This window comes from Corynebacterium sp. HMSC078A10 (genome assembly GCF_001811565.1).
Lineage (GTDB): Bacteria > Actinomycetota > Actinomycetes > Mycobacteriales > Mycobacteriaceae > Corynebacterium > Corynebacterium hesseae.
On sequence record NZ_KV805230.1, the window covers coordinates 493 to 58,163 of the forward strand.

Genomic DNA, 57,671 nt, shown 5'->3' on the forward strand with positions numbered 1-57,671 from the left:
GCCTTACCCTGCATGCTGAATTCCACACGTGTTCAAGACCAGGCTGTAACAAGCCGGCAGATTACTGCCAAGTCCATCACCTCATCCCCTGGCAGGCAGGAGGCTACACCAACATCAAGAATCTGACGTTCTTGTGCGCCTACCACAACGGCATTAACGACGATGACCCACAAAGACCTACCGGGCGCGGCTACATGTACCGGCTCAACACCGGGGTCAGCTTCATCCCACCCTGGGGCACACCAATCACCGCAATGCCCGAATACCAAGAAGCACTAGCCAGACTCAACGCCGAACAAGCAGGACAACCACCAGAGGAACCACCCGACAGCAGCTAACCCCCACAGCCACCAAACACAGAAACGGCAGAAAGGACACCGCCAACCACCGACCCCGCCAACCCAAAGATGGTTGACGGGCACATCGGCGATCCCTAACCACGATTCACGCGCTTCCCGCCGGGAGTTAAGCCCTTAAAGGGCCAAACCCGCCAACCGGAAAATGATTGACGGGTTTGCTGTCGTGCACTGATGCAGCTCGAGCAGGCCGAGCCTTGCGGCGGCTGACCGCGTTGGGGCGAAGACCAGAGGTGGTTAGTCGAGGGTCGGCGTGGGGTCCTCGCCGATGACAACTTCCACCGTGACCGCATCGGGGCGCAGGGTCTCTTCCAACTGGGCAGCTACGACGCCGCCCTCCGCCTTGACGGTTCGCGTAATGCGCAAGACCGGTTGGTTCCGACCCACTCCAAGGGCTTTCTGTTCCTCCGTGCGCGCGGTGGCGGCCACGAGGGAGTCCCGCTTAAACACGGGCACCAGGTCAAGCTCCGTCAACAGCTCGGTCAGCGGCTTCTGGACATCCTCTTCCGTGAGGTCCGAGGCCAAGGCCTGCGGGATAAAAAGGGTGGAGGCCATGATGGGCGAGCCCTCGGTCAACTGCACCGCGCGGCATTCCCACACGGAATCACCTTCCTCAATCCCGAAGGTGGAAGCGAGATGCCCAGGCACCTCAATCAGCGTCAGCGACAACACCCGCACCTCAACATCGAGGCCATGCTCACGCAGCTGGTCAAGCGCGCTGCGTCCGCTCGTCAGGCTCAGCGTCGGCGGGGTGGCACGCACGAAGGTGCCACCGGTGCGCCCGCGCTTGCGGTCAATGAGACCTTCGATCTGGACGATGTCCAGCGCGTGACGCACCGTCATGCGCGCCACCTTGTATTCCTGGACTAACTCCCGCTCCGTGGGAAAGCGGTCACCCGGCTTCAGTTCGCCGGATTCAATCTTGCTCCGCAGCGAATCCGCGATCACCAAATAGGCGGGGCGGCGACGTTGAGAGGTGGACACGCCTCAACACTGTACCGTGCGCTGCGTTTTTCGCATCTTGAGAGAAAACGCGGCTCCTACTTGCGCTGATTCAACTCAATGCGCGGGCGCACGCGAATCTCAGTCAGCTGCGTCGTCGGGCCAGCATCAACGGTGGCGCGGATGGCCTTCGCCACCTCCACAGGAGCGATGACATGCTCTGGGTTGTAATCCTGCAGGCCCTGCAGCATCGGGGTATCCGTCGGGCCCGGCGCGACGGTGGACACGCGGATGCCGAGCTCGCCGAGGCGCAGGCCGTCGGCAAGCGCGTAGAGCGCGTGCTTCGTCGCCGCGTAAATCACGTTGTCCCCGTAGGAGTGGATGCCCGCACCGGAGTTGATGAAGACCACAAGCCCTTCCGCCGCACGCAGCGCGGGCAAAAGCAGGCGGGTCAGCTCGGCTGGTACGTGCACGTTGAGGTCCATCTGCGCGCGCCAATCCTCCGGCCGAGCGCTTTCCACCGAGCGCTTATCCGCCCGGGCCGCCGCATGCACAAGCACGTCCACGCGCTCAAGCGAAGCCAGTTCGGTGGGAAGCGGTGAGCCGTCGAGAAGCGACAGCAAATCGATTGCCACCGGCACGATGTTCTCCGCCTCCGGCAGCTCCCCGGCGCGCCGCCCCAGGGCATAGACGCGGTGGTCCCGGGCAAGGTCCTTGATGATCTCCGCGCCCATTCCACCCGTCGCACCAGTTACAACGGCAGTTTTCACCATGGTTGTTCCTCCTTCTCGTTAGCGGAAACGCTTCGGCACATCCGGCTCCCCCAGCGTCAGCATCAGGCGGTTAGCCCAGTTGAAGAACGCGGTGGAGTTGATGACATCGATGATGGCTAGGGTATCGAATCCCACGGACTCGAGGCGTTCAACGTGGGAGGCGTCGAAGGCAAAGGGTGACTCGGTCAGGGCCAGGGCGGCATCGCGAATGGCGGACCACTGCGCCGAGCCCAGGTCAGCGGAAACGCCTTCCTCGAGCAGGCGGTCAATCGCCGCGGCGTCACCGCCCTCTTCCTTGGCGCGCTGCTGGTGCACCGACGCGCAGTACTCGCAACCGTTGAGACGCGATACCACCGTGGCGGCCAGCTCACGCTCGGCGCGGCCGAGTCCGCCGTCGGTGTTGTAGAAGATGTCCAGGTCCGTGAGCGTGCGCGCCTTGAGCGCGGCCGGATCGCGGGCGAGCAGACGGAAGTACTCCATATCGATGCGCTCGGGCTTAATGAGCGCATCGCGCTGCGCGTCTGTGAACTCCTCCTTCGGCTGCGGCGGCACCCACGGCTTCCAGCCCAGCGAGTGCGCTACAAAGCCCTGCGGCTTGGCGACGTCCGGCACCAGCGTCCCCTCCCCCGGCACCCACTCCGGGGTCTGGGTGGGACGCGGCGCCTCAGTCACGGGCGCGGGCTGTGCAGTACCGGCAAGCACGGAGAGGCCGTGCGCCACGCGCAGCTGGAAAGACAGGAAGCTGACCAGCTGCGCCAGCGTCACGATGTCATCGTTGGACCAGCCGGCCGCCTGCAGGTGACCGATCGCGGCCGGAGAGGCGTCCTTCGGGTGAAAGACCAGCAGGTGGGCGAAGTCGAGGGCAGCGGCGAGGCGCGGGGAGCCGTCGAAAAGCGTGAAGTCGCCATCAATATAAGGGCCGGTGGTGACGCCGCGCTCCACCGCGCGGGATATTTCGGCGGCGAGTTCCTCTGATTCCTCCGCCAGCAGGTCAGAATAAAAGGCGACGGCAGGCGTCGCCTGATACACGCCCGCCACAAAGGCAGCGATGGCGTAGCGTTCCGCATAGTTGAACGTGCCGGGCGTTGAAGGTTCGAGGAGCGCGGCAAAGGAGGCCTGCGCGTTCTCCTTGGCTTCGGGCCGGCGCTCGCGCAGCTTGGCGACGTCCCCCTCAACACCCGCCAACAGGTTAATGATGTCTGCCATGAATTAATCCTTTCGTTTTCGCCCAGGCTACAGGCCCAGGTTGAGGTCGCCGGCGCGGTAGCGCGAGCCGGGGATGGCCTCGATGAGCTTCCGGGTAAACGGTGATTGTGGGTTACTAAAGACCTCGGCGGTGGGCCCGCATTCCACCTGCTGGCCCTTTGAGAGCACCGAAACGGTATCGGAAATCTGGTTGACCACTGCGAGGTCGTGCGAGATGAAAATGTAGGTCAGGCCGAGTTCCTCCTGCAGCCGGGCCAGTAGGCGCAGGATCTGGGCCTGCACGGTGACGTCGAGAGCGGAGACGGCCTCGTCGAGGATGACCAGCTCCGGTTCCACGATCATGGCGCGCGCGATGGCCACGCGCTGGCGCTGGCCGCCGGAGAGCTCGCGCGGACGGCGGTCGTAAAAGTCCGGGTTGAGAGCTACCAGGTCCAAGAACTCCTTGGCCTTTTCCTTGGCCGCGCTGGCACGCACCGCCTTCAAGTTCCGCAGCGGCTCCGCCACCGTCTGGCCGATGGACTGCTTGGGGTCCAGCGAGCCATAAGGGTTCTGGTAGACCAGCTGGATGTTGTTTCGCTCTTCGCGCAAGGCCTTACCACGCAGGCCCACGATGTCGCGGCCGCCCACGGTGATGCTACCGGAAGTCGGGGTGTTGAACATGGCGATGCTGCGCCCCGTCGTGGTCTTGCCGGAACCGGATTCGCCCACGATGGCATGGGTGGATCCCTTGGCCACGGTGAAGGATATGTCATCGACGGCGGTGAAATCACCGAAGCGTTGGGCCAGGCCTTCCACGCGCACCAAAGGTTCGCCCGCGGCGCCATCAGTGGTTGCGTCGGTCTTGGAGGCGGCGTCGCGAGAAGTAGCTGCTGGGCCGGCGTCGGCGACGGTGAGGGAAGGGGCGTCGGCAAGCAGGCGCTTGGTGTAGTCGTGGCGCGGGTTCGTCAGCACCGTGGCGGCGAGGCCTTCCTCGCGAAGCTGGCCGGATTCCATGACCACGACGCGGTCGGCGCGGTCACCGGCCACGGCGAGGTCGTGGGTAATGAAGAGGATGCCCATGCCGAGCTCCGCGCGCATGTCGTCGAGAAGATCGAGGATGATCTTCTGCACGGTGACATCCAGCGCGGAGGTGGGCTCATCGGCGATGATGAGGTCGGGCTCCAGCGCTACGGCGGCGGCGATGAGCACGCGCTGCTTCATGCCGCCGGACAGCTCGTGCGGGTACTGGTGATAGCGGCGCTGGGGATCATCGATGCCGACGCGCTCCAGCAGTTCCAGTGCTTTGGCCTTGCGCTCGGCCGCAGTACCAACCTTGTGGATGCGCAGCCCCTCCTCCACCGAGGCGCCGATGGTCTGCACTGGGTTGAGGGAGTTATTGGGGTCCTGCGGGATGAGGCCGATGCGCCGCCCACGCAGCTCACGCCACTCGCGGCGACGCAGCGAGGTGATATCGCGGCCATCGAAGGTGATGGTTCCGGCATCGATGGTGGCATTCGAGGGCAGCAAGCCGATGGCTGCCATGGCGGAGGTGGTCTTGCCGGAGCCGGACTCGCCCACGATGGCGGTCATCTGCCCCGGGTGAACCTCGAGGTTGACGCCTTGCACGGCGGAAACGTCACCACCTGCGGTGGAATAGGACACGTTGAGGTCCCGCACGCGCAGCAGGGGCTGCGCTGCATTTTTTATACCAGACATGTTAGGCCTCCACGGGGAAGTTTTGGGACAGGCGGTTGGCGGACATCACCACGGCGACCAGCGCGATGCCGGGCAGGATGATGAGCCACCAGGCGGTGGCCATGAAGTCACGGCCCTCGGCGATAATGAGGCCCCATTCCGGGGTCGGCGGCGGGGCGCCGTAGCCCAGGAAGCCGAGGATGGACAGCTGCAGGATCGCGGTGCCGAATTGCAGGGTGGCCAGGGCAATAACGGGGGTGAGTGAATTGGGAAGGATGTGGCGGAAGAGCACGGTGGCGTGGGTGGCGCCAGCGCCGTATGCGGCCTCGATGTAGTCCGAGCTGGCCACGGTGATCACCTGGGAGCGGGCCAAACGGGCGAAGGTCGCCACGGACGTCGCACCGACAGCCACCGCCGCCTGCACGGAGCCAAAGCCCAGAACGATGATGATGGACAGCGACAGCAGGATGCCGGGGATGGACAGCAGCACGTCGACGACGCGCATGAGGACGGTGTCCACCGCTCCTCGCAGGGAGCCGGCGAGCAAACCGATGAGCGTACCGACGACCAGGCCGACGGCCACGGCGATCAGCGCGCCGAGGAGCGACTGACGGGCACCGTAGACGATGCGTGCATAGAGGTCGCGCCCCACCGCATCCGTGCCCATGAGGTGGCCGGACTCCCCCGGCGCCAACAGAGCTACGTCGGTGCCCGCATAGGGGTCGGCCGAGGTAAACAGACTTGGGAAAAGCGCGGCCAGGAAAGCGATCACGAGGATCACGATGGCGATGATGGAACCCGGCGCGAGCCACGGGTTCGCGGTGTGGCGGCGCGGCGCCCGTGTAGAACGCAGCGGTTTGGTGTGCGTCATGCTCATGAGCGCACCTTCCTTTCTTCAGCGGCGGTAGCGCGGCGCTCCGGGGCGCTGGCACGCAGGCGCGGATCCAGCACCGGGTAGAGCAGGTCCACCACGAGGTTGATGATGATGTAGGAGGTCGCAGCGATGAGAACCACGGCCAGCAGCACCGGGGTATCGCGGTTCGCCACGGCCTGCGCCACCATGTAGCCCAAGCCGGTGCGGCCAAAGACGGTTTCGGTCACCACGGCACCGCCGACGAGCTCGCCGAAGAGCAGGCCCGCCATGGTCAAGGTGGGCAGCAGCGAATTGCGCAGAACGGTGCGCCAGAAGATCCACGACTCCGAGGCACCGCGTGCGCGCACCGCCTGAACAAAAGGCCGCGACTGCGTCTCATCGATGGAGCGGATCAATACCTGAATGAGCGGTGCGGCCATGGGCACGGACAGCGTCAAGGTAGGCAGGATGAGGCCCTCCACGCTGCCGGGTTCAATGACGCGCACCCAGCCCAGCTGGAAGGAAAAGAACTGGATGAGCAGGATGGCAATCCAGAAGCCGGGCAGCGAGACCATGAAGGAAGGCAGACCCCGGAAGAAGGAGCCGATGGCGCCGAGACCGGGCAGCGTCGCTAGGAAGGCCACGAGCACGGCCACAATAAGCGCCAAGCCGATGGCGCTGGCGGCCAGGATGAGGGTGTGGGGAAGGGCGTCGGCAAGCAGCGTGGCTACCGGAGCGCCCGACTGCGTGGAGTTGCCGAAGTGCCCGGTGAGGAAGCCACCCAGGGAGGTGAAGTACTGCACCACGAGCGGCTTGTCGACGCCCATCTCCTCCCGAATAGCCTCAATCTCCGCCTGGGACAGGCCCAGGGCAGGGTCGCCGAAGCGCGACTGGACGGCATCCGATGGCAGCGCCGACAGGAGCACAAAGGCCACGGTGTAGGTAATGAGCAGCACGAGGAGGGCCTGCCCAATGCGGCTGAAGAGTTGGCGGGTTGTCATTTATTTCTCCTCCTCATCCGATGCCGCGGCGTCGATGGACACCTCGTAGAACCACGGGCGCGCCACCGATTCCGGGCTAAAGCCCGAAATGCCTGGACGGACGGCGTAGACCACAGGTTCCTCAAAGAGCGGCAGCGCATAGGCCTGCTCGGTGATGTAGTCCTGGACTTCTTCCGTGGCCTTGATGCGGCCTTCCTTGTCGGGGGTGTCGAGGACGGCGTCGAGAAGCTCCTGCAGGTGCGCGTCGATTGGGGTGCCCTCCGCGTCTTGGTTGAGGAAGGCGTCGCGGTTGTTGATGCCGTAGAGCGAGGTGATGACGTCATAGTCGGCGCGGCCCACCATCGAGTGGTAGATCTGCACCTTGTCAACGTCCTTGGCATCGGCGTTCTGCGTGGCCTGGTCGCCGGCGTTGACTTGGATGCCGATGCCCAGCTCACCCAGCTGGTCCTGCACCATGGTCATAACTTCCTTGGAACGCGGCTGCGGCAACGCGGTATTGGTGCGCAGGACGAGGCGCTGGCCGTCCTTGACGCGGATGCCATCCGGGCCGGGTTCCCAGCCGGCCTCGTCGAGAAGCCGCTTGGACTCCTCCGGGTCGAAGGTATAGGCGGCGGACTGATCCTTGTAGGCCAGGCCGGTCTTGGCCACCGTGGAGGTGGCCAGCGGGTAGGACTCGGAGAAGAGCACGCGGAGGATCTCCTCGCGGTCCACGCCGTGGATGATGGCCTCGCGTACGCGCTTGTCCTGCAGCAGAGGGTGGTTAAAGCGGAAGGCGAACTGGTTATTCATGGAGTTCGTGCCGCGGGCAATAATGTTGATGCCCTGTTCCTGAAGCAGCGGCTCTTGCGGGGCGGAGATCTGGCGGGCGATATCGGCCTGGCCGGAGAGGATGGCGCCGGTGCGCACGGACTCTTCGGCGGCGAGGATGTAGTGGACGCCGTCGATCTCCGCGCGCCCCTGGTGCTTGACCGCTGGCGGGGCCCAGTCGTAGTCCTCGCGGGTCTTGAGCTTAAGGTCAGTGCCTATTTCTTCCGATTCCACCACGAAGGGGCCCGAGCCAATGACGTTAACCGCGTTGCCGGGGCCGAAGCCCTCGTTGTCCAAGGCCAGCGTTGAATCGGAGAGCAGGCCGGCGTTGTAGGCGGAGGTGGCCTGGAGGAAGCCCGGAGAAGACTGGGTGAAGTAGAACTTCACGGTGTCCTCGTCCACGACCTCGCCGTGGTCATAGTTGGCAATCTGCTCGGAGCTGGTCAGCGTGCGGGATTTATCGCCGCGGCCGAAGAGGTCGAAGTTGGCCACGACGTTCTCGGCGGTCAAAGGAGAGCCATCGGAGTAGGTGACGTCGGTGCGGATGTTGAACGTGTACTCCGTGGCATCGGCGTTGACCTTGGGCATCTCCGTGGCAATCCACGGCGAGAGCTCGAGGGTCTCGGGGTCTTGGTACAGGAGGCGATCGGTCAGCTGGTTGACCACGCCGCCGTTGGGATAAAAGCCGGCGGCCGGCGGGTAGAGCGTGCGGAAGAACTGCGGCTCTAGGTAGGTGAGGACGTTGTCCTCCCCGTCCGGCCGCTCCGCGGCGGAGCAGCCAGCTAAGGCGAGGACTGCTGCCAGGGTGGCGGCGAGTGCGCGTAGGGTTTTCACGGTATTGCTTTCAGAGAGTAGATAGTCGGTTTGAATTGTGTCTACGGATTTAACACAACGTATACTGACCGGTATTATTCCACTAGACAGCACAGTCTAAATGTTTGAGGTTGATCTTTATGCCCTCCATCGCCATCGTCGGGGCCGGCCCACGCGGCATCTCGCTGGTCGAGCGCCTCGCGGCCCACCTGCGCGCGACCCCCCTTGAGTCACCCCTGCACCTCCACATCATCGATGATGCCCCGCTGGGCGCTGGCCGCATTTGGGATACGGAGCAGACCCGCACGTTGTGCATGAACACGCTGGCCGGCGCGGTCACTCTGTTCACCGAGCCCAGCTCCACCACCACCGCGCCGGTCCTCGAGGGCCCCATCCTCTACGAGTGGATCCAGCTCCTGCGTGGCGAGCGCCCCGACATCGCGCCTGCCAAGCTGGAGCTTTATGATTCCCACCCGCCGCGCGAGGAGCTAGCCGCTTCCTTTGCCGAGGAACTCGCGCGAACCCGCCCGGAGTCCAACCCTTCCCGCGCGCTTTACGGCGCCTACCTGGAGTGGGTCTTCGAGGTTGCGCTGACTCAGCTGCCGGAGACCGTGGACGTCGTCCAGCACCGCGCCCGCGCGCTGTCCGTGGAGGAGCGCGGTGAGCAGGACGCCATTACACTTTCCGACGGCTCCACCGTCACCGCCGACGCCACCGTCCTGGCCTACGGCTGGCAGGTACCGGCGCTCAGCGAATCCGAACGCGCACTGGCGGAGGCTGCGCACTCGGATCTGCATTGGGTGCGGCCAGATAACCCCGTCGAGCAGCCAGTGTCTGAGGTCCCCGCGGGCGAGAAGGTCCTGATCCGCGGCCTGGGCATGGGCTTCTTCGACATCATGGCGCTGCTCACCATCGACCGCGGTGGTGAGTTTGTGGGGGATCCCTCCACGCGCTCCGGGCTGCGCTACGAGCCCAGCGGTGAGGAGCCGCACTTCATCGTCTCCTCCGGCCGCGGCTACCCTTATATCCCAAAGTCGGAATATCACGCGCTGCCGCCGAAGGCCGCGCTGACCCGTTTCCGCGCCGCGGTGGCCGCACTGGTTCCGGAGGTCGAGCTGGACTTCGGCACGCAGTTGCTGCCGCACATTCTGCGCGATGCCTACGCCGAGTACTACGAGAACCAGGCGCGGGTCGCGCCTGATGCCCTGCAGCGCCCCCTCGCGGATATCATCGCCACCATCGATGCCACTGTGGTGGATGCCAACGACCTAGCAGGCATGGCAGACCAGCTCACCGCAGCCCTCGAGGGCTCCTCCGCGCAGCCTTTGGATCTTGCGCATTGGGCGAACCCACTCGACGATTTCACCGACGGTGAGATCACCGAGTACATCGCCGAAGGCTTAGCGCGCGACATCATCGAGGCCGTCGCCGCCGCCGATTCCCCGCTGAAGTCCGCGCTCTGGGCCATCTCTGCCGCGCGCAAGCCCTCCTCGATTGCGGGTTCAGAAGGCCGGATGACATGGGAGTCCCGCACCAGCACGTACAAGGAGTTCATGGCCTTCGGACAGATGGTAGGCTCCGGCCCGCCGCTCTTCCGCACGCGCCAGCTGCTCGCGCTTGTCGACGCCGGCCTCGTCACCTTCCTGGGTCAGCGCCCCCAGCTAGAGATCGGCGAGAAGTTCACGCTGCGTACCGCGCACGGTGAGGCTTCCTCCACCTGGCTTATCGACGCCTGGATGCACTCCCCCGACGTCCGCCGCGCCGGCGACCCACTGGCGGTATCCCTCAACGGGCGTGTTCGCGCGTTCGTCGACCATGGTCAGGCCACCGGCTCGCCGGAGACGACGTGGAACCGCCGCGTGGTCAACCCCGGTGGCATCGAGGACCCGCGCTTGCACATCGTGGGCATCCCCACCTATTCGCAGTGGCCGGACACCACCATCTCCCCCATGCCCGGCACGGACCCACTCATGCTGCAGGAAACCGACCGCACGGCCGGCTCCCTGCTCAATTCCCTCTAATCACACACAGCGAAAGCGCCGAGGCTCAAAACCTTGGCGCTTCGGCGGTTTTAGTGAAGGGCGTCGAGGGCCTGCTCCAGGTCCGCGAGCAAGTCATCGATGGACTCGATGCCCACCGAGATGCGCACGAGGTCTGCCGGTGGCACGAGCTCGGAGCCCTCAGCGGAAATGTGCGTCATGTTCTGTGGGTGCTCAATGAGGGACTCGACACCGCCAAGGGACTCAGCCAGCGAGATGAGCTTGGTGTTGAGACAAATCTGGCGGGCGTGCTCCTCGCTGTGGAAGCGCACGGACAGCATCCCGCCGAAGCCACGCATCTGCTTCTTAGCCAGCTTATGGCCCGGGTGCGAGGGCAGGCCCGGGTAGAGAACCTGCTTGACCTCTGGGCGGGATTCCAGGAACTCGGCCACGGCCTGCGCATTGGAACAGTGGCGATCCATGCGGACTTCCAAGGTCTTGATGCCGCGGGCGGTGAGGTAGGCGTCGAAAGGCGAGGACACCGCGCCGACGTTGCCCTGGAAATAGAGCAGGCGCTCATCCATCTCCGCGGAGTTGGTCACGACCGCACCACCCAGCACATCCGAGTGGCCGCCCAGGTACTTCGTGGTGGAGTGCAGGACGTGATCCGCGCCCAGCTCCAAAGGATTCTGCAGGTAGGGCGTGGCAAAGGTGTTGTCGACGACAATCTGAGCGTCGGTAGCCGCCTTAACAACCTCAGAGACTGCGGCGATATCCGTGATCGTCGTCGCCGGATTGGTCGGGGTCTCCAACCAAATGAGCTTGGTGTTCTCTTTCAACGCCGCCTCTACCGCCGCGGCATCGGCGGTATTGACGATGGACAGCTCGATACCCCACTCACCATAATCATGGTGCAGGAGGCGATACATGCCGCCATAGGCATCGTTGCCGAGGATGACGTGGTCACCTGGACGAACAAGAATCCGAATGAGGGTATCGACGGCCGCCATGCCCGTGGCGAAACAGCGCGCATACTCGGCATTCTCGAGCGCCGCGAGGGTCTTCTCCAGAGAATGAACGGTGGGGTTAGCCACTCGCCCGTACTCATAGCCGCCGCGCAGCTGCGCGAGGCCATCCTGCTGGTACGTGGTGGAGGCGTAGATCGGTACGTTGATGGATCCCATGTAGGGATCCGGCTGGTAACCGGCATGGATGGAACGGGAGGAAAAGCCAAGAGTGCGGTTGTCAGTCATGAGGCACAATTCTAGACCAAGCTGTTCAGTCGCGGGAAAGACAAGCTTTTTATATTCAGCTCTCTTCCCTACCATCGGTAAGCGTCAGTCGTGAGCGATAGCAGAAAGGACACACGTGACCAGACCAACCGCATACCTAAGCGCTTCCTCCGAGCTAACCGACGGGGCTGTCGACGCGGTCACCCGCTGGTGGCAAACAGAAAACATGCAGTCCTGGCTCATCGACAAACCCATCGGCATCGCGCTCATCCTCATCGTCGCCATCATCGGCAGCTGGCTGCTGCGCCGGCTCATCACCAAGCTGGCTGATAACAGCATCAAGAAGGGCAAGCTCAGCTCGCCGCTCTCCCCGCGCAAAGCGCACAAAACAACCGACAAGGTCCTCGAGCAAACACAGGAGGCTCGGCGCACCTCCCGCATCCAGACCCTCGCCGGCGTCGGACGCTCCGCGGTTGCCATATTCGTCTGGGTCTGGGCAGCGCTCGCCATCTTGGACAAGCTCGGAGTCAACGTCGCCCCGCTCGTGGCCTCAGCCGGCGTGGTTGGTGTCGCCCTTGGTTTCGGCGCCCAGGCGCTGGTCAAGGACTTCCTGTCCGGCATCTTCATGCTCATGGAGGACCAGTACGGCATCGGTGACACCATCGACCTCGGAAACGGGGTCTTCGGCGACGTGGAGTCAATTTCCCTACGTATTACCACGGTCCGCGATATCGATGGCGCGCTATGGTACGTCCGTAACGGCGAAATCTTGCAGGTGGCCAACCATTCCGACCGCTACTCCGTCGCCCGCGTCCAGGTCCCCATCGCACTGAGCAACGACCCCACCCGCGCAGTCGATGTCATCACCTCCGCAGCAGAGGACGCCGCCCGCGACCCCGAAATCAAGGGCTTCATCCTGGCCAAACCTACGGTCAATGGAATGTCCGGTTTGGAAGTTGACCACATGTCCTACCGCGTTTCCGTCAAGACGCTACCGGGCAAACAATGGGATGTGCAGCGCGCGATGCAGGCGAAAATCCTCACCGCCATGCATACGGAAGGAATTACCACGCCCTACCCGCGAGGGATGGCTATCTTTGATTTGGAAGAACCCAGCCTGACGCGAAAGGAAGATTAGGCGTGCAACCAACGAGCGTGTACGAAGCCGTCGGCGGAATGGAGACCTTTGAGAAACTCGTCGGCGGTTTCTATGCACAGGTGCGCGAGGATGATCTCATCGGACCGATGTACCCACAGCAGGATTGGGAAGGCGCGGAAAAACGCCTGACCTGGTTCCTCGTGCAGTACTGGGGTGGACCCCAGCTCTTCTCAGAGAATCGCGGTCACCCGCGCCTGCGCATGCGCCACGCGCCCTACCCCATCGACATAGCTGCCCATGATCGCTGGCTCGAGCTCATGGGCAATTCCTTGGCACAGATCGACAAGGAGACCATCCCGCCGGCCTACCGTGCGATGATTTGGGACCACATGGAGCGAGTAGCGGCAATGCTCATCAACCGCGCACCCTAAGTAGGGCTATAGCAAAATGAATATAGCTCTGGGGCCTCCGAGCGAGCTCTGATACTGTTCGCCTAATAGAAATTAGCTCCGACACAAAGTTCTACGATGACCAATCTCTCACTCTCCCCAGGACTATCCGCCCCTTCGCTGCCACGAAGGACACGCAATATTCGCTACACCGGCGTCTTCCTAGGAATTGTGCTGGCAGCCTTGTCCTACTTCGCGATGCCGCAATCTGCCGGTTTCGATGCCCGCGTCACCGCTGCGATCGTCGTCCTCATGGGCACATGGTGGATAACCGAAGCCCTCCCCCTCGCCGTCACCGCGATGGTCCCACTGGTCGCCTTCCCCGCCCTAGGCACAGCCGACATGAAAGATGTTGCCGCATCTTATTCTGCGCAAATCATCTTCTTGTTCCTTGGCGGGTTCCTCCTCGCCCTCGGCATCCAACGCTGGAATCTACACCGGCGAATAGCGCTCTTCATTGTTCTCCTTGTGGGAACAAAACCAGATCGCCTCATCCTCGGTATGATGCTCGCCACCGCAGCTTTAGGTATGTGGGTGTCCAACACCGCAACGGCGCTCATGATGATTCCGCTGGGCGCGTCCCTCGTAACATTAATTAAAGAGCGAAGCGGCACGACGAACGTCTCGAATTTCAGCGCCGGTCTCCTTCTTGGCATCGCCTTTGCAGCAACCATCTCCGCTTTCGGAACGATAATTGCCTCTCCCGGAAATGCCTTTGTGGTCGGCTACCTCAACGACGCCATCGGAACAACCATCACGTTCCCGCAATGGATGGTTTTCGGAACACCCCTAGCGCTTGGTTTTACGCTTGTGGGCTGGTTCATCATCACGAAAGTGGTGTGGAAACCCGAAATCGAGAACATCCCGGGTGGCCGGGAGCTGTTCCAGAAAGAGCTCGCCGCCCTGGGGAAGATGAGCTTCGGAGAGTGCCTTGTCGCCATTGTCTTTGGCATTACCGCGCTCGCGTGGATGTTCGTATCGCTCATCTTCAAAGACACCTGGGCTACCGACGCCGTCATCGCAATGATTGCCGGAATGTCCCTCTTCATCCTGCCCGGCCGACCGCAAGACGGGGTCATGCTCATGGATTGGGAAACCGCGCGCGATGTCCCGTGGGGCACGCTTCTTCTCTTCGGCGGCGGCCTGGCGCTGTCCGGCCAGATCACCAGCAGCGGACTCGATAAATGGATTGGTGAGGCCTTCTCCGGTCTAACCGCCCTCCCTTTCTGGGTAGCGCTTGCGCTCATCGTCCTCATCGTTATTCTGACGACAGAGATCACGAGTTCTATGGCCACGATTGCAACGTTCGTGCCTATCGTCGTCGGGCTTTCCCAGGCCTTGGGCTATGACCCGCTGCTCATGGCCATCGTTGTCACTCAGGCCTGCCAGTGCGCATTTATGCTGCCTGTCGCCTCGGCCCCGAACGCCATTGCGTTCGGAACCGGGGCCGTCAATATCCGTCAGATGGTTATCACCGGAATTTGGTTCAATGCCATCGGCTTCGTGTTGGTCTACGCTGTGGCCTTCACGTTGCTGCCAATGGCACTCAACCTCTAAAGCCCGAAGGCGTCCTTCACGGGCTGGGACACCAGCTCTCCCCCGCAGGTCATTAGACCATTGGCCAAGCCCGGGAAGCGCTCGACCGCACCGTCGAAGCCGCCGGCAGCCAGGGCGCGCATGTACGGCAAGGTCGCCGAGCCGAGTGCGCGCGCGGAGGTGTTCGCCACCGCGCCCGGCATGTTGGCAACACAGTAGAAGAGGGTGTCGTGCACCTTGAAGGTTGGCTCATCGTGCGAGGTCTTGTGGGAGTTCTCGAAGCAGCCGCCTTGGTCAATGGCAACGTCGACAAGCACGGCGCCCTTCTTCATGCGCTTAACCACATCCTCCCGAACCAACTTCGGGGCGGCAGCACCGGGTACGAGGACGGCGCCGATGACGAGGTCGGCGGCGAGAAGCTCCGCTTCCAGCGTGGCAGGGTCCGACACCAGGGTGCGCACGCCGCCCTGGTACTGCTCATCGAAGCGCTGCAGGACGTGCGGGTCAAGGTCGAGCACCGTGACTTCCGCGCGCAGGCCATGCGCCATAGCCACCGCGGACGCGCCAACCTGGCCGCCGCCGATGACCACCACTCGTGCCGGTTGGGTGCCCGGCACGCCGGAGACCAGCAAGCCACGCCCACCCTGCGTGGACAACAGATGGTGCGTTCCCTCAATGACGGCGAGGCGCCCGGCCACCTGGGACATCGGTGTCAAAAGCGGCAGAGTGCCGCGGGCATCGGTAACCGTCTCATAGGCCACGGCGGTGGTTCCGGCCTCAACCAGGGCGTCCGTCAGCGGACGGTCCGCCGCCAGGTGGAGGTAAGTGAAGAGCAGCAGATCCTCGCGCAGGTAGCCATACTCGGCCTCGAGCGGTTCTTTGACTTTGACCACCATGTCCGCCGCCCAGGCCTCCTTAGCGGTGGCGACGATAGTCGCACCCACGGCTTGGTACTCGGAGTCCGGGAAAGAAGCGCCTTCTCCGGCCCCAGTTTCCACTAGAACCTCATGGCCGTCTTTGATGAGTGCGTGCGCAGCGCTCGGGGTAAGAGCGACGCGGTTCTCGTTGTTCATGATTTCTTTGGGTGCCGCAATACGCATCGTGCGAGCTATCTCCTTTTATTGAAGAAACTGAATTCGACCCCTTAATAGTAACGCAAATCACGCTGCGTTGCGGGCGTAGAAACCACACAGTTTTCCCGCGGTGCTGTGCCCCGCCGCGGACTCTGCGGCGGCGAGGCTGGAGACGTCTTAGAACAAAGACAGCCGCGTGGAGTGATAAACACTGCCATAGGGCGCGTCGAGGCGCACCCACCGCCCCTTGCCCGCCACGCGCAGGTGGCGGGGGATATCGAGCGACGCAGCAAAGCCCGGGATGAGACCCAAACTCGTGCAGGCGAAGATCATCCGCATAGGAATCTCTACTTGGGTCTCCGCGCTCTCCACGGTGAGCACGGTTTGATTCAACAGGCTTTTCGGCGGTCCCATCGGACCAGAGAATTGCCGAGCTAACTGCCGGCCTTTATCCGCTAATTCACGGACGACGTCGACAGGCAATGAATCAATCTCTCGAAACCCCGTCGCCGGCGGCAAGGCCCCCGGCCATGAGGGGTCGCGCGCGGGGCCTAGGTCAAGCACCTCCGCTCCGTCCTCCTCAAGGAGGTGTTCGGGGGTGGTGCGGAGGGCGTCGAGAAGCGCCTGCGCCGACACCACTGCCCCATCGCGGCCAACGACGCCCTCGCAGCGCCGCGCTACGACGACGTCGAAGGGGGTCGTGACAAAAACCTCAACGTGGGTGGCGTCGTATTGACGCAAGCGCACCGTCGCTGAGGCATCCAGCCCCGTCGCACGAGCGAGGAGGGCCTGTAGCCCCACCCCGCCGTTGTGCAATGTCAGGGATTCACTCTCCATAATTGCGCTGGCCGCCTACTGCTCGTCCAACTCGACGACAGCATTTTCCAGGATGATGGTGCGCTCCTGCTCAGAAACCTCCCGCGGCATCTGGGTATCTGGATCAATGGTGACCTGCACACAGTCGATGACGCAGGCCACCTGGCCTTGCGCGTCCTTGATCTTCTGACGAGTGGTAAACGACGTGGCTCCAAGGCGCACCACCGTGGTCTCCACCGTCACCGTGCCATGCCGTCCATCCCACTTGATGGGGCGGACATAGTCCGCGTCGATGTGGCGAACAAAAGCCACCATGTTTAGGCCACGTGAATAGAAGTGGTGCATGGCAAAGGCCAAGCGCGCTTCCTGCGCCAGCTCGATAAAGTTGGCGTTCATCATGTGGCCGTACATGTCGAAGTCCGACCAACGCACTCCCACGGTGAGCTCGTGGACGTTGTCCTTAGTCTCCTCCGACACAACATTCTGAGCGGGCATTCCAGAATCCTTCCGAAGATTTCCTTTGAGTGTTAGGGCTGAGCGGCCCTAGCGGCTGAGCTTGCGGTGGGTAACGCGAGACGGACGGGCGGCGTCCTCACCGAGGCGCTCGACCTTGTTCTTCTCGTAATCGCCGAAGTTACCCTCGAACCAGAACCACTGGCCTTCCGCGACATTGCCTTCCCAGGCCAGGATGTGGGTACAGGTGCGGTCGAGGAACCAGCGATCGTGGGAAATAACCACGGCGCAGCCGGGGAACTTTTCCAGCGCGTTTTCCAGGGAGCCCAAGGTTTCCACGTCCAAGTCGTTGGTCGGCTCATCGAGGAGGATCAGGTTGCCGCCCTCTTTGAGGGTCAGGGCCAGGTTCAGGCGGTTGCGCTCACCACCGGAAAGAACCTTAGACGGCTTCTGCTGGTCCGGGCCCTTAAAACCGAATGCGGAGAGGTAGGCGCGGGACGGCATCTCGTTCTGGCCAACGTGGATGTAGTCCAGCCCATCGGAGACGACCTCCCACACGGTGGCCTCTGGGTCGATGTTTTCGCGTCCCTGGTCAACGTAGGAAAGCTTGACGGTCTCGCCGACGGTGACAGAACCGGAATCCGGCTCTTCCAGGCCCACGATGGTCTTGAACAGGGTGGACTTACCCACACCGTTCGGGCCGATAACACCGACGATGCCGTTGCGCGGCAGGGTGAAGGACAGGTCCTTAATAAGGACGCGACCATCGAAGCCCTTGGTCAGGTCCTTGACCTCCACAACCTTGTTGCCCAGGCGCGGCGGGGTCGGAATCTGAATCTCCTCGAAGTCGAGCTTCTTGTACTGCTCGGCTTCTGCAGCCATCTCCTCGTAGCGCTGGAGACGGGCCTTGTTCTTGGCCTGGCGCGCCTTCGCACCGGAACGAACCCACGCGAGTTCTTCCTTGAGGCGCTTCTGCAGCTTCTTGTCCTTAGCACCAGCAACTTCGAGGCGCTCAGCCTTCTTCTCCAGGTAAGTGGAGTAGTTGCCCTCGTAGGGGTAGAGCTTGCCGCGATCAACCTCACAGATCCAGCCCGCAACGTGGTCGAGGAAGTAGCGGTCGTGGGTCACGGCCAGGACGGCGCCCGGGTAGGACTCGAGGTGCTTCTCCAACCACTGGACGGACTCGGCGTCGAGGTGGTTAGTGGGCTCGTCGAGCAGCAGGAGATCCGGTTCACTCAGCAGCAGCTTGGCCAGCGCGACGCGGCGGCGCTCACCACCGGACAGGTTAGTCACCGGGTCATCAGACGGCGGGCAGCGCAGTGCCTCCATGGCCTGCTCGATCTTGGAGTCAACCTCCCACGCATCCGCGTGGTCGAGCTCCTCCTGTAGCTTGCCCATTTCTTCCATGAGCTCGTCGGAGTAGTTGGTGGCCATCTCTTCCGCGATCTCCTCGAAGCGCTGCTTCTTCTGGAAAATCTCCCCGAGGCCTTCTTCGACGTTCTCGCGGACCGTCTTCTCCTCGTTGAGCGGCGGCTCCTGGAGGAGGATGCCGACCGTCTTGCCCGGGTCAATGAAAGCCTCGCCGTTGGAAGGCTGATCGAGGCCGGCCATAATTTTCAGGATCGAGGACTTACCTGCACCGTTGGGGCCCACGACGCCAATCTTGGCGCCCGGGTAGAAAGCCATAGTGACATTGTCCAAAATAACCTTGTCACCGATGGCCTTACGCACGTTTTTCATCGTGTAGATGAATTCGCCCATGTTTCACCCTTTACTTCTGTCAGGATTGGTCAATAACAGTACAAAGAGTACATCACATGGGCGGTGGTAGTCCCCCGTCCTTAGGCCATAGCTTCTTCTGGCGCCGGTTCGCGGTGAGCTTCGGCCGCGCTCTGCGCTTGCTGACGATCCGCCGCAGTATCCTGCGGGGTATCTCCCGACTGCAGAGCAGCCGGCAATGCCTCATCCTCCGCAGTACTCGGCGGTGCCGTGTAATCCACATCCAGTACTGGCGGATTCTCCCCCAGCCAGAGGGCTTCGCTGCCCTCCTCACCATAGGAAGTACCAATCTTGGTGGAGGTGATGCAGAAGCGGTTGAGGTCGAGGCCCACGTGGGCGATCTTGATATAGGTCCTAGAGCGCTTTGCCCCGTTCTTATCCTCCCACCGGTCCGTGACAATGGAGCCCATAACAAAGACCGGCATGCCCTTAAACAGGGACTTCTTAACATTGATGGCGCACTGGCCCCACACCTCACCGTCGATATAGTTAAGGTCCAGCTCCCGCCACACAGTCTTGCCCTCGTCATCCTTTTCCGGAACGCTGCGCGAGGAAGCAAAGCGGAGGCGGGCCTTGTACATGGTTTCGCTGATTTTGGTCAGGTGGGGGTCGTGAGTCAGGCGCCCCGTGAGTGAAATTGGGTATTGAGACATTGCGTGATTCCTTTGCTGTTTGTGGCTGGTGCTCTTTTCAATGCGAGGAAGCGATGCGCCTCCCGTACCTCGCATCATCGCCACCCATCAGCGCGCCCGCAATGACCTCACTGCCAACCTGTGGATAACTTGTTGAAAGCATCAACAACATATCCGTTTCGCCCGGTAAGCACTCTTTTTCACGCACCCAGGGTGGGCACTCCCGCTAGTGCTGGCGGAAGGTGGAATCATCCCCTTCGCTCATCTGCTTGAGCATGGCGTTATAGCTTTCCAAATCAGCATCGCCGTCAATATCCGCCTTAGCATCATGGCGCCGAGCGGTGGCACGATCCTCCCGCAGCCAGTCAAGGAATAGCGAACCAAACACAATCACCAGCGGGAATTGGCCGAAGCCCCAGGAAATACCGCCGCCGGTTCGTTGGTCCGTGACAAAGTCCGGGTGCCACGGCAAGCTCAAGGACTCATAGAAGTCCAAGCCCAGAATGACTTGCATCTGCATGAGGTAGACGCCGGCAAAAAGGTGCAGGGGCATCGACACGAAGAGGATGAGCAGGCGAATGCCCGTCGGCGCGCGCCACGGCAACGGGTCCGGGCCAATAACTTCCCAGTAGTAGATGTAGCCAGAGATCAAGAAGACCCAGTTCATAATCACGTGCCCAGCGTGTTCCGAAATGGCGAGCTCATAAAAGTTCGGGAAAAGGTAGAGCACGTAAAGGAAAGCCAGGAACTGCACAACGTTGACCGCTGGATGCGTAAGAATGCGCAAGGTACGAGCCTTGGTGAGGGCGACGGCGGCGTCGTGAAGCGTGGGCTTGCCCGGCTCCCCAGGCTCAAAAGCTTCCATCACTAAGGTCACCGGAGCGCCCAGCACAAGGCACAGCGGGACTGCCATGGACAGAATCATGTGCACCAACATGTGCATGGAGTACAGCGCCGGCATATACAAGCCGATGCCATTGCTCATAATCAGCGTCATGCCCAGCGCTCCCACAAGGAACCACGCAGTGCGTCCTGCCGACCACGTCAGCCCGCGGCGCTTGAGGCGCCACAGCGCGTACAGGTAGAAGCCGGCCAGCACGATCCCCAGCGAGCCAAACATGAGATCAAAGCGGAACATGGTCCACACGTTGGTGGCGGTGGGGGCGTCGAAAAGCTCATAGCCCAGCAGAATCTGCATGGCGTTGAGATTCGGGTCCCGCGGCGGCGGGGGCGGCGTACGGCCCATCGAGATGGCTACGCCAACGGTCGCCGCCATGATGAGAACCTCAACCACAGCCACCCTGATAAACAGGCGCGGCGAACTCTTCAAGTGAGGGATGGTAACCCGTCGGTGCACGAAGCCGATGGCTGCCAACACCACGGTGAGCACCGCTTTGCTCAGCACTAACAGGCCGTACCGAGTAGTGAACAGATCCCCGAACTCAACGCGAATCAGCGCATTAACTACGCCTGTAGCTGCCAGCCCCACGATGGAGAACAACGCGACCGAGGAATAGCGACGCACCGCCACACCCATATCTGGGCCAAGGCGGCGGCCATGGGCGATGAGCCCCATGAGTCCACCGACCCAGAGCATGATGAAGAACAGGTGCAGCAGCAGCGAGTTCGTACCGTAGTCATGATCGCCACCGGAAGCCGAGTGGCCCTCCATCCCGAGAGGCACCGTCAGCAACAAGGACAAGAAAAACGTTCCGACTTGGCCCGCCCACGTGCGTGCGACAAAACCAGATACGGCAACAACCACTGCGATAGCTGCGGTGAGCAGCCAGACTTGCGACGCCGCGATCTGCCCCACTGCCATGCCCATGAGCTCCGGGTTGAGAACCTTAGCCAACGGGGTACCGGTGAGATCCGACATGACGAGAGGGACCTCTAATAAAGACACCACCGCGGCGCCCACCGCCGCCCATGCGCCGGTCCGCGCTGCGATGTGCCCATCGACGGTGAGCGTGGCCTTGATGAGGCGCTCGTTGTCCTTGTCCGGTACCGCCGGGTAGATAAAGAAGGCGCTCGACATAAAGGAGCCGATAGAAAGCGCCATGAGCATCCACGCGATAGCGCGGAAGAAGGGCAGGCCGAATGTTGTCATACGCCCTGGGTCGGGGATGCCTAGGGCGGCGAGCGAGTCCGCAAGAAAGAACAGAGAAATGATTCCGCCGACGAGGCCCGCGAAGACGACGAAAGAAAGATTCAACAAGCGGGAAGGCTGCGCTCCCGACGTCGAGTGTGCCGGCCCCCGAAAACGCTGTGAGCTGGGAGTTTCTTTCTCAGTGTGCATGGTGGGCAGTCTACCGTCACGGAGGTTCTCTTACCTAAAAGGTAGTTTTTTCTCAGCTTTCAGGTAGCCTGCTCTTATGGACTCTCGCCAGCTTCACCATTTTCGGTCCGTTGTGGACCACGGTTCCTTCACGCAAGCTGCGGAAGCACTGCAACTCACGCAACCTTCTTTAAGCCTGACCGTCCGCAAGCTCGAAAAGGATCTCAACGTGAAGCTGCTCTCCCGCGGGCGCGGTGGAGTCCGAACCACAGAGGCCGGAGACTACCTCTATGGCGTCGCTACCTCGATAGATTCCCTTCTTACCACCGCCACCACGCGCCTTGCCGAAATTGCATCCGGCAGCGCGGGCTCGGTGACGTTATGCTCCGCCCCTGAGTTCAACTGGCTTTATATGCCTGAGATTTTGTGCCGCATGCGCCAGCGCGCACCGGAGGTAAGTGTTTCCTTAAAGGACTTAGAACCAACCGCCACGTTGAGAGAGGTCCTGGATGGCTCAGCGGAGTTAGGAATCCTCCTCACCACTAACCCACAGCGCTTCCACCAAGACTTCGGCGCGCAGCTCACCATTGACTGCGCCGCAGAAATGGAGGTGCGCGTCGCGCTCCCCGAGAGGCTTAAAGGCTTGCCCGACCCCGTGCGGTTGACCGACCTGAGCGCTGAGACCTGGCTCTTGCCGCCGCGCTGGCCCGAACTCAGTGGTTTGCCGGAAGCAATGGATCAGGTGTGGGCCAAGGCAGCGTTAAGCAAGCCCGTCACGGTCCAAGAAGTTCCCACGTTGCAGACGGGGTTGCCACTCGTGGCGGGCGACTACGGGATCAGCCTCCTGCCGCACACCGCGCACACTTTGGGCCAGCAGGGAGTCCACTTCCGGCGAATCGCGGAAGCCCTCCCGACCGTGCAGGCGCTCGTCATCCACCGCGCGGACCGTGCGCTGAGCCCAGCGGCGCGCACGCTTAACGACGTCCTCCTCAACGCCAACGCCGAGCCAACGCCAGCGGTAGCCCGATAATCGGACTACACGCCCCAGTGCGTTATGATGGCGCGGTACGCCTCCATAGCTCAGTGGATTAGAGCAGTGGGTTTCTACCCCATGTGTCGCGGGTTCGAATCCTGCTGGGGGCACGCAGGTCAGGGCCACTTTTTGGGTTTTATTAAACCTCGAAAAGTGGCCTTTGGGCACAATTTAGGCACACTTTTATGGACATCACCCTCGCGACTTTTGACCACGCTCCACAATCCGCGCTGCGCGGAATGCGCTTCAGCAATGCCTGGGGGACGTCACCAAGTTATGCGGAGTCACGCCGCGGAGTGCTCACCGGGCAGTACCCGCAGCGCGGAGCCACAACGCGCATCACGGACATCTTTGCGGCAGCTGGCTTCGAGGTTCGGGAGGATACCCGCCCCGCATCGTCACGGGTCTTTCGGCTTCTTGAGCAACCAGACCCCCACGTGTTGGATGATCTCGATGGCGTCGTAGCGGTGTGTTCCCTGCAGGAGGATAAGGCCGCAATGTCTCTCCTGTGGCCCGGGGTTGCAGAGTCCGGGGAGTGCACTGAGCTTGTCTCCCCGCTCGACCTAGCTCCTACCCTCGCGGCGATCGCGGGGCTTGATGTGCGCCCCAACGCGCCCTTGTCATTCGACGGGCTCAATTTGGTGCCGGTCCTCCGCTATGGCGCTTCCGGGCACGGGGCTCTCTTCTTCGACTACGGCGTACGCATGCAGGACGCCACGCTTGTCGACGGCACCGCTACCCCACCCAGCGCCCTGCCGCGTCTGCGTGATGAGTGGGAAACGTGGAAGCGCTTCATGGCGATGGGCCCGCTGCAGTAATTTGCAGAATCTACCGATTACTCCACTGGAATGACGACCCAGAGGATGAGGTAGAGCAGAATTCCTGAGAAGCCCAGCAGCGTGGCAACAACGAAGAGGATTCGCACCAAGGTCGGGTCGAGGTTGTAGGTCTGTGCGATGCCGCCGCACACGCCTCCGAGCATCGTGTCAGTTGTGGAACGGGTCAAACGTTGGTTGTTCATGATGTCTCCTTTCACTGTCCATTATCCAGAGTTGGGCCGAAGGGTTCATCGGTGTTTACCCTGATTTAGACCCTGATTGCTCTACGCTGGGTGGAAACTTCCCACCCTGAGAGAAAGGACGCCGTTTCATGGCTCACTCCCCCGGGCTGCCCGCCCCTACCCGCTCCTCGTATGCGCTGCTGACCGGCGCTAGCCAGGGCATTGGCGCTGCGATGGCCAAGGACCTAGCCGCCCGTGGCTACAACGTCATTCTCGTTGCCCGCCGCGAAGACGTCCTTGAATCCATCGCCGCGGACCTGCGCTCGCGCCACGAGGTGGACGCCATCGCGCTGGCAGCGGACCTCTCCGAGGCCGCAGACGTTGACCGCGTCATCGAGTTCATGGCGGGCAAGGAAATCTCCATCATCGTCAACTCGGCGGGCATCGCCAGCTTTGGCAAGTTCATGGAGCAGGACTGGGATTATGAAACCCGGCAGTTCGACCTCAATGCAAAGGCCGTTCACCGCCTGACGCGCGCCGCCCTTGAGCAAATGCTGCCGCGACGCAGCGGCGCTATCTGCAACGTGGGATCGGCCGCGGGCAACGTCTCCATCCCAAACAACGCCACCTACGTGTTCACCAAGGCAGGTGTTAACGCGTTTACGGAGGCCCTGCACTACGAGCTCAAGGGCTCCGGCGTGACCTGCACGCTGCTTGCCCCCGGCCCGGTGCGCGATGCCGTCATCCCCGAAGAAGAGCAATCCATCGTGGACAAGGTAGTCCCGGATTTCTTGTGGACCACCTATGAGTCCTGCTCCGAAGAGACCCTGGAGGCCATGGCCCGCAACCAGCGCCGCGTGGTCCCTGGGCCGCTATCGAAAGCAATGAACGCGTTGGGCAAGATTGTGCCCACCCCAATTGCTGCACCGCTCATCGGCAGCTTCTATTCCAAGATGGCCTAGGACATAAAATGCCCGCTCTCCCCGTGGAGAGCGGGCATTGCTTTACTTGCCTTGGAGCGGCGATTGCTCCGCGATAGCCTTCTGTGCGGCCTCCTCCCGGGCGAGCTTGCGCTCTACCCAGAACTCGGCGTTCTTGATGCCCAACGCTTCTGGGTCAAATTGCGGGTCCTTGCCAGCTGCCTTCTGTGCGCTGTAATCCTTGAGACACTTGAGTGCCGGGACCTGCAGGAAGAGGATGGCGATGATGTTGAGCCACGCGGTCGCGCCAACGCCGATATCGCCCAGCGCCCAGGCAGCACCCGGAGTCGTCGTTGCGCCAACAACCACGGACACCACGAGGAGAATGCGCAGGAGCCACACCAGTGCGCGGCGGGCGGTCTTGTTGCTGATCCAGCGGTTGAAGTAGGTCAGGTTGACCTCCGCCATGTAGTAGTACGCCAGGACGGTGGTGAAGGCGAAGAAGGCAATAGCGATGGCAACGAAGCTCGGGCCGAAACCTGCCAACAGGGTGTCCAGACCGTGCTGGACAAAGCCCGGACCGACCTCGACCCCATCCGGGATCGAACCGGCGTAGCGCACCGGGCCATCCTCCGACTCGCCTTCGAAGACCTTGTACATGTCGGTAGAAATGATGATGAATGCGGTAGCGGAGCACACGAAGAGGGTGTCAATGTAGACCGCGAAGGCCTGCACGAAGCCCTGCTTGGCCGGATGGGATACCTCCGCAGCTGCGGCAGATTGTGGGCCGGTACCTTGGCCTGCCTCGTTGGAGTAGATACCGCGCTTCACGCCCCACATGATGGCCGAGCCCAACAGTCCGGAGAAAGCCTGCTCCGCACCGAAAGCGGACTTAAAGATCATGCCGAAGACCTCAGGGATCTGGTTGAAGTTCATGATCAGGATGATGATGGCAAAAAGGATATAGGCGCCGGCCATGAACGGGACCACGAGGGAGGCGAAATTAGCGATGCGCTTCACGCCACCAATAATGATGATGGCGAGGATTCCGCCCAGAATCACGGCAGACCAACCGACCTCAACACCCCAAGCGTTCTGAACGGCCGCAGCCACGCCGTTAGCCTGAATGCCGGGCAGGAAGTAGCTGGTGGCAAGGATCATCGCAATAGCGAAGACGATTCCATAGACCACCATGAAAGGACCGGCCTTGGTGTGCTTATAGGCCTTCTCAATGTAATAAGCCGGACCACCGCGGTATTCGTCGGTGTCTTGGTCCTTCTCCTTATAAACCTGCGCCAAGGTACATTCCACGAAAGAAGTTGCGGAACCGAGCAGAGCCACCGCCCACATCCAGAACACGGCACCTGGGCCGCCGAAAGCGATGGCGGTTGCAACGCCCGAAATGTTTCCCACGCCAACGCGGCCCGCCAGGGAAATCATCAGCGATTGGAAGGACGAGACACCTGAATCGGAGCTTTCGCCGTCCTTCAGCTGTTTAATCATGTCCGGAATGCAGCGCACCTGTAAGAACTTGGTGGCCAGGGTGAAATAAATTCCCGCGCCGAGGCACAGGAAGACTAATGCTGGTGACCAAATTAATGAGTTGAGAGTGTCAAGAAAGGCTGACATCGGTAGGTTTCCGTCCTTCGATATATGTGAGTGCCATCACTTTAAAGGCTGACCTAATAATGTCCCATCTCCCAAGGGTTTGGTGAGAGAAATCATGAAAAAGTTCAAGAAGCCCTCGACACTGCCCCTCAATGTCAACCAGAAAACCCCAGCACACCTCGAATAAAAAGGCACCTTCCACAACAAGACCCCTCCTCACCCCCATTTACCCCCATCTCAGCCGACTAGGGCACCTCCCAAACCATGACCGAAGAGAAACTATGGTGGAAGCCATGAGTGATATCCCCGCCAAAAACGACCGCCTCGTCTGGATCGACTTGGAGATGACCGGACTTGAACCGCAGCGCCACGTAATCGTGGAAGTCGCCGCCGTCATCACGGACGCCGAATTAAACATCCTCGACGAGGGCCTCGACCTCGTCGTGCACGCTACAGAGGAAGAACTGGCGGAGATGGATGACTTCGTCACCGAAATGCATGCGAAGTCCGGTCTCGACAAGGAAATCCGGGAATCCACGATCACAATCGAAGAGGCGGAGGAAGCGGTACTGAAGCTCGTCGAGAAGCACTGCGACGCCAACCACCCTGCTCCCCTTGCAGGCAATTCCATCGCCACGGACCGCACCTTCATTCGTGAGTACATGCCGCGCCTGGACGCCGCACTGCACTACCGAATGATTGACGTTTCCACGATTAAGGAACTAGCACGCCGCTGGCACCCGCGGGCATACTACAACCAGCCACAAAAGGGCATGGCGCACCGAGCCCTGCAAGACATTATTGAATCCATTCGAGAGCTCGACTTCTACCGCCGCAGCGTATTCCGCACGGACGACGGCCCCTCCACCGCGGAAGCGGAGGATCTTAAGGCTGCCACTACCGATGACTACCAGGCGTTTTTGTAAATTCAACGAGGTGAGTTAACCTGTATCTCGTTGCTTTCAGGCAACGATGGTGGCTGTAGTTCAGCTGGTAGAGCACCAGGTTGTGATCCTGGGTGTCGCGGGTTCGAGCCCCGTCAGCCACCCCGAAATACCCCGTAGCCTGCATAAACAGGTTACGGGGTACATTACTGTTTCGGCCAAGTACGTTATAGAGTACGTTATAGATTCTAGAAATCTGGCGCGTACATTTGCCGCTGTTGCTGATTTTGTCGCTGCTGGCGCTGCCGTCGTCGAGCCTCGACAAGTCGCTGGTTCTCGCCAACAGACCGAAGGAAGTACGCGGGACGATTCCCTACGGGATTGAAAGGCCGCGTACGTGCATGCACGTAATCCTTGTGTTCGGCGGCTACTGCGGCGTCGTCATCGAGAAGGTGCGCGAAGTACTCAGCGTCAGCACCGTCAAACTCCGAGCGCTGGAATTGCCGAAATTCGTCGTCCATCACGCGCTGTTCGAGAAAGTCAAAGTCCACCTGGCGCATATCCCCTACCGAGTCATCGGGCGACCACGGCGCGGGCGCACCGGCTTGTCGAGGGGAGGGCGACCACGTTGCGGCCGGGCTGCTTCGCTCAGTAGCCTGCCGTTGTCGGCTAGCCTGCCCCGCTGATTCCGGCTGTACAGCGCTTCCGCTGCTGCCAGCTGCTGCTTGATTCTCTCGTCCGGGCCGTCCGGGAACATCTCGTTCATCGCCGCTGGAATGACCCGTTCCCTCTCGGTCTCGGTCATCGAATACAGTTCGTCGCGTTGCGTCTCGGTGAACAGTGTCGGTGTGTCCTTCTTCGTCTCCGGCTCCTGGCGCTCCGGTGTCGGCGGTGGTGTTGGTGTCGGCGAGGATTCCGGCGTACTTTTCTCGGAGTGATTGGGTTCCGCCGGCATCTTCAATACCGCCGGCCGTGACTGATTCGGGTTCTGGCGTGGTGTCAAGTTCCTCTTGCGCTTCTTGGGCATGATAGCTCTCCTGTTGTTTGAGTTGCTGTTGTTGAATTAACTGCTGCTGGTACTGCTGTTGTTGTTCCTGTATACGTTGTTCGACTGCTTCGAGGGTGTAATCATCCTTTCCCAATCGCGAGCCGGTGCGTTTCGTAGACCGCGAGCCGCGCGAGGTGGCATAGCGGATCTCTTCACCGGCTTCATCGACCAGGGCGTAGCTAGTCGCTGTTACGTCGTCGCGGTTCTCCTTCTTGTGCGTTGTGACACGGAAAGACACGCCGTACTCAGCGGCAATGTCTTGCGCGACTTCAAGACCGCCTGAGACTGTCGGAGCACCCGTTACGCGCGGGTCAGTGAGTACCGCATCTACACGCTGAGTCATTTCGGCGCGCCAGTTGTCCTTTGTGATTACTGGCAGGGGTACGCCGCGAAGGTTCTGCCGTTGTCCTTGCCCTTGCGGTTGCCCTTGCGGTTCGTAGACCTCCAAGCCCAGGTCTTTCATCACTTCATCGTTGAAGTGCTTTACCTTGTGGAAGTACCGAACATCGCGCGGCGTGTTCCCGGTTACTCTGTCGTGGTTCGCAAAGGTCAAATGATTGTGCAAATGACCGCTGTCGGAATCCGTGTGTGTCGCTACTACAACGTCGCTGTTCGGCGCTATTCGACGCGCGAGTTCCATACCCGCGAGGTGCGCAAGATAAACGTCAAACGGATTGTCTTTATCGAGTTCGTCCGGGTGGAAAGATTGGATGACTATAGCCGCTTGATTCTCGCGCTGAGGGTGCCGGGTGTGCTCCGTAACGGTGTCGTGAACAAACTGCATCGGTGTAGCGTTCGGCGTAGCACTGACAACGCTGTACGCGGCCGCGCGGACATCGTCGTTGCGCATATTCTCGTACGTACCGTAAACGGCGTACACGGTGGCCGCGCCAACACTTTTCGATTCTAAGATTTTGACGACTGACATGCGGCCTCCAATTTCCCTCGCAGCTTCACGAGTTCAAGAAATATCTCTTGCATCTCGTTTCTGAGTACGGCGCGCAAATCTTCGAGATCTGTACGCGTCTTCTCAATCTCCTTCGGGTCTGCGCCGTCTTCCACGGCTTCGAGGATGAACATCTCATCAACAACGCGAGTGTTGACCGCGCGGACCGCTTGATTCACATTCGTGCCGATACGGTTCACCTCTTGCGTGAGCCGCGCGAGTTCTTTACGAGTCTCTGGCGGCAATTCGCGCAATTCTTCAAACATCGAGGGCGGTACGCGGTCAGTCAGTGAATCGAGCGCCAGGCGTACAGTCTCCGCTGCCGAAATCTCCATACGGTCAGACAACGCGCGTACATAATCCGCGCGTTCTTTGTCGAATCGGCATGTGAGCCGCAACGCGTCTAAGTTCTGTTTCGTCATAATCTAATCTGCTTTCCTGTTGTTAAACTTCGTATCGCCTCTATCGAGGCGAGGCGGACAAAAGCGCTAATCACGCTTCTGTCCTGGACTTACTTCCCAGTCGCGCATTGAGCGATTACCGTCACTCCGAAACTGCGTTGTCGTAGCGCGCTGGTAATCGTCAAAGTCGGACTGGAAAGTAAGTGGCAAGCAGGCCACTGAGCACCGCTTCGCGGCACTCGTGTCAGCTTGCAAGGGGCTGGCCGCCCCCTTGACCCCGGCTAGTACGTCGTCGCTGCCGCGTCGCCGTAATCGACCTCCGGCACTGTCATACCGTCGTCGTCCTGGCCGTCATCTTCGGCTTCATCGACCGGGTCGATAATTCCGAGATGCGCGGCGAGTTCAGCGACTGTCTTGTTCAGAAAGTCGCCGTAGTTCTTCCCGCCGGTCGCGGCGTCGATGAGCGCTTCACCGCAGAGACGTTGCATCTCCGCTTTTTGTTCGCGCTCCTTCTCCGCTGCGCGGCGCTTCTCTTCTCGAATCTTCCGCATGCGTGCGGCTGCTTTTTCAATCTGGTTTGTCTTTGCAGACATGGTGTTTAACCTTTCAGTCGTTTTGGATATTGGTCGGTCGAAAACTCACCCGTGGAGGTCCACGCGAGAGCGGAAGGAATATCATCGAACGTCCTCCTCTAACGAGTCGAGGAAGCCGCGAACCTCGTCGAGGTCACAATCCGCGAGGACAGCCTCACGACGCGAGGTTTTGGACATGTTGTCCCATTGCGATTTCGTAAACTCGCCCAACCCGAGGGAAGAGAGCCACGCGAGTTTGTCCTTAAGCGCGAGACGTTTAGAGGCCAATTCAGGAACATCGATAAACCCGGCCTTGTGAGCGGCAACGATTTCAGTCAGCAGCGCACCACCAGCGGTACGCACGCGACGACCACCCGCAGAGCGATAACGCCGGTGCCAGTTCCCCCAATCCTCACGCGTACGCAAACAACCCGTGAGGTCAGTCGCACCAGGCCGGTGGCTTTGAATGCGCTGAGCGATTGACCGAGCTTTGTCGTAGTGCAACACGGACAACCAAGCGCGGGTCTCAAACCCACAAATTTCCATCCCATCAACGAAGACGGACTCAAAGGTCTCAGGTATGGGTTCACGTTTCAGGTCATAGTCCAATAACGAGATTGCAGGCTCATGACTTACAAGCACACAGTCCAAACGACCCTCAGACCGAGACAGATACTTGAAGGACGGGAAAGACTTATAGGGGTTTGGAATTTTCCCGGTACGCGATAGCGCGAGGTCGCGAAAATACTCACGTTCAGCCACAGAGCCACGAGCGATACTTTCAGGGATTCTGAGGTTGCCCTTGGCCAGTACACCACCAGGCTCACACGAGACGTTTGCACGAGTCGAGAGATTCACAAGGTCAGACTGACGGTGCTTGATTTCCCAGATCGAATCATCATCTGCAAGCGCGAGACGAGACTCACGCAGAATGTCGGCAAACCCGAAAAGGTCGTAACGTTCAAGGTCGTCGTCAGCAGTGATAACACCGTCGGTCGTTGCGCTGAGAATCTTGGTCTGGTTCGAAACCGCGAGCAAGGTCGCACGAACCAGAGAGGTGGTCATCGAGGCATGGTAAGGAGAGGTCACGGCGGACCCGCCGATGTTCTCCATTTCCTCTTCGTACGCGTTCCAACCCGTCTGGTCTACAACGTCCTGGGCGAGCTTGCCGTAGCAGGAATTGACAGCCACCTTGAGGGTCAACTCTTGCAGCGACTTCTTACCGTGAGACTTCTTCGCAGCGGCGCGGTCAACAACCATCTGACGAAGAGCAGGACGCAGCGAGCGCGAATACACGGTTTCACCGCCAACCTCACGGGTAAGCAGTTTCAAAACGACACCGGTCTGACAGAACACCCTTGCACCAAGCTTCAACGCGAGATAAATCTCAGGCGCGGCACAGGTCGTACCGTGAAACACACCACCCACATCACCGTTAACGCGAGAGGCAATTTCATCGAGCTGTTCGCGGGTGTAATCACGCCCACCACGGTCATCACCATCGAGGTCGAGACCATCCTCATTGAGACGAAGGGATAGCCCCGAACCCTCATCGAAGCCACAACCGTACGAGGTCCGTGGATAGATGAGACTATTCCCACGACGCACAGGCAGACACGGCTCCACATCGTCGGGAAAGACAAACGAGACGTGACCGACCAACGGTGTCACAGGCCCAAGCGGGAAATCATCGAGCGAGAGATAACGCTTGTCAATATGCGTATCGATGACACCACCATCGGCGTAATCAGGGTCGTACACACAGCCCATCGAAGTCGGATAAGCAGACTGAAGGTCCCAGTCAAAAGTCGGATAATCATGCAGTCCAGGGGACGGGCAAGTGTTATACCCACCAGCGAAACTGTCAGCCCAAAGGGCATGGGACACACGCGCATCACCATCGACAGGTTCGAGACCACGCACTGCATAGAACGCCTGAGAATCGCCGTCAAACTCAAGTTCCACCCGACGCTTCTTCAAGCCCTGGAACATCCGACGGAAGATAGCGTTATCAGGCCTACCATCCTCGACAGCAGCCGCCACAACGCCTTGAGTGTCAACAAACCCGGCACGGACCCAGTAGTCGAAAATTCCAACCTTGAGAGCCTTAGCACCACCAGATGAAATGGTGACAGGTGGGACGACGTTCCAGCCCCAAACAGTACCGAGATAGTGCACGACAATCCGAGCGTCGTTGGCGGAGTAGTCCAGGAACCTAGGCAAGTCCTCACGGGACAACTTCTCCATGTCCTCAATGGCATCGCCAACATCGAGCTTCTCAACACCGCAGGCATCACCGAGAGCCTGCAAACTCTTATGGTCAGGGGACGCCTGGTTACGCGTATCCCGGAAAACGACGCTAAATCCCAGGACGCGACGGCACTCACCATAGCCAGAAGTACGAACCACGCGAACAGGCTGAAGACTCACAAGCCCGCCACCAGCAGAGGTGAGCCTATGGAGGATGTCATCGTACCGACGCTTCGGACGGCGGAAAGCAGTCGCGTCAACGTTGAGAAAATGACCAGCCAAGACGATACGAATCGACGCACGTTCAAAAAGCGAATCACGTAACTTCACACCAAGCTCAGTCCGCACAATCCCGCGAGGGTCCATATCAGAAGGACCATTCTCGACTAGATCCTTAAAACCATTGGCATACCGAGCGAACCCACCCAACAACGAACACGCGTACAGACAGTCCTCAACGAGAAGGCGCTGCCCCTCAAGCGGGAGGATGACTACCTCATGTTCAGAACCGTCGAGGATGTCAATCCAACTGAACTGATAGCTAACGATTTCGCGACGACCCTCATCGTCGAAGCTCACATATTCGGTGTCATAGCCAAGGACAAGCCGAACCTCATCACCAGCCATCGCGCGAACGCTAGGCAAATTACCGAACTGGACAGTCGCGGAATCAGAAGCGTCAGCCGCGCCGGTTACAGATTGACTGCCCGGACGAGTCCGGTCAGTCAATCTGCGCGCCCACAGGGTATTTTGACCGGATTCTGTTCGAATGGTCTGACCTGCAGCTTTGGGGTCAATGTTCGAATGATCTCCATCATCATTCATTTGTTTGATGATGAGATTTGCGTCATTTTCACCCTCACGCCATGCATCCACACGGTGCAAAACAGCGACCACATCGGTCGAATTTCCACGCTGGTCTAACTGGAAATCAACCAGCCGCACAGACCAGCCGACAGCGTCATTTTCGATTTGTTGATAGCGCTCACGAATCTCGGGTGATACACTGGAGGGTGAAATTTCTATGTTCCAGACCCCGCAGTTGGCGGGGTTTTGGTCTTTAGGGGCCACGGTTACGCACCGCCCTCAACAGCGCGAGCGCGGGCGAAGTCATCGAGGTCGCTAACCGCGTAGACGACAGAGCGGCCAAGGCGCGAGTAGCGCGGGCCTTTACCCTTGTAGCGCCAAAATTCGAGCGAGCGCGGGGACAGACCGAGATAGGCAGCGGCCTCAGGGGTCTTGAGAAAAGCCGGGGACATAAAAATCTCCTGCGGATAGTCAAACTATCCGGCAGGAGGTAAAGTCTTCCCGGTTTTATGTCTGGCGGCCTACTGTTGCCGATGTTTTACCAGGTAGCGAACCCGAACCAGCGATTCCTGTCACCCTCATATGCGTGTTTCCTTGCCTAAGGGGCGGTGAGCGACACCACCGGCTTGACTTCGCCGGTACGCATACGATTGAAGTTATTTCACGGCTTACAAAGTCTCTAGCAAAGCGAGAACTTTCGCGCAGTAACTACTGTAGCGGACTGTCAAATGCAGCGCAACTAGACTCGAACCCGCGTTATAGAGTACGTTAAAGATATGAGCACTGCAGCGAAGACGTATATCGAACCGGGGAAAACCTCAATCGACCGAAACACGCCGAGGAAGACCAAGACCGGCTATGAACTGGACTGGTCAGTACGCCTACACAATGGGCGCCTTGTGCCCAAACGGTCGAAGGGCAAGACCAAAGGCGAGGTGCGAGCAAGGGCACGACGCAAAGCCGAGGAACTGCTTGCAACGACATCGACGACCTGGACGCCACGCACACCAATGACGACGTACATCGAGAAGGTAACGCGACCGAAGATTGAAGAATCCGCAGACCTCAAGGAGCTATCGAAGCGGCGCTATTTGGCATCGCTGAACCTGGTCACGGCAGAACTTAAGGGCTACAGCGTGTACGACGCTATGCAGTTTCGCGTACTAGAGCAGACGCTACAGGCGGTAGCGAGAACACACCCAGGCAGCGTATCGAGCGCGAGAACCGTACTTTCGACCTACATCGCTGACGCTCTTGTTCGTGATGGGGTCATCCCAGGGAACCCCATACGGGGCGCAAGGCTGGATATTCGAACACAGGGGAAAGCCGGGCAGAATGGCCGTAGAACGCTTACTAACGGTGAATACGAGCTAGTTATAAAACACTTATTATCGCGCGACATATCCGGGCCACTGGTGGAGCCAAAGAAGGGCGGGGCACGCCAGTCAACGATTAACGCACATGCACGTATCACGCGGTTAACACTGCTGCAAGCCGTTACTGGCCTGCGCATATCCGAAGCTAACCGGCTGCGCTGGGAGCACGTAGAAGACGACGGCGAGCACGTCATCATCAACGCGACGAGGGACATCGTTAAGGGCCGTAAAGGCAAAGAAAAGGGCCGGTATATCCCTATCCTGAGGGCCGACGTATCGGACTACTTAAGGGAGCACCGCGAGGACGGCGAGCGGTACGTAGTCGGCTCGCCAACGACAACGGCGAGGCCATGGGACGCCACCAACGCGGATGACAAGGTACCGGAGCTGTACAAACAAATCGCCGACGAGACGGGTGTCGAGATTCTTCGAGACCTGCGTAGCCACTCCTGGCGCGCAACCTTGCACGGTGTGTACGCCGACGTGATGGACGCGAGGACGCGCGCGGATATCTTCGGACACACGGAGCAAGTCGCAGACGAGTATTACAACGACAGGGCCAACGTGGAAGCGCTCATTCGAGCGACGGCCCAAGCACGGTCGTAGCGCTCAGTAGCAGTACGTAGAAGTACGTTAAAAAGTACGTTTAAGGACTCAGTAACAGTACGTACTCGACAGTAGGTGACAGTAGATAAAATCGCGCTGACCTCCTACTACTGTCACATACGTACAGGTACTGAAGTTTCACGTCAAGACCCTGGGTGTCGCGGGTTCGAGCCCCGTCAGCCACCCCGAATGTGCCCCGCGTCCTGTTCCGGCAGGACGCGGGGTAATTTTTTATGCCCACCAACCTTAATCATGTTAGCCTTACCTAAACTTAGAGCATGTGGGCTTCTGTCCTCACAGAAGATCTAAGCTCATGAAGAGATAGCAAGGATAGTGATAACAATGGCTGACCAGGGCAAAGAGGCAGCGCCGAAGCGCAAACCCCGCAAGGCACATGAAGCGACCGTAACTGGCCGCCGCCAAGTATCTCCAGACCTGGTTCGGTTACACATGAACTCTCCAGCATTCATAGGCAAAGAGCTGGAGTTTACAGATCACTACATCAAGCTGTTGTTCGTGCCAGAGGGCGCCGATTACTCTTGGCCTTTTGATATTCAGCAGATTCGCGCAGAGCAACCGCGCGATAAGCAGCCGATTCTCCGCACCTACACCCTGATCAACGTGAACTCAGAAACCGGGGATTTTGACATCGATTTTGTGTCCCACGGTGATTCCGGCCTGGCTGGCCCCTGGGCACGCAGAGCCGAGGTTGGAGAGAAGCTCGGTTTCCTCGGCCCTGGTGGCGCGTGGGGACCAACCGAAGACTATGAGCACTTTGTGTTCGCCGGCGACGAGTCTGCAGCACCGGCCATCAGCGCTGGCTTGAAGCGGCTTCCCGACGGCGCGACTGCGACTGCATATATCGAGATCGAAGCCGAAGACCGCACGTTTGAACTGCCCACCCGCGATGGCGTGGAAATCACCTGGGTAGTCCGCAATGGCGCTACCCACGGTACTGAGCTATCCCGTGTGGTCCGCGCGGCTGGTATCCCCCAGGAGAAGAAAACCGGATGGTTCATCCACGGAGTCGCCGAAATGATCAAAGAGCTTCGTCGCTTCCTTTTCGTTGAATCCGGGATTCCCAAGGAAGACGTTTCTATCTCTGGCTACTGGCGTATCGGAATGACTGAGGACCAGTGGCAGGCCTCCAAGCGTAATTTCAACGCAGAGATTGAGGCCGAGGAAGAACGAGCTAAGGCCTAACGTTTGTTTTCGCGTTAGACTGCGGCAATGATCGATTTCACCGACACCGCCGACGTCGTTGCTCCCCAGCTTCTGGGCACGGTGCTCACGCACAACGGAGTTTCGGTGCGCATCACGGAGGTCGAGGCTTACCTCGGCGCAGACGATGAGGCCTCTCACGCCTTCAACGGCCGCACCCCGCGCAACGCCGCCATGTTCGGCCCGCCCGGCCGCCTCTACGTCTACATGTCCTACGGCATCCACCGGAACGGCAACATCGTCTGCGCGCCCGAAGGAACCGGTCAGGGTTGCTTGCTCCGCGGCGGGGAAGTCATCGACGGAGTAGACCTTGCCTACCAACGCCGGGGCGACACGGAATTTCATAACCTCGCCCGCGGACCCGGCAACTTGGGCAAGGCCTTAGGTTTCCGCCTCGAGGACAACGGCACGCCCATTCGCCTTAAACAACGCGATAAGGAACCTGAGTGGGTCCGCGGGCCGCGCATCGGCATCTCAAAGAACCAGGACGCCGCCCTGCGGTTTTGGATCCCCTTCGACAAGACAGTGTCTCGACGTCGCGGGCTCCCCCGCTAACCCCTACCGATGTATGAGTCTCAGGACTCATACACCGCATGTGGGCTCATGCACCGTATCTTTAAGCCAAGGCTGCCCGCACCAGCTCCGCTGCCTGCGAGGGGGTCTTGCCCACCTTCACACCGGCCGCTTCCAGCGCCGCCTTCTTGCCTTCTGCCGTACCAGAACCACCAGACACGATGGCGCCAGCATGCCCCATCGTCTTGCCCTCCGGCGCGGTAAAGCCTGCGATATACGCAATGACCGGCTTTGTGACGTGGTCCTTGATATAGGCAGCGGCATGCTCCTCTGCATCACCGCCGATTTCACCGATCATGATGATCGCCTCGGTATCGGGATCATTCTGGAAGGCCTCAATCGCTGAAATGTGCGTGGTCCCGATAATCGGATCACCGCCAATTCCTACGCACGTACTAAAGCCAATATCGGATAGCTCGTACATCATCTGATACGTCAAGGTGCCCGACTTCGACACCAAACCAATCTTTCCTGGGTTCGGCGCAGTCGCTGCCGGAATAATGCCCGCATTGGATTCACCCGGTGTGTAGAGCCCCGGACAGTTCGGCCCAATGATGCGTGTTTTGGACTCTCGCCCCAGCGCATAGAGCTCAGCGGTGTCCTTCACCGGAATTCCCTCCGTGATGATGACCACGAGTTCAATACCGGCACGGATGGCTTCTTCCGCGGCGTCCTTAGTGAATTTTGCCGGCACAAAAATCACGGTGACGTTGGCCTCTGTCGCCTGCATGGCCTCACGCACGCTGCCGAAGACGGGAATCTCGCGCCCGTTAATATCGACGCGCTCACCTGCCTTGCGCGGGTTGACCCCACCCACAATGTTGGAGCCGGATTCCAGCATGCGGCGCGTGTGCTTCATGCCTTCGGATCCCGTCATGCCCTGCACGATGATCCGCGAGTCTTTGTTGAGAAAAATCGACATGTCTACTCCTAGTTCGCCAGCTCCGCAGCCCTGCGGGCGGCAGCATCCATGGTTTCTACCTGCTCCAGTTTGGGCAGGTGTGCGTCGTTAAGAATCGTGCGTCCAAGTTCCGCGTTGTTGCCGTCGAGGCGCACCACGAGAGGCTTGGGCTCAATCCCCTCCGAGTCCAAGATCTTGTAGGCCTGCACGATGCCCTTGGCCACTTCATCACAGGCGGTAATACCGCCAAAGACGTTGACAAAGACCGCTTTCACCTGCGGATCACTAAGAATCACTTCGAGCCCGTTGGCCATCACTTCAGCGTTAGCGCCACCACCGATGTCTAGGAAGTTCGCGGGCTTCGGTTGCGAAGAAAGATCCTCGCCGGCATAGGCCACAACGTCGAGCGTGGACATCACAAGGCCAGCACCATTGCCGATAATCCCCACGGAACCATCGAGCTTCACGTAGTTCAGCCCCATCTTTTGCGCCTTGAGCTCCAGTGGATCGGTCGCGCCATGGTCTTGGAGGTCGCGGTGCTCTGAGTGACGGAACTGCGCGTTATCATCCAGCGTAATTTTCCCATCGAGCGCAATGATCTCACCGCTCGATGTCTTGACCAGAGGATTAACTTCCACCAGCGTGGCATCTTCCTCGGTATAGACCGTGTAGAGCTTCTTGAACACGGGCACGAGCCTGGCGACGTCCTCCTCATCAAACCCGGCCTCATACGCCATGTCCCGCGCCAGCGTGTCCGTCATACCGTCGAGTGGGGAGAAGCTGCGCTTAATCAGGGCATCCGGGCGCTCTTCGGCGAGCTTTTCAATCTCTACGCCGCCCTCCTTGGAGAGCATGGCTAGGTAGCGCCGCTTGGTGCGGTCGAGGAGGATCGAGAAGTAATACTCCGCCGCAATGTCCGCGCCTTCGGCCACCATGACCTTGCGCACGGTGTGGCCTTTGATCTTCAGACCCAAAATCTCGTTGGCCTTTTCCGCAGCTTCCGCGGGGCTATGCGCGAGCTTGACTCCCCCGGCCTTGCCGCGTCCGCCAGTTTTAATTTGTGCTTTGACCACGACCACCGGTGTCCCCAACTTCGCGGCTGCTTCTTCAGCCTGCACAGCTGAGGTCGCAACGATGCCTTTGAGGGTGGGAACGCCATGAGCTTCAAAGAGGTCTCGAGCTTGGTACTCGTAGAGATCCACTTCTGCCTCCATCTTTGCAGTGAAAACTAGTTCTCCACAAGATTCACCAAAACAAAGACGTGATGCAAACCACTTTACAGAAGTTAAAGCGTCACACTTCACACACTTTGCACTCCGTGCGCATGCGCCGCAACGCTGCCCGTTACAGCCGTTTGAACCACCGGCAAAGAATTAGCTGATTTAGCTTTCGGGGGCACCCTGGTCGGCGACGTCGATAAGCGCCGCCGCCCCAGGAGAGCTACTGATTAGCGGTAGCGTTGCCCGCAGACCAGGTGGCCCAATCCATGTTCCAGTCCCCTAGGCCGTCGAGCGCGCTCAGCACACCACCACCAGTGTTGGAGACCCTCACGATATCGCCGCGCTTGACCGTATTCTGGAACCACTGAGCAGCCTCAGTAGTCACGTTGATGCAGCCGTGAGACTGGTTGTAGCTACCCATCGCACCGACAGCCCAAGGCGCCGCGTGGACATAGATTCCGGAGTAGGACATCTGGGTTGCCCACTGAACGTCAGTCCTGTAGCCGCCGGCGTCGAGAGCCAGGCCGAAGGTAGTGGAGTCCATAACGAGGGACGGGTACTTGTCACCGATGACGTAGGTGCCGTTCGGGGTATCCCACTGGCCATCCCTGCCCATCGAAACAGGCAAACGGCGCAGCACTTCACCGTTTTTGAACACCGACATCATCTTCGTGTTGTTGTCGATCAGCGCGATGACGCGGTCACCAATGGTGAAGTTAGTGGAAGCATCCTCGCCGCCGTAGATGCCGCCGCCGAGGTTGCGGCCGTACAGGTCGACATCGACGGTCACTTTCGTGCCGGGTTCCCAGTAGTTTTCCGGGCGCCACCGCACTTCCTGGTTGTTAACCCAGTAGAAAGCACCTTCAACGGCAGGCTCGGTCTTGACTGTGATTGCTTCTTCGGCCGCCTTGCGGTCGGTGACGTAGTTTCCAAACCGCACGCCGATGACCTGACCAACCCCCACCTCAGAATCCGGTATCGGACTCAAGGCCACTTCGGACACGCCTGCCGCCTGCGGGGTGGTGAAGGTGATGGTTTTATGGGTGCCGTCCTTGTCCGTGGCGTCGATGGTGTAGGTGCGGTTATACCCCAGCACTTCTGCACTCTTCCACGTCTTCGAATCAGACGACAGCTCATCGTCCACTTCGATGCCGGCTTCGTTGGTCATTGTCACCGACTTAAGCCCGGCCGGGGACGTAACCTCAACCGGCTTGGAGGGATCGACGTCGCTCGCACCATCCTTGACGGAAAACTTCAGCTGCTTCGCCTTGGCGGCTGCCGACGCCGATGCTTCCGCCGAAGCGCTCGCTTTGACGTCAGCCTCCGATTGGTCAGTGGCCGGACCGGAATCCGCGGCACCACCAATGGTGCAGGCGGTTAAGAGTGAAGCGGTCGCAACGATACTCGAGAGAAGCATTGCGGGACGTGCGGAAGGGAATAGAGAATGCACACAAACCCCTAGCTCATAGAAAGACGCAGACAATAATAAGAGTGCACATAGCCTAACCGCACATGCACCCTACGAACCAGTTAGCGCCACCGCTCTTAACCGTTTCGTTACCCACCCGTCAGACTTCCACACCCGCGACTCTTTGAGAGAAGCATTTAGCCATGGCATTGATCGCAGAAAACACCCATTTACCTGGCGATTTTACCTTTTTACGAAGAGGGTGTTAAAGTTACATCTCGTTGCACGGCAGGCACTGAGGAAATCAGAGCCGGTCAGAAACACCAAGCGCCATTAGCTCAATTGGCAGAGCAACTGACTCTTAATCAGTGGGTTCGGGGTTCAAGTCCCTGATGGCGCACAGCTTAAGCCCCTCACCCCCGTGGTGAGGGGCTTTTCCGATCCTAGCCCAAGACCTCGAGCTGCTGCGTCTTGGGCCGCCACCACGCGGCCTGCGCCGCCGTGAATTCCTTGTGCTCAAAGGTCGAGATTTCATCGAGCGCCCGCATGTACTCCGGCACCATCGCTCGCGGCAGCCGCAGACCCATCGTCAGGTGCGGGGTCCACCGCGGGCCCCTCCCCTCCGGGTTCGAGGCACTGAGGCGGCGCGCGGCGGATTCCAGCTCATCCGTGGTTTCTAAAAGCCACGCCACGGTCTGTTTACTCTTCGTCCCAAAGACCACCGTGCCCACGCGACGAAAGGCCGCGGGCAGAAGCGGCGGGAGCAGGTTGCGGGCCTCGTCGACGACTGCGGTCTCGAGCGCCGGCGCGAACGTCACCGTAATGTGCGGGCGCTGGTGCTGCACCGGAAAGCCACGCTGAGCCAGGGCAGCATAGACGTCCCGGAGGGTATTTTCATCCTCTGGGGTGAGGTACAACAGGAGGTTCTCGGGCGAATTTCGGCTCACACGGCCCGAGTCTAACTAACCTCCCGCAGCGCCACGACGGGTTGCCCGCGGTGGTCCAGCACATCCGTCTCTACGCCGTATACCTCGCGCAAGAGCTCCTCCGTGAGCACCTCCCCCGGCGCGCCATGGGCGCGGGCCTTGCCGCCATGGAGCACGACGAGCTGATCGCACATCCGGGCCGCCAGGTTGATGTCATGAATCGCCACCAACGCGAGGCTTCCTTCCTCCCGAGCTTTTGCCCGCACGCGGCCCAAGACGAAGAGCTGGCGGTTGAGATCGAGGGCGGACGTGGGTTCGTCGAGAAGCATGAGCCCAGGGGTCCCCACCAACATCTGCGCCACGGCGACGAGCTGGCGCTGACCGCCAGAGAGCTCATTGAGGTAGCGCTGCGCAATGTCGTCGAGTCCCATAGAGTGCAGGACCTCGGCGGTGCGAGTGATTGGGTCCTCGCAAGCTTCGCGCCGCGCCGCAATCAGCACCGCCTCAAACGCCCGCAGCGCCGCGGTGTGCGGCAGGCCCTGCGGCACATAGCCGATAAGCTGGCGGCGCCGCTGTCCGCGCGGGCTCTGGCCGTCGACGCGAAAGTCCACCGTGCCACCCCGCGCGCGGTGCACGCCGGCGAGCGTCTTGATGGTGGTGGTCTTGCCGGATGCGTTCGGCCCCAGCAGCCCCACGACCTGCCCGCCGCGCAGGGTGGGAAGGCTCAGCCTGTCCACCACCGTGCGCGAACCATAACCGGCGGTCAGATCGGAGATGGTGAGATCTACGTCCACAATGCCCTCCTCCGGGTCATGACGATGGCGATGAAGAACGGCACGCCCAGAAGCGAGGTGACGATGCCGATGGGGATGGCCAGCCCGGGCTTAATCAGGAGGCTGAGCGCGTGGGCGGCGCACATCACCGCCGCGCCCGCGGCCATGGAGGCCGGCACAAAGTAACGCTGGTCCTCACCCACCAACATGCGCGCAATGTGTGGTCCCACCAGCCCGATAAATCCGATGATGCCGGCGAAAGCCACGGTGGTGGCCGCGACGAGCGAGACCACGACGAGCACGATCACGCGCAGGCGGGAGGTGTTGATACCGAGGGCGGTGGCGCGGGCGTCGCCAAGCCGCAGCGCCGTCAGCCGCCACGACAGCGCTCCCAGGATGGGCAAGGCTACCGCAAGCACGCCGGCCAGCACAGCGTTGGCCTGCCAGCTAGCGCGGGTGAGCGAACCCATGGACCAAAAGACGATCTGCTGGAGAGCCTCGCTGGAAGAGCGGTATTGAATGAGCGCCAGCATGGCCTGGAAGAAGAAGACGAGGCCGATGCCGAGCAGCACCATCGTCTCGGACTTCGCACCGCGAATAACGGCGGCAACGACGATGATGGCCGTGGCCAGCGCCGCCGACAGCCACGCGATGAGCGCGAGGTTGAACTGCGGCTGGGCCAGAAGCTGCCAACGCAACACGATGGCGCTGGCTCCGCCGAAGGCAGCCGCCGCGGAGATGCCGAGGGTAAAGGGCTCCGCCAGCGGATTATCCAGGATGGTCTGCATCTGCGCGCCAGCCAGTGACAGGCTGGCCCCGATAAGCAGCGCCATGACGGCCATAGGCAGGCGCAGGCTCCACAGGACTGTACGCGTTTGCTTGTCGACGCCTCCCGGATCCACCATCCCCCGCAGCACCTGCCCCGGGGTGAGGTCGATGGCGCCAACGATCACGCTAAGAACGAATGCGGCGAGTGCTACGACGATAAGCCCGGCGACGATGGCGATACGGCGGCGGGTCACGCGGGAGTGCTCGCGTGCGAGGGCCTCCACGGGAAGCACCGCGGTTTCTGCGCGCGTGGTCCGTTCAGGGCTTGCCGAGCGCGCGGTTGAGGTGAGAATGCTCATGACTAGTTGGTGCTGAAGAAGGTTCCGTCGCCGGGGACGGGCGAGTATTTCTCTTGGGCTTCGGCCCATTCTTTCTGAACGTTGACGTCTGCGTAGTCCTCTGGGTGGAGCCACGCGGCGATCTGGAGGAGTGCTAGGTAGTTGAAGGGCGAGTTGTAGAACTGGTGCCACAGGCCGTGGAGGTTATGCTCCTTGACGGCGGAGAGGTCCTCAAAACCAGGTTGGACGCCGGCCAGCGAAGCGGCGCTGTCGTGGGCGTCCTTTTCGCTGATGCCATAGCCGGCGGCAGCGAAGCCGGTGTGCCCCTTTGCGTTATCGACCTTGGCGGACCAGTCGCCGCCGGTGGCAATGATCATGTCGGGATTGGCGTCGATGACCTTCTCCGGGGTCAACGCGCCGGACTCTCCCTCGATGATGCCGTCTGCCACGTTCTTTCCGCCGGCGACGTTGACCAGCTCAGAAATGTTGGAGTCATTCCACGAGCCGCAACAGTCGGAGACACCCGCTGCGCGCCACACGAAGGTGGAGGGCTTGTCCTGCACCTTGGCGGCACGCTCGGTCACCAGGTCCACGTTCTTTTGCCAGTCCGCGATGAACTCCTCCGCGCGGTCCTCGTGGCCGAAGATATCGGCGAAGATTTCCATGGTGGGGACGGTGTTCTCCAAGGGCTTGGCGCGGAAGTCCGTGACGGCATAGGTCAGGCCGGCCTGATCCAGCTTGTCGGTGAGCCCAGCGGTCTGGGAGGCCTCGTACTGATCCTTGGAGAGCACGATGAGGTCCGGGTCGAGGCTGATGAGCTCCTCCACGGTCACGTCACCCTTGGTGAAGCCGCCGATTTCCGGCAGCTCGTTGACTTTGGGCGTGGTCTTTTCCAACTCGCGGTAGTAGTCGGGCACATTCTGCTTCAGGTCCGATCCGATGGCGACGACCTTGTCCAGCGGGTCTTCCTTGTTGAGGATGCCGGTGGCAAAGACGCTGCGGCCCTCTCCCAGGATGATGCGTTCCGGCGCGTGGTCCAGCTCCACTTGGCGGCCGGCAAGGTCTGTGAAACTCACAGCGGCAGTCCCCTGCGCTCCCGTGGCCTGCTCGCTGCCGGCATCGGCATTGTCGGAGGCACAGCCCGCCAGCGCGCTGGCCAGCGCCGCCACCATGGCGCACGCCCCTACTACTCGCCCGGCGCGCGGACGGGATGCCTGGCTTGCAGGCGTCGATACGTGAAGCACGATTTCTCCTTCAAACTTTCGTCTTATGGTCTGTTCGGAGGTTCATACTACACAGACATGTAAGGCTACCCAAAGTTCGCGCAGGGTAGGCAATGCTTCTAGTAACGCATACGGAGCGCAAAAATGCCCCACCCCGGGGTATTTCCCAAGGCAGGGCCTCTAGGTATGCAGTCGCGCCCAACGGCGCTAACCGGCTCTAGCGACGCTCAGCGAGCAGGCGCTGCAGCTCCTTGATATCGGACTTGCGGCGCTTAGAGCGGAAAACGGAGAAAGCGATAAGGCCTACGACGGCTGCACCAACGCCGGCGAGCGCCATCTGTACATTGCGCTCCTGCAGCTTCTGGGTTGCCGCGCCCTTAGCGTCCTCGACGAAGTTCTGCGGCTTGCTGCGATCAGCCAGCTCATCCAAGGTGCTAGCCAGCTGACGGCGGGTGCGCTCGATGTCGCGCTGGATATCATCAATGTTGCGTGCCACGTGAATCTCCTGAATTTGGCTTCGTTCGGTGTTGTTGCGGTTAGTGTCTTTCTAACCGTTGTGGTTCTAACGTCGACATTCTACATTGACCGCCAGCTCCCCTGCAGAGTTGGCCAACGTTTGTTTCACCCTCGGTGGCGTAGATTCTCCAGATAGCCTCCCCGTAGGGCACGGTAAGGTAGACACCATGACTGAAGCACAACGACTGTCCGTAGGAGACAAGGCTCCCGCTTTTTCCTTGAGCGATGATGCCGGCAACACCGTAAGTCTGAGTGACTATGCTGGCCAGCGCGTCGTGGTTTACTTCTACCCGCGCGCCAACACCCCTGGCTGCACGAAGGAAGCCTGCGACTTCCGCGACAGCCTGGAGCAGCTCAATGGCATGAACATCGCCGTGGTGGGAATCTCCCCTGACAAGCCCGAGGCACTGGCAAAGTTCCGCGAGGACCACGAGCTGAACTTCCCGTTGCTGTCTGACCCCGACAAGGAAGTCATGACGGCTTATGCCGCTTTCGGCGAGAAGAAGAACTACGGCAAAATCGTCCAAGGCGTTATCCGCTCTACCTTCCTTGTGGAAGAGGACGGCACGATCGGCCAAGCCATGTACAATGTCAAGGCCACCGGCCACGTCGCCCGCGTGCTTAAGGGGCTCAACTAAACCGTGGAATCCAGCTCGAAGTCACCGGAGATTCTGGTCCCGAGGCGTCGCCCAGCGCAGGCGCGCAGCCGGGCCAAGTATGACCGGATCTTGTCCTGCGCGCGGGAGACGCTCGTGGACTATGGCTTCGAGTCCTTTACTTTCGACGAAGTCTCGCGCCGCGCGGAAGTGCCGATTGGCACGCTCTACCAGTACTTCGCCAACAAGTACGTGCTGATCTGCGAGCTCGACCGCCAAGACACCGCGGAGATGTTGGCTGAGGTTGAGCGCTTTTCCCAGCGCGTTCCTGCCCTGCAATGGCCGGACTTCCTCGAAGAATTCATCGACCGCATGGCTCGTGTTTGGCGCAACGACCCCTCGCGCCGAGCGGTGTGGCATGCCGTGCAGTCCACACCCGCGACCCGCGCCACGGCTGCGGATACGGAGCTCAGCTTGCTCAAGCCCATCGCGGAAATCATCGAGCCTCTTGCCCAGGGCATGGACGCCGATGCCCGTGTGGAGATCGCCGCCTTCCTCGTCCACACCGTGGTCTCCCTGCTCAACTACAGCACCATGCGCTCCGAGGAAAGCTTTGATGGCGTGGTGGAAGAGATTAAGCGCATGCTCATCGCCTACCTCTTCGCCATTGCCACGAGCGCCTAGCCGCACCCAGCGAAGTCAGGTGCGACCAGGCGTGTTTAGCGCGAAAGGTACACAATGGCGGTGGCGTAGTCACCATCGTGGCTGATGGACAGCGCAGTTGAAAAATCCCCCAAGGACTCCCGCGCGAGGCGGGCAATCTCACCGCGCAACTCGAGTGCTACTCGCCCCCACGCATCCGGGCGGACCTCAATCTCCGCCCAGTCCACGGCTTTCTCTGCGATGACCGGCGGGTGCGCGTAGAGCGCTTGCGACCACGCCTTGATGAAGGCCTCCTTCGCCGCCCAGCGCCCCGCCAGGTGCTGCGCGCGGGCAGCACCGCTCAGCCCCCGCGCCTGCGCCACGCGCAATTCGGAGGCACTGAAAACCTGCGCGAAGCGCGTGCCGGGAACCTCCAGCTGCTGGGCAAAGGACGGAATGTGCACCAGGTCGGTGCCCACGCTCACGCCACTTTTTGTCATGCGGGCAAGCTTAGCGTGCCAGCTCCTGTTTGAGCTCCTCCAGCTCGTCGCCGCCCGCCATCCACTGGGTCAGCTCCGGCAACGTGACCTCCTCCTTGGAGGCGTCCAGCGACATCTGCCCCACCGTGAGCACGATGAAGTGATCGCCCACGAGGTAGGCATGCTGCGGGTTGTGCGTAATAAAGACCACGCCCATGCCGCGTTCGCGGGCGGCGTCGATAAAGCGCAGCACCATGCCCGACTGCTTCACGCCGAGTGCTGCGGTGGGCTCGTCCAGGATGATGTAGCGCGCGCCGAAGTAGATGGCGCGGGCAATCGCCACCACCTGGCGCTGGCCGCCGGAGAGCGCGGAGAGTTCCACGGAGACGTCGCCAAGCTCAATGCCCATCTCGGACAGCTGCTCGTGCGTAATGCGCTTCATCTCTTCCTCGCGCAAGCTCCCCAGCGCCCCGGTGAGTTCCTGGCCCAGGAAGAAGTTGCGCCACACCGACAGCGAGGGCACCAGCGCCAAATCCTGGTACACGGTGGCGATACCGGCGTCGAGGGAATCGCGCGGGCTGGTGAAGTTCACCTCTTCCCCATCGACGGTGATGGTGCCGCCGGTGGGCTGGTTGAGGCCGGCGAGGATCTTGATCAGCGTGGACTTGCCCGCGCCGTTATCACCCAGCACGCAGGTCACCGCGCCCTCTTTCACAGAGAGGTTGATGCCGCGCAGGGCGTGGAAGTTGCCGAAGGTTTGGGAAATATCGTGCAGCTCAATCATGGTTATCGCTTCCTCGTAAAGTTGGCCACCGAGGTGTTCGTCAGCACGGCAAAGAGCAGCATGGCGCCGAGGAAGAACTTGAACCAGTCGGGGTTCCAGCCGGCGTACACGATGCCTTGGTTCGTCATGCCGAAGATGAGCGCGCCGATGGCCGTGCCCACCGCCGTACCGCGCCCGCCGGTCATGGAACATCCGCCAATGACCGCGGCGATGATGTAGAGGAACTCGTTACCAATGCCCTGGCCGGCCTGGATGGAGTCGAAGGCAAAGAGGGTGTGCATGCCCACGAACCACGCCGCGAAGCCGACGAGCATGAACAGCGCCACCTTGACGCGGCGCACGGGAACGCCGACGGCGCGGGCGGCTTCATCATCGCCGCCGACAGCAAAAATCCAGTTGCCCCAGCGCGTCTTGTACAGCACCCACGACGCAATGGCGACGAAGAGGATCCACCAGATGACGGTGGCGCGGATGCTCAAGCCACCGATGTGGATGGTGCCGGCAAAAATGACGCGGGCCGAGCTGAATCCTTCCATGTCAGCGATGGTCGGGGTGGCCACCTGGCCGGTCACCAGCTTGGTAATCGCCAGGTTGAGGCCCTGCAGCATGAGGAAAGCCGCCAGCGTAATAAGGAAGGAATCGATCTTGGTGCGCACCACGAGGAAGCCGTTGAGCGCACCGATGGCCAGCGCGGTCAGCAAGGAAAGGCCCACGCCGACCCACGAGTTGAGGTGGAAGTTGTAGTTGAGCATGGTGGCCACGAGCGCCGCGGAGGTCACCGCCACGCCGGAGGACAAATCGAACTCATTACCAATCATGAGCAGGCCCACCGCCAAGGCCACGATGCCCAGCGTGGAACTGGCATAAAGCACCGTGGAGAAAGCCTCAACAGAACGGAAGGCGGGCGCCACGATCATGAAGAGGACGAAGATGACCACCGCGCCGAGCAGGCTGGCCAGCTCCGGGCGGCGGATGAGGCGCGCGAAGCCGCTACGGCGGGTCAGGCGGGTATCGGCGGGGTGTGATTGCACCTCGTCGGATGCAGTCGTGGCTTCGCTCATCGCAGACCTTCCTTAGCGGATTCGGAGATGATGTCCACGTTGGTGGAATCCACGAAGGAGGGGCCGGTATAAACCGGGCGGCCGCCGCCCATGGTGGATCCGTTGCGGTGCGCCAACCACAGCGAGTCGACGGCGAGGTAGCCCTGCATATAGGGCTGCTGGTCGACGGCCCACTGGATACGCTTATCCGCGATGGCTCCGACAAGCTCGGCGTTGGTGTCGAAGGTGGAGACCTTGGCCTTGGAGGAGGCGTCGGCAACCGCGTCGGCGGAGCGCATGGCCACGGAGGCCTGCAGCGCCATGACCCAGTCGATGGAAGGATCCTGGCTCAGCTTCGCGTTAATGGTGGACTGCGCGGCGGTCAGATCCTTGCCGTTGACGTACAGGAGCTCAACCTTGCCGTTGTCCAGCCCCTTCTTCACGCCGGCGCAGCGCGACTCCTGCGAGGAGTTGCCTTGCTCGTGGATAACGCACAAGACGTGCTTGGCGCCCTCATCCTTGAGGCGCTCGCCGGCCTTGGTGCCGGCCACCTTTTCTTCCTGGCCGAAGAAAGCGCTCATGCCGTACTTCTGGTAATCATCCATGCCGGCGTTAAGCCCCACGGTGGGGATGCCGGCATCGGAAGCCTTCTTGGCCACAGGTCCAATCGCCCCGGAGTTGGGCATGGTCACGGCGATGCCATCCACGCCGGAGTCGATGGCGGACTGCACCAGGTTTGCCTGGTTGGGTGCTTCCGGGTCCGAGGAGTAGCGCAGCTCGATATTGTCCTTGCGGGCGGCATCCTCCGCGCCTTTGCGCACGAGGTCCCAGTAGGTATCCCCCGGCGCGCCGTGGGAGATCATGGCGACGACAAGGCGCTCGGTGTCGACGCCACCGGCTAGCTCGCCGTCAGCGTCGGGGCGGGGCGCGCCACCGGTGGCCGAACATGCTGTAAGCACGGCGACGGCAGCGACCGAGATGAGACCTAGCAGTGGTTTCTTAGCATTTTTCACCCTTGCATGGTGCCCCAGATTGGGGGACTTCTCCAACACGTCTGACCTGCTTCTTTATCGTTCCAGAGGGTACAAGCTGGGGATACTCCACGGTTTGCTACCCCCGTTGAGCCGTGCTTCCTCCCTCCGGATCCAAGGTGCCTCCGCGCAGGCGCGCGGACTCGCTTAGCAGCACTGCGGCCTCGCGTTCAGCTACCTCGGCGGCTGTGCCCGCCCCCAGGTTGCGGCTCACCGGCCGCTCGTACAGGGCGGGCCCGCCGCGCATGGCTTTTTCCAGGCGCCGCAAGCCACACCGCTCCCGCTCGCCGGCGGCTGAGCGCCATGCTTCGGCCTCGGCCTCACCCCGCTCACGAACCAGCGCGGCATAAAACGCACCCGGGTGCACAAGCGCGATGAGGGCGGAGACATGCCCGAATCCCAGGGAGGTCACCAAGCCGGCTTTCGGCGGGGTGCAGCGCAGGTCCAACGGTTGGCGCAGCCACACCAGGTGCGGGTGGCGGCGCAGCACGGGGTCAACGCAATCAAGCGAACGGTTCGGCGGAAGGACTCCACTACGCAACACCTGAGTCAGACCGATGAGCTGGAAGGCGGCGGCACCGCCCTGGGCGTGCCCGGTAAGGCTCTTCTGCGAAACCACATACAGCGGGTTGCCGGGGCTGCGGCCAAGCGCGGCGGCGATGCGCTCGTGCAGGTCAGATTCGTTGGGGTCGTTGGCGTTGGTGGACGTATCGTGCTTCGACACCACCGCGATATCGTCCGCGCCCACGCCGAGGGCCTTCAGCGAGCGGGCCAGGCGGGAGTCCTGCCCACCCCGCGCCGCCGAGAGCGCGCCCATGCCCGGCGCGGGGATGGAGGTGTGCGCGCCGTCGGCGAAGGACTCGGCAAAGCCCACCACGCCAAGCACCGGCAACCCCATCTCGGCCGCGAAGGTTCCCCGCGCAAGCAGGATGGTTCCGCCGCCTTCGGATTCCACGAAGCCGCCGCGGCGACGGTCGTTAGCGCGGGAGAAGAACCGATGCTCAATCCCCTTCGCCGCCATCTCCGCGCTATCGGCCGTGGCCGCCATGTCCCCGAACCCGGTGATTCCCTCAATCGACAGGGCGTCGATGCCGCCGGCCACGACGAAGTCCGCTTTGCGCAGGCGCAGCTTGTCGACGCCCTCCTCCACCGACACTGCCGCCGTGGCACAGGCGGCCACGGGGTGCACCATCTGGCCATAGCCGCCGACATAGGACTGCATCACGTGCGCGGCAATGACGTTGGGCAGCGCTTCCTGGAGGATGTCATTGGGCCGCGGCTGGGCCAAGAGCTTATCGACGTACAGCGAGCGCAGCGCCTCCTGGCCTGCCATGCCGGTTCCCTGGGTGGAGCTCACGCGCGCCGGGTGGATGTGGGCTAAGAGCTCGGCGGGGCTAAAGCCCGCTGACAGGAAGGCCTCCACAGCGCACACGAGGTTCCACAGGGCGAGGCGGTCGAGGTTATCCACCATGTCCGCGGGGATGCCGTAGACCTGTGGGTCGAAGCCCTCCGGAATCTGGCCGCCCACAAAGCGGGTCATGGCCACGCGGCGCGGTACGCGCACCGACGAGCCCGCGGTCCGGGTGACCTGCCATTCATCCTCACCGGTCGCATCAGTGACGCGGCGCAGCGTAGTGCCCTCGCAGCTGTCGACGAAGCTGCGCGCCGTCTCTTCGTCCTGCACAGTGAAGCTCAGTGGCTTCTCCAAGTAGATGGTGGTCAGCTCGGGCGCGAGGTTATCCACCATGGGCAGGTGCGGGCCGAAGTCATCGTGGAAGCGACGCACACCAATCCCGGCGAGCACCTCGTCGTGGAAGCGCGCGTAGACGTCTTCCTCGGCTACCTCCTCTCCTTCGGCCGTCAGCCATCCGGCTGTGCGCTCATCCCAGCTGATGAGCCCGCGGCTCCAGGCCAGCTCCAGCACTCCGGCGGCGGAGAGATCACCGCCGACCTCCGCCTCAAAGCGAGTACGCGATGAACCCAGCGGGCCGAGCTCGCCGGCCCCGACGATGACCACCATGTCCTCGAGGGACTGCGTCACGCCGTTGAAGTCTGGGCTGGTGCACTCGGCAGGTCTGAGAACGTTCGGCAGGGCCTTTACCGTTCGCGGCGCCTTCCCTTCGCGCAAACTAGCGGCTGCGCTCGATGCGTCGCTGTTCTCGGGTTGCGCCGCGCGGGCCAGCTCCGCCAAGTCCAGCTCGGCCTCGGCCAGCCCGCCGGTGAGGTCAGCGTTCAGCGGTGAGGACGCTGCCTGGGCGCGGATGTGGGGGGAGGCGGTGGCGTCGATAAGCTGCACCGCCATCTCCTTCGCCGAGAAGGTCCGCACGCCGCGGGCCTCCACCTGCGCAACCAGCGGATCGTTGCCACTCATCAGGCCGGTGCCGCGCACCCACCCGATCTGGGCATGCACCAGCGAGGTCCGCGCACCCCAGCTGGATTGCTCGGAAGACCAGCGGTTAACCAATGCATCGAGGGCCGCCTTGGCCTCGCCGTAGGCGCCGTCGCCGCCGAAGCGCCCGCGGTTCGGCGAGCCCGGAAGCACCACGTGCAACCGGTGGCCAACATGTGTATCCGCGCCCACGGCGGACAGCGACGCGATGAGCTTCTCCACCGACCACAGCAGCAGACGCATCTGGGACTCCGCCCCTGCCCCGGCATCCACAAGAGTGCCGGCCACACGCGGCGCGGCGAAGGGGAAGAGAAGATCCGGCACGTAAGCCGGCTTCAGTCGCACGGACTCACCACCCACGGTGGCGGTGCGCTCCGCCGCAATCCATTCCGCAAGCGCGTCCACGTCCGCGAAGGAATTGAGGTTCGCTGGAACGACCCATAGTGCTGCCGCGCCGACGGCCCGGCTGCGGTAGAGCTCCTTATAGAACTCGAGGCGCTCGTGGCTTAGCTGGGAGGTCGTGGCGATCACGGTCGCTCCTTCCGCGAGCAGCTCGCCGATGAGCTCGGCGGCAATCGAACCCGGCGAGCCTCCCGTCACCACGGCCACCTGGCCGGCGAAGAGCAATCCGTCGGCCGGGGTGCGGGCATCGCGGGCTAGGTCCTCATAGCCGAAGTGCTCGGCCAGGAGCGCAACCTCCTCGCCGGTGCCCAGCACGTCCAGCTCGGGCTCGGCTTCCCCGGCGGCGGCCGCGCGGGCGATGTCCTCGCGGGCGGTGGCCCAGTGGTCGTCGAGAAGCACTGCCTTGCGCGCATCGAAAGCGGAGGCGACTTGTCGCTGCCAGTCCGGGCCGAGCTCCGCTGCAACGAGCTGCTCCAGCTCCGGAAGCGCAGTGCTCTCAACCTCGTCGGTTGGCGCCACCTCGCGGCCCAGGGCGGCGAGTGCCGCGCGGGCGGAGTCCTCCAGCGCCGCTTCGAGGCGCTCGGTATAGGCGCGCACCGCCTCCGGGTCCACGGTCTCGGTCGGCGTGGCCAAAGCTTGCTTCTGCAGCGAGACTCCTTCGCGCTCGCCGGCGGCGCTCACGGAGGCGTCGATGAGCGCATCGAGCTCAGCAACCGACGCCGCACCGGTCATGGGCAAGCTGGCCAGCTCCCCGCCGCGCAGCGATGAGCCCTCGCGCGTGCCCAGGACCAGCTGTGCAATAGCGCGATCGGCCCAGCCCGGGCCCAATCCCCAGGTACTGCTCACGTACTCGGCCACGTAGCTCGGCTTCTTGCCCGCGGGCCCGGTAAGCCGGTTGATAGCCTGCGCGACGTGCTCCGCGAGGACCTCCCCAAACGTTGCATAGCCCGGCGCGCGCCGCGCCACGCTCTCCGCCAGCTGCGAGATGGGTGCGTCCGCGGCATTCTCGATGGCGCTGATACCGAACTCCACGCCGAGGTCAACAAGCAACTGGTTGCGACGGGAGGACACGCCTTCCACGAGGGTTTCTATGGAATCGGTCGCCGCCATCTGATCAGGGCGGACCTTCGTCCACAACGCGATGAGCATTTCCAAGGCCTGGTACACGCTGAGCGGAAGATCCTCGACGGCGGCTGGGGCCTCCTCGCGCGGGGCGTGCACGGAGTCTTCCCGGTGTGCGCTCTCAATTGGCTGCCTCGACTCAGGCTCATCTGCCTGTGCTTCGACGGCGTCCGCAGAATCCTTCGCTGCTGACTCGGGTGCCGTCTCGGCGTCTTCGGCAAAGACCCGCCCACGGTCACGCTCGTAGTTGAGCACCTCGATGCCTGCGCTGCCCGCATACTGGGGCAGGCGCAGTGTTTGGCCCAGCATGTTGGTCAGCGTGGGCGCGGTGCCAACGCCAACCTCGATGAAACGCTCCACGTCGAGCTGCCCAAGGAGCAGGTCCTGGGTCTCTATCCAGCGCACCGGGGAGGCAAACTGCCAGGCCAAAAGCTCGATGAGCAGGGTGCGGCCCAGGCGCGCCGGGCATGCCATAGCGCCATCGAAATCCGAGAGGATCTCCTCGATAGGCTCCGAGTCCACCACTTCTGCGATGTCCTCCACGAACTCGCGGCTGAGCGCGAAGGGCCGCGCCACGAGGTTAGGAATATAGCGCCCCACCAGCACGTCGAGGTTGATCTCTTCAGGGATGAGTGCATCGAGGTGGGCGCGGAAATCCGCCACGCCGCCCACTAAGCGGGAGGAGTGGAAGGGCACGTCAATCCCCGGGATGGGGATGACGGCGCGTTGCCCGGGGGCGCGGTGCTCGGCGTCGCTCGCCAGCGCATCCAGGCCCGTCTTCGTTCCGGCGACCGCGTATTGGCGCCCGGCGATATTGTGGTTGACCACTTCGAGGAACTCACCCGTCTCCGCGGCCACGCGGACGACATGGGCGAAGGCCTCGCTCGCGCTCATCCCCATCTTGTGCGGGCGCAGCGCCGCCAAACCATAGAGGGACTGGCCAGCGGAATCGCGCTCGACCAGACGGTGCATGGTCAGCCCGCGGACATAAACAATATCCAGGACCGCCTCCAAGGACAGGACCCCAGCATAGGCGGCCAGGGCGTTGTACTCGCCCACCGAGTGGCCAGCGAAGAAGGCACCGGAATCGAGCACCCCGGCTTCCTTAAGCGCCGCGATCTGTGCGCAGCCCAGGGTGGCCATGGCCACCTGCGTGAACTGCGTCAGATAAAGCACCCCGTCCGGGTGCGTGAAGGTCTCACCACCCACCACCACGGTGTCGGGGTTGTGGCGGACAATCTCCAGGATGGAGAAGCTCAAGCTCTGTCGCGTGTGCTTGTCCGCGCGCTCCCACACCGCACGCGCCGCTGCGGATTCCGCATAGTCCTTCATCCCCATCCCCGGGGACTGGATGCCCTGGCCGGGAAAGGCATAGAAGGTGGTGGGGCTGCTCATCGTTGCTCGCGCCTGCAGCACCGGCACGCCGTGGCTGGTGGCGGTCACGCTGCGGACCTCACCGTAGCCGCGCCGCTTGTCGACGCCCACCCGTTCCACCACAAACTCCACCTCACTGCCCGGCAGCACGGGTGCAAGCCAGGTAGCGGACCACTCGAGGACGCGGGAGTTGTCGAAGGCCGCGGCCGCCTGCGCCAGCGCTGAGGTCCACATGCCGTGGACGATGGGGCCTTCACGATGCCCCGCCAATGCCGCCGCGCTCGCGGACAGGTGGATGGGGTTCCTATCCCCCGTGACCACGGCGAAAGGCAGCAAGGATTCCGGTGTCACAGCGCTGGTGCGGTGGCGGAAGGAGCGCGGTGTCTCACGGAAGGACAGCTCTGCGCTGTTTTCTTGTGAGCCTTGAACTGTGGCGCCCACGGTCTCAAGCGCGGCGTCACCGCGGCGCCCGGTGATAAGGAAGCGCTCGTGCATCTGCGCGAATTCATGTTCTTCTCCGCGGACGGCTGTAGTCACGCCGACAGAAACGTCGACTACGCGCCCCGACGGTGTATCGCGTATCTCCTCCAACTCAGCGGTGTAGCGCAGGTCCAAAGGCTCGGAGCCCGGCGCGGCGCTGGCCCGAAGCAGCTCCCAGGTATCTGGTTTGAGGCTCAGCGAGTGCTCGAGGTGGACCAGGTCGAGAAAGCCCTCCACTACCGGCTCCCCTGACTGCGTGTGGGCACCGGCCAGCACAGCGAAGGTGGCCGGCCAGGCGGGGCCGACGAGGACATCGGGCGAGACAGTAGCGCTCATCTCCCCGCTGGTCACCGCGCTGTAGTGGGCGATGTCGGTGGTGCTGAGGTGAGCGCTGACCGTCGCGGTCCCGGAGCTAACGTCCGGAAGGTCACCGCCGACGGCCTGGCGCAGCAGCTCCCGCATGGCGGTCTCGGCATCCTCGACCCTAACGAGTGGTGAGGCACCCGGAATGCTCGGCGGAGTGATACGAATGCGCAGCTCAGCTCCAGAGTGGAACGGAACCGTCAACCACATGGCGCCGTCACCGGCAGGTTCCAGCTCGGTGCCATCAAGCCCAAGGCGCAGGGGGTTGGGCTGCTCGCGCCCGGCCCAATTCAGGCTCGGGGCGCGGCGGATGAGCTCTTCGTCGCTCATGTTGAGCTCGCCTGCAAGCCCCTTGTCGAACTCTGCGTCGGAGGCGTCGAGAAGCCCGAGCACCGCCTGCTCGAAGCGGCCGAGTATCTGTGCCACCAGCTCGTTGGCCTGCGCGATTCCCTCAACGGCTGACGTGCCAGGGATGATGCAGACCTCATCGGCCTCGTAATGCTCATCGTGTGCCTGCCACAGGGTGTCGCGGCGCCAGCGGCGGCGTACGTCAGCATCGATGACCGGCACAAAGTTTGCGGGTTTGCCGGGACCATCCACGAGCTGAATGAACCACGCGGCGTCGGTCGGGTGCAGCGCCGCGTCACCGTAGAGTTCGGTTAGCTGGGCAACTGCCTCAGCCGGGTTCTCGCGGTCAACCTCAACGCGCAGCTCGATCTCGCCGTGATCGGCCGGGTGGAGGCGGGCTTCGGCGCGAGCCACCATGCGGGTAAACCGACTCAACCAGGATTCATCGACCCAGCCGTCCAGGTAGGACAGCTCAAGGTAGCGCTGCAGCCACTCGGCATAGGTCATCTCATCGAGGTCCCCGAAGTAGGGCTTGCACGTACGCCCGATGGCCTCAATGATTTCCGCGCGGCGCGCCTCCACGGCCGCGGCATCGCCGGCCACCTCATCCAGCAGGCGCCCGGCGCGGGCGAAGGAATTGTCCAGCTCATGAATGTCCGCGCCCAGGTCCGAGCGGCCCGACACAACGTCCCCGCTGTGCGCGGCGACAAGAGCCTGCTTCACCGACTCGGATGCGGTGGACTCCTTCGCCGCCATGGCAGCGGTGCCCACCATGATGGCGTCGACTGGCGCCGCGGGCAGGCCGAAGCGCTGCGCCCATGTACCCAGCAGGTACTCCGCGCCACGCGCCGGGGTGCCGATTCCCCCGCCAACGGCGAGGAGGACATTGTCACGCTCACGGATCCGCGCGTAGGTAGCAACAAGGACCTCATCGAGGCCTTCTAGGGAATGGTGGCCACCGGCCGCGCTACCTTCCAGCTGCATGATTACGGTGTCCTGAGGGAGAGCATCGGCGATGCGGAGCACCTCCTCCACCTGCGCCGAAGTTCCCGGCTTGAAGGCGACCCAGGGGATGTTTGCCGTGTGGAACTTTTCCACCAGCTCTACCGCCTCCTCCACAGGAGGAATGCCGGCGGAAATCACCACGCCGTTGATGGGTGCTCCTGCGGCGCGCGCTCGCAGAATCGAGTTTGGCCCCTCAATCTGGCAGCGCCACTGGGAGGCCGCGAGGTACAGCGCATTGAACTGGGCGTTCACCCCTGGCTTTAGCAGCCGGCGCAGGGTATGCAGGTTCTCCTGCAGGATGTCATCGGTGTGCTGACCCCCGCCGGCCAGCTCCGCCCAGTGCCCGGCGTTGGCGGCCGCGGCGACGATGGCCGGATCCACCGTGGTGGGGGTCATCCCGGGGAGCATGACCGGTGAGTAACCGGTGGCCTGCGTAAAGGCAGTCATCAGACGCCCGTCTGCCACTCGCGGTGCCCACTCGGACCACGCGCGCGGCAGAACGGGTGCGCGGCCCGGCTCCACGAGCTGGGCCAACCCTTCCGGTGCA

At 61.7% G+C, this 57,671-nt stretch carries 48 protein-coding genes and 3 tRNA genes (1 of these 51 running past the window's edge); 17 read left to right on the plus strand and 34 right to left on the minus strand.

Features of this window, described 5'->3' with window-relative positions; translation table 11 throughout:
• A partial coding sequence (locus HMPREF2808_RS13220) for an HNH endonuclease signature motif containing protein (RefSeq protein WP_141752614.1) occupies positions 1-338 on the plus strand: 338 nt, incomplete at its 5' end.
• Positions 339-593: 255 nt separating this feature from the next.
• On the opposite strand, the gene HMPREF2808_RS12315 is transcribed toward HMPREF2808_RS13220, so the two are convergent.
• Genes HMPREF2808_RS12315 through HMPREF2808_RS12345 form a run of 7 tightly spaced genes read right to left on the minus strand, consistent with a single transcriptional unit; the run spans position 594 to position 8,446 of the window.
• A complete protein-coding gene (locus HMPREF2808_RS12315) occupies positions 594-1,340 on the minus strand; it encodes a GntR family transcriptional regulator (RefSeq protein ID WP_070522251.1) in 747 nt (248 codons plus the stop codon).
• A 56-nt stretch (positions 1,341-1,396) separates the two neighbouring features.
• Positions 1,397-2,071, minus strand: a complete 675-nt coding sequence (locus HMPREF2808_RS12320; protein ID WP_070531482.1) for an SDR family oxidoreductase — start codon at positions 2,069-2,071, stop codon at positions 1,397-1,399.
• Positions 2,072-2,089: 18 nt separating this feature from the next.
• Entirely contained in the window at positions 2,090-3,277 is a 1,188-nt protein-coding gene (locus HMPREF2808_RS12325) for an alkylhydroperoxidase domain protein (RefSeq protein ID WP_070624935.1), read from the minus strand.
• 27 nt (positions 3,278-3,304) lie between these two features.
• Positions 3,305-4,972: a dipeptide ABC transporter ATP-binding protein gene (locus HMPREF2808_RS12330; protein ID WP_070624937.1), complete on the minus strand. Its 1,668-nt coding sequence runs from the start codon at positions 4,970-4,972 to the stop codon at positions 3,305-3,307.
• 1 nt (position 4,973) lies between these two features.
• A complete protein-coding gene (locus tag HMPREF2808_RS12335) occupies positions 4,974-5,828 on the minus strand; it encodes an ABC transporter permease (RefSeq protein ID WP_070624939.1) in 855 nt (284 codons plus the stop codon).
• Positions 5,825-6,805 carry an ABC transporter permease gene (locus HMPREF2808_RS12340; RefSeq protein WP_070624941.1) on the minus strand — a complete coding sequence of 327 codons (981 nt, stop codon included), beginning with the start codon at positions 6,803-6,805 and terminating at the stop codon, positions 5,825-5,827. Before HMPREF2808_RS12340 ends, HMPREF2808_RS12335 begins: the two co-directional genes overlap by 4 nt.
• On the minus strand, positions 6,806-8,446 hold the full coding sequence (locus tag HMPREF2808_RS12345) for a TIGR04028 family ABC transporter substrate-binding protein (protein WP_070624943.1): 1,641 nt from the start codon (positions 8,444-8,446) through the stop codon (positions 6,806-6,808).
• A gap of 119 nt (positions 8,447-8,565) precedes the next feature.
• Between HMPREF2808_RS12345 and HMPREF2808_RS12350 the strand changes: the two genes are divergently transcribed.
• Positions 8,566-10,446: an FAD/NAD(P)-binding protein gene (locus tag HMPREF2808_RS12350; RefSeq protein ID WP_070522272.1), complete on the plus strand. Its 1,881-nt coding sequence runs from the start codon at positions 8,566-8,568 to the stop codon at positions 10,444-10,446.
• Between the two features lie 50 nt (positions 10,447-10,496).
• Here the strand turns inward: HMPREF2808_RS12350 and HMPREF2808_RS12355 are convergent, their stop codons facing one another.
• The gene (locus HMPREF2808_RS12355) at positions 10,497-11,657 is read right to left on the minus strand and encodes a cystathionine gamma-synthase (RefSeq protein ID WP_070522275.1); all 1,161 of its coding nucleotides are present in this window, start codon (positions 11,655-11,657) and stop codon (positions 10,497-10,499) included.
• Positions 11,658-11,772: 115 nt separating this feature from the next.
• On the opposite strand from HMPREF2808_RS12355, the gene HMPREF2808_RS12360 reads away from it, so the two are divergent.
• The 3 genes from HMPREF2808_RS12360 (at position 11,773) to HMPREF2808_RS12370 (ending at position 14,741) form a co-directional block, all read left to right on the plus strand.
• Positions 11,773-12,774, plus strand: a complete 1,002-nt coding sequence (locus HMPREF2808_RS12360) for a mechanosensitive ion channel family protein (RefSeq protein ID WP_070624945.1) — start codon at positions 11,773-11,775, stop codon at positions 12,772-12,774.
• 2 nt (positions 12,775-12,776) lie between these two features.
• A complete protein-coding gene (locus HMPREF2808_RS12365) occupies positions 12,777-13,166 on the plus strand; it encodes a globin (protein ID WP_083309069.1) in 390 nt (129 codons plus the stop codon).
• Between the two features lie 96 nt (positions 13,167-13,262).
• A complete protein-coding gene (locus tag HMPREF2808_RS12370) occupies positions 13,263-14,741 on the plus strand; it encodes an SLC13 family permease (RefSeq protein WP_070624947.1) in 1,479 nt (492 codons plus the stop codon).
• On the opposite strand, the gene ald is transcribed toward HMPREF2808_RS12370, so the two are convergent.
• The 6 genes from ald to HMPREF2808_RS12400 form a co-directional block, all read right to left on the minus strand.
• Complete coding sequence (ald, locus tag HMPREF2808_RS12375; RefSeq protein ID WP_070624949.1) at positions 14,738-15,820, minus strand: alanine dehydrogenase; 1,083 nt, start codon at positions 15,818-15,820, stop codon at positions 14,738-14,740. The genes HMPREF2808_RS12370 and ald overlap by 4 nt on opposite strands.
• Positions 15,821-15,970: 150 nt before the next feature.
• Entirely contained in the window at positions 15,971-16,630 is a 660-nt protein-coding gene (locus HMPREF2808_RS12380; protein WP_070624951.1) for a DUF8185 domain-containing protein, read from the minus strand.
• A gap of 15 nt (positions 16,631-16,645) precedes the next feature.
• Complete coding sequence (locus HMPREF2808_RS12385) at positions 16,646-17,104, minus strand: acyl-CoA thioesterase (protein WP_070522287.1); 459 nt, start codon at positions 17,102-17,104, stop codon at positions 16,646-16,648.
• 48 nt (positions 17,105-17,152) lie between these two features.
• Positions 17,153-18,823: an energy-dependent translational throttle protein EttA gene (ettA, locus tag HMPREF2808_RS12390; protein WP_070522290.1), complete on the minus strand. Its 1,671-nt coding sequence runs from the start codon at positions 18,821-18,823 to the stop codon at positions 17,153-17,155.
• An 80-nt stretch (positions 18,824-18,903) separates the two neighbouring features.
• Positions 18,904-19,494 carry a single-stranded DNA-binding protein gene (locus HMPREF2808_RS12395; RefSeq protein WP_070522293.1) on the minus strand — a complete coding sequence of 197 codons (591 nt, stop codon included), beginning with the start codon at positions 19,492-19,494 and terminating at the stop codon, positions 18,904-18,906.
• A gap of 205 nt (positions 19,495-19,699) precedes the next feature.
• The gene (locus HMPREF2808_RS12400) at positions 19,700-21,772 is read right to left on the minus strand and encodes a bifunctional copper resistance protein CopD/cytochrome c oxidase assembly protein (RefSeq protein WP_070624953.1); all 2,073 of its coding nucleotides are present in this window, start codon (positions 21,770-21,772) and stop codon (positions 19,700-19,702) included.
• Between the two features lie 76 nt (positions 21,773-21,848).
• Between HMPREF2808_RS12400 and HMPREF2808_RS12405 the strand changes: the two genes are divergently transcribed.
• From HMPREF2808_RS12405 to HMPREF2808_RS12415, 3 genes are all read left to right on the plus strand, one after another.
• Positions 21,849-22,781, plus strand: a complete 933-nt coding sequence (locus HMPREF2808_RS12405) for a LysR family transcriptional regulator (protein WP_070624955.1) — start codon at positions 21,849-21,851, stop codon at positions 22,779-22,781.
• A 39-nt stretch (positions 22,782-22,820) separates the two neighbouring features.
• Positions 22,821-22,894 (plus strand) — tRNA-Arg (locus tag HMPREF2808_RS12410).
• Between the two features lie 75 nt (positions 22,895-22,969).
• Positions 22,970-23,602 carry a hypothetical protein gene (locus tag HMPREF2808_RS12415; protein ID WP_070531532.1) on the plus strand — a complete coding sequence of 211 codons (633 nt, stop codon included), beginning with the start codon at positions 22,970-22,972 and terminating at the stop codon, positions 23,600-23,602.
• 17 nt (positions 23,603-23,619) lie between these two features.
• On the opposite strand, the gene HMPREF2808_RS12420 is transcribed toward HMPREF2808_RS12415, so the two are convergent.
• Positions 23,620-23,805, minus strand: a complete 186-nt coding sequence (locus HMPREF2808_RS12420; protein WP_010191177.1) for a PspC domain-containing protein — start codon at positions 23,803-23,805, stop codon at positions 23,620-23,622.
• Between the two features lie 128 nt (positions 23,806-23,933).
• Here HMPREF2808_RS12420 and cmrA point away from each other — a divergent pair, with 128 nt between their 5' ends.
• Positions 23,934-24,746, plus strand: a complete 813-nt coding sequence (gene cmrA, locus HMPREF2808_RS12425) for a mycolate reductase (RefSeq protein ID WP_070624957.1) — start codon at positions 23,934-23,936, stop codon at positions 24,744-24,746.
• A 42-nt stretch (positions 24,747-24,788) separates the two neighbouring features.
• Here cmrA and HMPREF2808_RS12430 read toward each other — a convergent pair whose 3' ends face one another.
• On the minus strand, positions 24,789-26,333 hold the full coding sequence (locus tag HMPREF2808_RS12430; RefSeq protein ID WP_070522305.1) for an alanine/glycine:cation symporter family protein: 1,545 nt from the start codon (positions 26,331-26,333) through the stop codon (positions 24,789-24,791).
• A 272-nt stretch (positions 26,334-26,605) separates the two neighbouring features.
• Between HMPREF2808_RS12430 and orn the strand changes: the two genes are divergently transcribed.
• Positions 26,606-27,238, plus strand: a complete 633-nt coding sequence (gene orn / locus HMPREF2808_RS12435; RefSeq protein WP_070522488.1) for an oligoribonuclease — start codon at positions 26,606-26,608, stop codon at positions 27,236-27,238.
• A 49-nt stretch (positions 27,239-27,287) separates the two neighbouring features.
• Positions 27,288-27,360 (plus strand) — tRNA-His (locus tag HMPREF2808_RS12440).
• Positions 27,361-27,444: 84 nt separating this feature from the next.
• Here HMPREF2808_RS12440 and HMPREF2808_RS12445 read toward each other — a convergent pair.
• The 5 genes from HMPREF2808_RS12445 to HMPREF2808_RS12465 form a co-directional block, all read right to left on the minus strand.
• Positions 27,445-29,172 carry a relaxase/mobilization nuclease domain-containing protein gene (locus HMPREF2808_RS12445; RefSeq protein ID WP_070624959.1) on the minus strand — a complete coding sequence of 576 codons (1,728 nt, stop codon included), beginning with the start codon at positions 29,170-29,172 and terminating at the stop codon, positions 27,445-27,447.
• The gene (locus tag HMPREF2808_RS12450) at positions 29,151-29,612 is read right to left on the minus strand and encodes a plasmid mobilization relaxosome protein MobC (protein ID WP_070624961.1); all 462 of its coding nucleotides are present in this window, start codon (positions 29,610-29,612) and stop codon (positions 29,151-29,153) included. The genes HMPREF2808_RS12445 and HMPREF2808_RS12450 overlap by 22 nt, the downstream gene beginning before the upstream one ends.
• A gap of 260 nt (positions 29,613-29,872) precedes the next feature.
• A complete protein-coding gene (locus HMPREF2808_RS12455) occupies positions 29,873-30,184 on the minus strand; it encodes a hypothetical protein (protein WP_070624963.1) in 312 nt (103 codons plus the stop codon).
• Between the two features lie 81 nt (positions 30,185-30,265).
• Complete coding sequence (locus HMPREF2808_RS13860) at positions 30,266-33,484, minus strand: hypothetical protein (protein WP_246818584.1); 3,219 nt, start codon at positions 33,482-33,484, stop codon at positions 30,266-30,268.
• A 2-nt stretch (positions 33,485-33,486) separates the two neighbouring features.
• A complete protein-coding gene (locus HMPREF2808_RS12465) occupies positions 33,487-33,672 on the minus strand; it encodes a helix-turn-helix transcriptional regulator (RefSeq protein ID WP_070624967.1) in 186 nt (61 codons plus the stop codon).
• 324 nt (positions 33,673-33,996) lie between these two features.
• Here HMPREF2808_RS12465 and HMPREF2808_RS12470 point away from each other — a divergent pair, with 324 nt between their 5' ends.
• From HMPREF2808_RS12470 to HMPREF2808_RS12480, 3 genes are all read left to right on the plus strand, one after another.
• A complete protein-coding gene (locus tag HMPREF2808_RS12470) occupies positions 33,997-35,202 on the plus strand; it encodes a site-specific integrase (protein ID WP_246818585.1) in 1,206 nt (401 codons plus the stop codon).
• A gap of 342 nt (positions 35,203-35,544) precedes the next feature.
• Complete coding sequence (locus HMPREF2808_RS12475) at positions 35,545-36,405, plus strand: siderophore-interacting protein (RefSeq protein ID WP_070522308.1); 861 nt, start codon at positions 35,545-35,547, stop codon at positions 36,403-36,405.
• Between the two features lie 27 nt (positions 36,406-36,432).
• The gene (locus HMPREF2808_RS12480) at positions 36,433-36,978 is read left to right on the plus strand and encodes a DNA-3-methyladenine glycosylase (protein WP_070596653.1); all 546 of its coding nucleotides are present in this window, start codon (positions 36,433-36,435) and stop codon (positions 36,976-36,978) included.
• A gap of 61 nt (positions 36,979-37,039) precedes the next feature.
• Here the strand turns inward: HMPREF2808_RS12480 and sucD are convergent, their stop codons facing one another.
• From sucD to HMPREF2808_RS12495, 3 genes are all read right to left on the minus strand, one after another.
• Entirely contained in the window at positions 37,040-37,918 is an 879-nt protein-coding gene (gene sucD / locus HMPREF2808_RS12485; RefSeq protein WP_070624969.1) for a succinate--CoA ligase subunit alpha, read from the minus strand.
• Between the two features lie 8 nt (positions 37,919-37,926).
• Positions 37,927-39,099: an ADP-forming succinate--CoA ligase subunit beta gene (gene sucC, locus HMPREF2808_RS12490; RefSeq protein ID WP_210386976.1), complete on the minus strand. Its 1,173-nt coding sequence runs from the start codon at positions 39,097-39,099 to the stop codon at positions 37,927-37,929.
• A 238-nt stretch (positions 39,100-39,337) separates the two neighbouring features.
• Positions 39,338-40,534, minus strand: coding sequence for a L,D-transpeptidase (locus HMPREF2808_RS12495; RefSeq protein ID WP_193634633.1), 1,197 nt, complete (start codon positions 40,532-40,534; stop codon positions 39,338-39,340).
• 318 nt (positions 40,535-40,852) lie between these two features.
• Here HMPREF2808_RS12495 and HMPREF2808_RS12500 point away from each other — a divergent pair.
• A tRNA-Lys gene (locus tag HMPREF2808_RS12500) sits at positions 40,853-40,925 on the plus strand.
• Positions 40,926-40,968: 43 nt separating this feature from the next.
• Here HMPREF2808_RS12500 and HMPREF2808_RS12505 read toward each other — a convergent pair.
• The 5 genes from HMPREF2808_RS12505 to HMPREF2808_RS12525 form a co-directional block, all read right to left on the minus strand.
• Entirely contained in the window at positions 40,969-41,472 is a 504-nt protein-coding gene (locus tag HMPREF2808_RS12505) for a 2'-5' RNA ligase (protein WP_070596649.1), read from the minus strand.
• A gap of 11 nt (positions 41,473-41,483) precedes the next feature.
• Positions 41,484-42,245 carry an ABC transporter ATP-binding protein gene (locus HMPREF2808_RS12510; protein ID WP_070624976.1) on the minus strand — a complete coding sequence of 254 codons (762 nt, stop codon included), beginning with the start codon at positions 42,243-42,245 and terminating at the stop codon, positions 41,484-41,486.
• A complete protein-coding gene (locus tag HMPREF2808_RS12515; RefSeq protein WP_209167932.1) occupies positions 42,236-43,351 on the minus strand; it encodes a FecCD family ABC transporter permease in 1,116 nt (371 codons plus the stop codon). Before HMPREF2808_RS12515 ends, HMPREF2808_RS12510 begins: the two co-directional genes overlap by 10 nt.
• A 2-nt stretch (positions 43,352-43,353) precedes the next feature.
• A complete protein-coding gene (locus HMPREF2808_RS12520; RefSeq protein WP_070624978.1) occupies positions 43,354-44,502 on the minus strand; it encodes an ABC transporter substrate-binding protein in 1,149 nt (382 codons plus the stop codon).
• Positions 44,503-44,770: 268 nt separating this feature from the next.
• Complete coding sequence (locus tag HMPREF2808_RS12525; RefSeq protein ID WP_010191207.1) at positions 44,771-45,049, minus strand: DUF3618 domain-containing protein; 279 nt, start codon at positions 45,047-45,049, stop codon at positions 44,771-44,773.
• A 187-nt stretch (positions 45,050-45,236) separates the two neighbouring features.
• Here HMPREF2808_RS12525 and bcp point away from each other — a divergent pair, with 187 nt between their 5' ends.
• Both bcp and HMPREF2808_RS12535 read left to right on the plus strand, forming a co-directional pair.
• The gene (gene bcp, locus HMPREF2808_RS12530) at positions 45,237-45,707 is read left to right on the plus strand and encodes a thioredoxin-dependent thiol peroxidase (protein WP_070530010.1); all 471 of its coding nucleotides are present in this window, start codon (positions 45,237-45,239) and stop codon (positions 45,705-45,707) included.
• Positions 45,708-45,710: 3 nt separating this feature from the next.
• Positions 45,711-46,349 carry a TetR family transcriptional regulator gene (locus HMPREF2808_RS12535; protein ID WP_070522336.1) on the plus strand — a complete coding sequence of 213 codons (639 nt, stop codon included), beginning with the start codon at positions 45,711-45,713 and terminating at the stop codon, positions 46,347-46,349.
• A gap of 35 nt (positions 46,350-46,384) precedes the next feature.
• On the opposite strand, the gene HMPREF2808_RS12540 is transcribed toward HMPREF2808_RS12535, so the two are convergent.
• The 5 genes from HMPREF2808_RS12540 to HMPREF2808_RS12560 form a co-directional block, all read right to left on the minus strand.
• Positions 46,385-46,807: a holo-ACP synthase AcpS gene (locus tag HMPREF2808_RS12540; RefSeq protein ID WP_070624980.1), complete on the minus strand. Its 423-nt coding sequence runs from the start codon at positions 46,805-46,807 to the stop codon at positions 46,385-46,387.
• Positions 46,808-46,817: 10 nt separating this feature from the next.
• On the minus strand, positions 46,818-47,570 hold the full coding sequence (locus tag HMPREF2808_RS12545) for an ATP-binding cassette domain-containing protein (protein WP_070525338.1): 753 nt from the start codon (positions 47,568-47,570) through the stop codon (positions 46,818-46,820).
• Positions 47,571-47,572: 2 nt separating this feature from the next.
• Positions 47,573-48,631 carry an ABC transporter permease gene (locus HMPREF2808_RS12550; protein ID WP_070525336.1) on the minus strand — a complete coding sequence of 353 codons (1,059 nt, stop codon included), beginning with the start codon at positions 48,629-48,631 and terminating at the stop codon, positions 47,573-47,575.
• Positions 48,628-49,623: a substrate-binding domain-containing protein gene (locus tag HMPREF2808_RS12555; protein WP_070625032.1), complete on the minus strand. Its 996-nt coding sequence runs from the start codon at positions 49,621-49,623 to the stop codon at positions 48,628-48,630. The genes HMPREF2808_RS12550 and HMPREF2808_RS12555 overlap by 4 nt, the downstream gene beginning before the upstream one ends.
• A 97-nt stretch (positions 49,624-49,720) precedes the next feature.
• Positions 49,721-57,671 carry the 3' portion of a type I polyketide synthase gene (locus HMPREF2808_RS12560; RefSeq protein WP_070625034.1) on the minus strand. The gene runs 989 nt beyond the window's last position, so 7,951 of the gene's 8,940 nt are visible here — the last part of the coding sequence; the start codon falls outside the window, past its right edge; its stop codon occupies positions 49,721-49,723.

Coding starts and splice junctions, on each gene's coding strand:
- HMPREF2808_RS12355 (WP_070522275.1), bottom strand. CDS start 11,657: ATGACTGACAACCGCACTCTTGGCTTTTCCTCCCGTTCCATCCATGCC.
- HMPREF2808_RS12515 (WP_209167932.1), bottom strand. CDS start 43,351: ATGAGCATTCTCACCTCAACCGCGCGCTCGGCAAGCCCTGAACGGACC.
- ald (WP_070624949.1), bottom strand. CDS start 15,820: ATGCGTATTGCGGCACCCAAAGAAATCATGAACAACGAGAACCGCGTC.
- HMPREF2808_RS12415 (WP_070531532.1), top strand. CDS start 22,970: ATGGACATCACCCTCGCGACTTTTGACCACGCTCCACAATCCGCGCTG.
- HMPREF2808_RS12405 (WP_070624955.1), top strand. CDS start 21,849: ATGGACTCTCGCCAGCTTCACCATTTTCGGTCCGTTGTGGACCACGGT.
- orn (WP_070522488.1), top strand. CDS start 26,606: ATGAGTGATATCCCCGCCAAAAACGACCGCCTCGTCTGGATCGACTTG.
- sucD (WP_070624969.1), bottom strand. CDS start 37,918: ATGTCGATTTTTCTCAACAAAGACTCGCGGATCATCGTGCAGGGCATG.
- HMPREF2808_RS12385 (WP_070522287.1), bottom strand. CDS start 17,104: ATGCCCGCTCAGAATGTTGTGTCGGAGGAGACTAAGGACAACGTCCAC.
- HMPREF2808_RS12380 (WP_070624951.1), bottom strand. CDS start 16,630: ATGGAGAGTGAATCCCTGACATTGCACAACGGCGGGGTGGGGCTACAG.
- HMPREF2808_RS12420 (WP_010191177.1), bottom strand. CDS start 23,805: ATGAACAACCAACGTTTGACCCGTTCCACAACTGACACGATGCTCGGA.
- HMPREF2808_RS12400 (WP_070624953.1), bottom strand. CDS start 21,772: ATGCACACTGAGAAAGAAACTCCCAGCTCACAGCGTTTTCGGGGGCCG.
- HMPREF2808_RS12470 (WP_246818585.1), top strand. CDS start 33,997: ATGAGCACTGCAGCGAAGACGTATATCGAACCGGGGAAAACCTCAATC.
- HMPREF2808_RS12430 (WP_070522305.1), bottom strand. CDS start 26,333: ATGTCAGCCTTTCTTGACACTCTCAACTCATTAATTTGGTCACCAGCA.
- HMPREF2808_RS12520 (WP_070624978.1), bottom strand. CDS start 44,502: ATGGTGGCGGCGCTGGCCAGCGCGCTGGCGGGCTGTGCCTCCGACAAT.
- HMPREF2808_RS12550 (WP_070525336.1), bottom strand. CDS start 48,631: ATGAGCGAAGCCACGACTGCATCCGACGAGGTGCAATCACACCCCGCC.
- HMPREF2808_RS12370 (WP_070624947.1), top strand. CDS start 13,263: ATGACCAATCTCTCACTCTCCCCAGGACTATCCGCCCCTTCGCTGCCA.
- HMPREF2808_RS12395 (WP_070522293.1), bottom strand. CDS start 19,494: ATGTCTCAATACCCAATTTCACTCACGGGGCGCCTGACTCACGACCCC.
- HMPREF2808_RS12320 (WP_070531482.1), bottom strand. CDS start 2,071: ATGGTGAAAACTGCCGTTGTAACTGGTGCGACGGGTGGAATGGGCGCG.
- bcp (WP_070530010.1), top strand. CDS start 45,237: ATGACTGAAGCACAACGACTGTCCGTAGGAGACAAGGCTCCCGCTTTT.
- cmrA (WP_070624957.1), top strand. CDS start 23,934: ATGGCTCACTCCCCCGGGCTGCCCGCCCCTACCCGCTCCTCGTATGCG.
- HMPREF2808_RS12475 (WP_070522308.1), top strand. CDS start 35,545: ATGGCTGACCAGGGCAAAGAGGCAGCGCCGAAGCGCAAACCCCGCAAG.
- HMPREF2808_RS12455 (WP_070624963.1), bottom strand. CDS start 30,184: ATGTCTGCAAAGACAAACCAGATTGAAAAAGCAGCCGCACGCATGCGG.
- HMPREF2808_RS12445 (WP_070624959.1), bottom strand. CDS start 29,172: ATGTCAGTCGTCAAAATCTTAGAATCGAAAAGTGTTGGCGCGGCCACC.
- HMPREF2808_RS12465 (WP_070624967.1), bottom strand. CDS start 33,672: ATGTCCCCGGCTTTTCTCAAGACCCCTGAGGCCGCTGCCTATCTCGGT.
- HMPREF2808_RS12330 (WP_070624937.1), bottom strand. CDS start 4,972: ATGTCTGGTATAAAAAATGCAGCGCAGCCCCTGCTGCGCGTGCGGGAC.
- HMPREF2808_RS12350 (WP_070522272.1), top strand. CDS start 8,566: ATGCCCTCCATCGCCATCGTCGGGGCCGGCCCACGCGGCATCTCGCTG.
- HMPREF2808_RS12480 (WP_070596653.1), top strand. CDS start 36,433: ATGATCGATTTCACCGACACCGCCGACGTCGTTGCTCCCCAGCTTCTG.
- HMPREF2808_RS12540 (WP_070624980.1), bottom strand. CDS start 46,807: ATGACAAAAAGTGGCGTGAGCGTGGGCACCGACCTGGTGCACATTCCG.
- HMPREF2808_RS12495 (WP_193634633.1), bottom strand. CDS start 40,534: ATGCTTCTCTCGAGTATCGTTGCGACCGCTTCACTCTTAACCGCCTGC.
- HMPREF2808_RS12335 (WP_070624939.1), bottom strand. CDS start 5,828: ATGAGCATGACGCACACCAAACCGCTGCGTTCTACACGGGCGCCGCGC.
- ettA (WP_070522290.1), bottom strand. CDS start 18,823: ATGGGCGAATTCATCTACACGATGAAAAACGTGCGTAAGGCCATCGGT.
- HMPREF2808_RS12545 (WP_070525338.1), bottom strand. CDS start 47,570: ATGATTGAGCTGCACGATATTTCCCAAACCTTCGGCAACTTCCACGCC.
- HMPREF2808_RS12340 (WP_070624941.1), bottom strand. CDS start 6,805: ATGACAACCCGCCAACTCTTCAGCCGCATTGGGCAGGCCCTCCTCGTG.
- HMPREF2808_RS12325 (WP_070624935.1), bottom strand. CDS start 3,277: ATGGCAGACATCATTAACCTGTTGGCGGGTGTTGAGGGGGACGTCGCC.
- HMPREF2808_RS12450 (WP_070624961.1), bottom strand. CDS start 29,612: ATGACGAAACAGAACTTAGACGCGTTGCGGCTCACATGCCGATTCGAC.